Here is a 57,671-nt window from a genome sequence, read left to right on the forward strand (position 1 = left end):
TGAAGATGTGGCAGACAATCCTCAGGCTAAGCAGATTTTTGAAGAGCTAAGAGCAAAATATGAAGATGATTCCATCACGGTTGATGATTATATGAAAATAAAACCCTATGATCTTATCAATGTTCAGAGGCCTTCATTTGCTCAAAATATGAACTATTTCTTCTCCTTTCAGAACGGATATTATTTTGTAAGGTATCTGATGTGGAACTTTGTAGGGAGACAGAATGATTTTCAGGGACATCTTGAAAACACTCATGGGAACTGGATTTCCGGATTTTCTTTTATAGACAATGCTTTATTGGGGAATCAGGATAATATGCCGGCTAAATTTAAAAATGAAAGTACAGTGAAATTCTTTTTCCTGCCGCTAATATTGGGATTAATAGGTTTCTTTTTCCAGCTGAACAGAGATTTTGGAAGGTTTTATGCGATTCTTTCACTATTTATCCTAACCAGTATTGGGATTGTTTTCTATACAGGAGTAAAGCCTTTTGAGCCAAGAGAAAGAGATTATGCAATGGTAGGATCATTCTATGCTTTTGCTATTTGGATTGGGTTGGGAGCGGGAAGTATTCTATGGTTCATTCAATCCAGAATAAAATCTAATGTTGCCCATAGTATAACAGGGGTGATTTTATTGGGAATTCCTTTCATGATGGGTTTCCAGAACTATGTTCCGCACGACCGTAGCAGGAAATCTGCTGCTCATGACTCAGCGTATTCTTTCCTGGCATCTCTACCTAAAAATGGGATCGTTTTTACTTATGCCGATAATGATACGTATCCGGTTTGGGGATTGCAGGAAACAGAAAGATTCCGGGATGATGTAAAAACAGTAAACTTTACCATGCTGGCTACTCCGTGGAACATTGATCAGGTAAAAAGAAGAACTTACAATGCTATGGGAGTTCCGGGTGAATTAACCCATGAGGATTACAGGGATGGAGTAAATGATCAGGTGTATTTGATGAAAAAAGAAGATTGGGAAGGGCTGTTTGCTATGCTCAAGGATCAGGGCACTCCGGATACAGAGTTTCAGGAATTCAGAAAATTTCTGACTCAGGATTCAATGACGTTAAAAGAGGCAATTAAGTTTCTGAAATATAAATCTCTCGCAAAAGACGAGTTACTGAAGATGTATTTCGGGGAAAAAGAATATGAAAAATACAATATTATCCCGGTACACAAATTCATTCTTCCAGTGAATAAAGAAAATGCCTTAAAGTCGGGAATTATTAATCCGTCTGACTTTCCGGATGCGGTGGATCAAATTACCATTAATTATGAAGCCAATACTCTTTATAAAAGCCACCTTATAATGCTGGATATACTGGCCAATTTTGATTGGAAACGTTCAATTAGTTTCTCGTCCGGAGGAATGTATGAAAGTGAAAATATCTTTTACCTTGATGACTATCTTCAGTTTGACGGCTTCAGCTACAAACTGGTTCCTATCCATACCACTCAAAGTCCGGATGGGGATAAAGGCAGGGTAGATGCCCATTCACTTTATGATGTAGTGAAAAACTATAAGTGGGGCAATTTTAAAGATCTGAATATCCACTACGATGACACTGGTATATCTGATATTATGAATTACAGAATGTCAGTGAGTAGAGCGGTTTCTGCATTGGTGACGAATGGTGATAAAACAAAAGCTCTAGAATTGTTAAATCTTGCTGCGAAGGAAATTCCTGCAGAAAAATACAATGATCCACGTTCATTAAGTTCAATTGTTACAGCTTATGTTGTTGCCGGTGAGGAGCAGAAAGGCCTTCAGTTGGCTGAGAGTCTTAAAAAAGAAATTTTTTATGAATATGACTATTACCTGAGCCTTTCTCCTAAGTTCAGGGCAGCAGCCAGAAGGCAGATGAGGTCTAAACCTATGGAATATTCTCTTGTAGTGTCTGCGGTAACTGAAGCTTACAAAAGATTAGAACAGAATGATAAAGCTAAGAACTATCTGTTGAAATCTGTAGAACCGGTTGATAAGAAGTTTAATGCTTTTGTGAAAAACCTTCAACGCATGGATAAAGAAAAAGCGATGAAAGAATCTGAAAATGTGCAGAAAATAACTCCTTTTTATCAGTATTTATTCAATGTGATGGAACCTTTTGATTCTACTTATTCAAAAAAGAAAGAAGAACAGATTACTACAGCTATTATTAAAGCAACACAATAATAAAAATTTAGCCATTAAGATCAGACAAGGCTTTCAGAATAAAGGATTTTGTTTTTATAGTTTCGTTTTAAAATCTTAGATTTTACCTTGTACATTCAGAACCTTATCTGCTTAATGGTTTTTAATACAGCCTTTGAATTCAATATTTAAAGGCTTTTTTATTGAATAAAACTAAAGTTATTGGGATATTTTTAAATACAACTAAGTTTTCTAAGAATCTCTAATATTCCAATTGAAGGGCTGCAAATTCCCCTCCATCGGAGAGCCGGCGAAAATTCAAAGAATTTTTGACGGGGTGGTTTCAACAATACCTACTCAAAAATATCAAAAAGCTTTGCTGCTTTTCCTAAGATCTGAAGGTCTGGATTGCGTAAACTCATGAAAAGTATCACTAAAGGCACTAATTGAGCTGTAGCCAACATCATCAGCAATTTCGTTAATCGGTTTATCTGTATTGAGCAGCAGCTCAATAGCTTTGATGATTCTCAGTGTTTTTAGGTATTGGAGAAAAGAAATATCCATATCTGCTTTAAACAGGCGGGACATAGAGCGCTCACTCAATCCGAACCTGGCACTTACATTCGAAAGAGTCAGTTTTTCTCCCATATTCCATTCAAGATAAGAAGTTATTTTCATCATCTGTTTGTTGTGGGTAGCAGGAAGAATAATAGGTAAGGGTTGTTGATGAGTTTTAGGAAGAATTTTTTTTAAAGCAACCAGAAATTCAAAGTTTTCATCTTTATCCGTAACATGTTTTTCATCCCACATCTCCGAATATTTTATCATCTGAATTAACAGTTCCGATGCCGGATAAATTCCCAGTCTGCTGTAAAAAGGATCTGAAATATCATCATGTGCATAAAAATACAGTGAACGAAGAACAGTTGCGGTATGTCCTATTTCTAAAATATGTTCCATTCCTTGTGGGATCCAGAAGAAGTGTCGGGCTGGTACCACATAAGTCCGGTTATCAATGGTAATATAGGCAATGCCGCCTTCTACATAACTCAGCTGTCCCTTTGTATGTTTATGAAAAGGAATCAGTTTTTCTGATTTTTCATGCATAACAAATACACTTTTCTCGTGTTTATCGATGTCCGGAAGTGCTGCAATAAGTCCCATAGAAATGTTAAAATAAGAATGAAAATGCAAATATAATCATTTGGCCGAAATCATGTAAAACTTGACTATTTTAGGTAAATAAAATTTACGAATTGCCAATAAATTTGCAGTGCAATAATTCGAAAAATTCAAATGAAAATCTATGTCACCGGACTGTTGATGTTAGGAGCTTCCTACTTTATATCAGCTCAAACAGGCAGTCCACGAAATGATACCATCCGAATCTCCCTAAAAGACGCATGGCAAAGAGCTGAAGAAAACAGCCGTCATATTAAAATAAATACCATTAGTGTAGACATTGCGGAAGAAGAAGTAAAAGACACCAAGAGAGAACGTCTTCCGGAAATACAAGTGAAAGGATCAGTAGAAAAAGCATCCAATATTCCCATCTATGAAAACGGAATTTTTTCCAAACCTACCCAACATGAGGTTATCCATACCCTTTACAGAGTAGGAGCCGATTTTTACCTGAATATTTACAACGGAAATAAACTCAACCTTAAGATTAAAGAAAACCAGACTTTACAAAAAGTTAAAGAGATTAAGAAAGAACAGGCTGTTTCCGATATCCATTATAAAACAGCAACTCTTTATCTTGAACTTCAGAAAACATTCATCTTCAGGGATCTTATCAAACAGGACATTAAAGATCAGGAAGTACAGCTTAAAGAAATTAAGTCCTTGTATAAAAACGGAGTAGTTTTAAAAAGTGATGTTTTAAGAATAGAATTGGAACTTTCCAAACGTAAAATGACTTTGGTGACTATTGAAAATGATATTCTGATTGCCATGCAGAAGCTGAATATTATTTTAGGAGTTCCGGATGAGCAGACCGTTATTCCGGAAGCACCAGCCAATCAATGGGATGCCAATACCACCTATGCAGAATATCTGAAACTAGCATTAGAGCATTCATTTGATTATCATGTTTCCGAAGAGCAAACGGAATTAAGTAAGCTTAAACTTAAGCAGGTAAAAGCCAATGTAAGCCCTAAAATAGGGATGTACGGAGAGTTTTATTATGCCAATCCACAGATCTTCCTTTATCCTTATAACCCATATTGGTATTCATTGGGGATTGTTGGGTTGAAAGCTTCATTTTCAATCTCCTCTCTTTACCACAATACCCATAAAGTGAAGGCTGCTAAGCTTGAGTTTGAAAAAGAAGAGGAAGCTCACAAAGATACTGAAGATAAGATAAGACAACAGGTAAAAGAAGCGTATTTAAGATATCAGGAAGCTCTTGAACAGATTAAAGTAGCTGAAACCAATGTAGCCCAGGCCAAGGAGAATGCCCGTATTATTAAGAACACTTATTTCAATCAAACTTCCCTTATTACAGAGCTTTTGGATGCAGATATCCAGTTACTTCAGACAAAATTTGAATTAGAAGCAGCGAAAATCATGGCACAGAACAATTATTATTTATTACAGAATATCACAGGCGTTTTATAAATACAATGAAAAAAAAATATACCCCAACCGACAGAGTGATTACGAAAATCACAGGATGGATTTCAGTTTTAATCGTTGCCGCACTTGCTGTATGGGGCGGTTTTACCCTTAAAAGTTACTATAAATATGAGCAAACCAATGATGCTCAGGTTCAGGAATATGTAAACCCGGTGATTTCAAGAGCCGGAGGATTTATTGTCGCTGTAAAATTTGAGGAAAACCAGGAAGTAAAAAAAGGAGATACTTTATTGTTGATTGATAACCGTGAATATGTTCTTCAGCAAAAACAAACCCAGGCAGCCCTTCAGAAGGCCCGTGCTCAGCTGAAAGTTTTACAGAGTAATACAGGAACCACAGAGAAAGAAGCGGCGGCGGCACAGGCACAGGTAGATGCTAATAAAGCAAAAGTCTGGAAACAACAGCTTGATTACAACCGTTATAAGAAGCTTTATGATGAAGAATCTGCCACTAAACAGAGATTGGAAGACGTAAAAGCCACATTGGATGTTAATGAAAGTGATTATCAATCCTCTCAGGACAATTATGCAGCTTCAGTCTCTAAAATTAATGATATTCAGGCGGAAAAAACAGTAGTACAGGCAGAAATTGCAAGATTGGAAGCCCTATTAGACCGTCATAAATTAGATGTGAGCTATACAGCAGTAGTGGCTTCATACGATGGAAGAATGGGACGAAGAACCGTTGAAGTAGGGCAGATGATTGATGCCGGAGAAACGCTGGCCTTCATCGTTAATAATGAAACAGATAAATGGGTAGTAGCCAATTATAAGGAAACGCAAATCAAGGATATGAAAATTGGAGATCAGGTGAAAATTGTTGCAGATTCTTATCCTGACAGAGAGTTTCAGGGAAAGATTATTTCCCTATCACCGGCAACTGGTTCCAGCTTTTCATTATTACCACCCGATAACTCTACAGGAAACTATGTGAAAATTGTACAGCGTATTCCTGTAAGAATTAAAGTAGAAGGAAAAAGAAAAGATATCGATATTCTCAAAATGGGAATGAACGTCAACGTTTACGCCAATAAAAAACATTCCTAATGGCTAAAAGACAAATGCCCTTTTTTAAAAGATGGGTGCCGGAATGGTTGGTGAAAATTATTCTTTTCTCTATGACCTTACCGGGAATTATCATATTCTTCCTGCCGCTTACAAACATCAATGCGGCGGCAGGGTACTATGGAAGCGAGCCTGCTGATATTCAGTTTTCAGTAGCGTTATTTTATGCCGGATATGTAGGGTTTTATTGTCTGGAAAGAAGATTTTTTAGTTTTCTAGCTGCAAAGGAGTATTTTCTGATATTTACCACTTTGCAGATCCTGGCCTGCCTCATTTGTTACTTTACCCGTGATGTGTATGTTCTTTTTCCGGTGCGTTTTATCCAGGGAATGTTGTTTGCCGGGAATGTAAACCTTTCATTAACATTAATTTTTACACGATTAAGCAGTGAAAGAGGGCGAGAGATCAGTTTTTCGGTATTCTTTGGGATTCTGATTTGTGCGTTACCTTTTAATAACCTGATTACAGCAGATCTTATTGATTCTTATAATTTTAATATTGTTTACAAAACAGCTATATTCTCTTACCTGCCCGGACTTATTTTCCTGACATTGACCATGACGAATTACAGGCCCAATGTAAGGTTTCACCTGTATAAACTGGATTGGCAGAGTTTTGCTGTTTTCAGTACCATTTTGGTGCTGGTAGGATATGTTACCATCTTCGGCCAGGAATATTATTGGCTTGAAGATAAGAGGATTTTAGGAAGTATAATCACCATCATAGTATTGATAGGGTTATCAATCTTCCGTCAGAATTCGATTAAAAGACCTTATATAGACCTTAGGATTTTTAAATACAGAAATTTTAAAGTAGGATTGCTGATTCTATTCGTTATGTATATTTGCCGTTTCGCTTCGGGAATTACCAATAGCTATTTTGCGACAGAGCTGCATCTGGATCCGTTTTATATTTCCTATATCAATGTTTTTAATCTTTCGGGGTTAGTTATTGGGGTTATCATTGCCTGTTGTATGGTTTTACAGAAAAAGAAAATACAATATGTCTGGGGGCCGGGTTTTTTGATGCTGCTTTTGTTTCATGCTTTGATGTATTATTCCTTTGATGTACAGGCAAATGAATTCAATTATTATATTCCATTATTTCTGCAGGGGTTGGGAGTAGGATTAATAATGGTTCCGACTATTATATTTATCATATCATCTGTTCCTGCTTCTATTGGGCCATCTGCTGCGGCAACCGCTTTAGCAATCCGTTATTTTGGGTTTTGTGCAAGTATAGCACTGATTAATTTCTTTGAACTTTTCGAGAAAAGCCGTCACTATAATGCATTTCAGGACCATGTAACAGCAGTTGATCCCTTTGTAAAAGATTTTCTTCATAAACAGACGGCTAAACTTACAGCCAAAGGAATGCTTGAGGACCATGCGGTGAAGGCGTCCAATAAATTATTGGTAGGAAGACTTAATGTACAGGATCATGTACGTTTTGCGATGGATTATTACGAAATGATGGTATGGCTTTTGGCTGGGGCACTGTTATTGATAATTCTTTTTCCATACCTGAACCGTACAGCTCTTTATTTAAAGTCCCGCAGGTTATCTCCTGCATAAATAGTAATTTTAAAAGTATAGCTTATTAGCTAATTTTATAGTGAGAGTGCTGAGGCTGCCTTTTTTAAGGCAGTCTCTTTTGTTTAGTTGATGAAAAAATAATGGCCGAAACTGTTTGTTTTTTGTCATTGCAGCCAGATGACATTCTCTGTACATTTGCATCATAAAGACTGAGATATGGAAAATGTAGCACAACAGACACAGATAAAAAATATAGCACTTTTGGTTTTGCCGCAGGTTCAGTTGTTAGATGTTGCCGGACCCTGCGATGTATTTACTGCAGCCAATCTCTTTTCGCCGGATGATAAAACCGGTCTGAAATATCAGGTTCATCTGATATCCGGCACTTCAGACAAAATAATATATTCCAGTTCGGGAATTCCTTTACCATGTACCCACACTATTTATGATATAGATTTTCCGGTAGATACCTTGCTGGTTGCCGGTACAGATCTTAGAACATTAGATAATATTAATCCTGATCTTTATGCTTATCTGCAGAATGTTATAGGACGCATAAGACGCATAGGATCTGTTTGTGTAGGAGCTTTTGTTCTGGCTAAAGCAGGACTGTTAACAGGAAAGCAGGTAACTACTCATTGGAAATATGCTGATATGTTACAGCGAATGTATCCCGATCTGGAAGTAAATGTCAATCCGTTCTTTATTCAGGATCAGGGTATTTACACTTCAGGAGGTGTCTCTTCCGGAATAGATCTGGCATTAGCATTATTGGAAGAGGATTTTGGAAAACCAATTGCTTCGGAAGTAGCTAAACATCTCGTTTTACATTTGAAAAGACCCGGAGTGCAATCTCAGTTTGGAAATGCTGTTTCCGATTATGAAATGTTATCATCCTTCACAAAAGAAATCAGGGATTTGCTTAAAGATAAGCTCAGCCAAGCCATCAGTATAGAATTTATGGCTGAATCTGTACATATGAGTGTTCGTAATTTCTCAAGGGTATTTTTGAAAGAATCGGGAATGACTCCTGGGAAATTCCTTGAAAAAATGAGACTGGATCAGGCTAAAAACATGTTGGAATATACAGATATGAGCATCGATATGATTGCTGAAAAATGCGGCTTCGCTACGGTGGTCTCTCTTCGAAGGTTATTTTTGAAATACCTCTCCATTTCTCCGTCACAATACCGAAAAACCTGTAACGGAACAGAATAATTCTTTTCATTTTTTGAATAATGAAAGCTGATAATCAATGGTCAGCAGGGAAAACTATGTCTTTATTTAAATAAATAATTTTTAAAATATCATTATGAATCAACAACAAAAGAACAAGACAATGAATGTGGCATTTTTGATTTATGATCAGGTAGAAGCGCTTGATCTGAATGGTCCGCTGGATGTTTTTATTAAAGCAGATGTAATCTCTACAGGAAGTTATCATTGCTATACCGTTGGACAAACTAAAGAAGCGGTATTCATGGAAGCCAATACCATGTCTATTATTCCAACATATGATGTGAAAACAGCTCCTCAGCCGGATATGATCGTCATTCCGGGAGCGAATCCGGATCGTGTGATGGAATGCCTGGAGGATAATGATTTCCAAAATACAGTTATGCAATGGATAAAAGATCAGTATTATAATGGAGTTACTGTTTTCACAGTGTGTACAGGAAGTATGCACTTATCCAAAACAGGAATATTAGACCATCATGAAATTACAACCCACTCTATGTTGTTGGATACTTTGGAACAGTATAATCCAAAGAGTATCGTTAAAAGAGACGCTAGATTTGTAGATCAGGGACAATTGATTACCACAGCAGGAATAACCGCAGGAATAGATGCGGCTTTGTATCTGGTAGGAAAACACCATGGACAAGAATTGGTAGAGACCATTGTGACACTTTTTGAATACCAGCAGCAGGAATTTAAAAACTAATCACACCAATGTTTTCACAAATAACACAAATTACAGCTCTTTGATTATTGAAAATGACCTGCATATCAGAATAACACACCAAGAAAAATCTGCGTAATTGGTGAAATCTGCGGGAGATGTTAAAAGCAAAAGGTATCGGCGGGCCAAAGGCCCGCCGAAACCCATTTATAAAATCCTAAATTTTATAAAACTCCACTTTCCAATATAGAAAAAGTTTGATCTAAACAATTGATTTCAGCCAATCTACCATACGGAATGGTGAAAGTAGGGCAGGTATGACCAAAATCCATCTGTGTAATAACTGGTAAATCATATAAACCTTCTTCATCCAGTACCTTTAATAATTCATTTTCATATTCTTCAGCATACAGGTTATCATAAGGTCTCCCGAAAATAATTCCTTTGGCATTTTTCAGAATCCCCGTAGCAGCGTAATTCCGAAGCCAATATTTTACATAATTTGGGTGAGGTTTGTCTTCTGAGGTTTCAAAAAACAGAATACAGTCTTTCCACATCTCAGAATCCGGCCAGTAATCGGTTCCTTTAAGCATCTCTAAAACTTCTATACAACCACCAATTAATGGTCCCTGAACAATAGAATTCCCTCTGATAAAACGCCATCCTGTAGGTGGAGTTAGTTTTCTTTTTATATCCTGTAGGGAGGGATCAAACCAATCTAGGAATTCAGTGGTCCAGCCTTCTGGATTAGGATGAACTTGCCCAATAACAGAAGGAGAGAACAATGTTCGTTTAATATCATTGATCTGGTAATCATGCATAGCTCCGTTTTCAGCAAAACCAACCAATAGGGAAGTGCCATAGAATGAACTTAAACCTGCTTTGAGGCAGATAAAATGGGTAATGGTACTGTCAGAAAATCCCAGGAATATTTTAGGGTTATTTTTAATGATATCAAGATCAATATATTTCAGCATCCGGATGCTGTCATCACCACCAATATTCGAAATAATAGCTTTTATGGAAGGATCTGAAAACGCTTCCATAAGATCATTTGCTCTGGCTTCCGGATTATTGTAGATCCATTGGGCAGATTGCAACGCATGTTTGGTTTCTGTAACTTCCAGATTAAAGATCTGATTCAGTCGTTCTTTACCTTTTAAATATCTGTATGGCAGATCGCCGGCAGCACCCCAGGACATGGAAATGCTTGCCACTTTATCACCATCAACTAATCTTTGGGGAGTAATTAATTTCATAACTATTAGACTGTAATAAAACAGAAAATTTTGTTTGGAAATGATTTAAGTGTTTGGAAAATAAACCAATAATGACCTTTTATGGCCACTTTGTTCAAAAATAGGACATCTTTATAAGAAATCCAATGATAAACAGTAAAAAATGACCCCATTGAATTTTGAGCTGAGGATTTACAAATTTTGATTTATAAAGAGATTCTTTGGAAGGTTAATACCTGTTTACATTTTTTTTAGAAAAAAATAATTTTCATAATTAATTTATAAACAGATATTTGCTGATTTGTAGTAAAAAAATATGATAAAAAAGTCTAAAAAAGCTTGGCTTTAAAGGAGATTTTTCTATCTTTGCAGTCCCTTAAACAAAGGGATTTACTTAAAAAAGTAAGTGGCCGACTCGGTAGCTCAGCTGGTAGAGCAATACACTTTTAATGTATGGGTCCTGGGTTCGAATCCCAGCCGGGTCACAAACTAAAAAGAACTACAATTTTAGTAGTTTAAAAAAAATAATTTACTTGAAAAAGTAGGTGGCCGACTCGGTAGCTCAGCTGGTAGAGCAATACACTTTTAATGTATGGGTCCTGGGTTCGAATCCCAGCCGGGTCACAAACTAAAGAGAACTACAATCTTAGTAGTTCTCTGAAAAAATAATTTACTTGAGAAAGTAAGTGGCCGACTCGGTAGCTCAGCTGGTAGAGCAATACACTTTTAATGTATGGGTCCTGGGTTCGAATCCCAGCCGGGTCACAAACTAAAGAGAACTACTGTTTTCAGTGGTTCTTTTTGTTTTTTGTCAACGCTTCTTGTTGAATACATACCTTTACTTTTATCTTATTATTTCTTATTATCATTTTCAGAATAAATGTATCATCCAGGATACATCCTGAAAGTTTGCAAACGTATTTCAGAAGCGAAATAAAGAGCCTAAGGAATACATATTCATATCTACAATTAATACTAGTATATTTATATCCGAAAAACTATTAGAAGTCCATGAAAATAAGTTTATGCTTAATTGTCAAAAATGAAGAGAAATTTTTGAGCAGATGTTTAGAAAGTGCAGTAAAATTTGCAGATGAAATCATCGTAGTAGATACGGGATCTATGGATAAAACTAAGGAAATTGCTGAAAAGTTTACAGATAAAATTTTTGATTTCGAATGGATTAATGACTTTTCAGCGGCACGTAATTTTGCATTCTCTAAAGCGACTATGGACTATCAAATGTGGCTAGACGCAGATGATGTTATTCCGGAAAAATCAATTAATGAAATTAATGAACTGAAGAAGAAATTAAGTGATGATGTTGAGATTGTCACCATGAAATACGGTTTGTCATTTGATGAAAACAATAATCCAACTTTTCACTCAACCCGTGAAAGACTATTCAAAAAGAGCAAAAATTATCAATGGATTGAGCCGGTTCATGAATGCATCCCGCTGGTGGGCAATATATACTATACTGATATTGAAATTTGGCATAAAAAAGAAGTATCAGAAGTAGTTTCAACAAGAAATATTGAGATCTATAGAGCTTTAGAAGAAAGTGGAAAAGAATTTTCTGCGAGGCAGTTATATTACTATGCCAGAGAATTGAAAGACCATCATGAAACAGTTAAAGCCATCACTTTTTTCGAAAAATTTTTAGCATCAGGGTCAGGCTGGATAGAAGATGTAATAGCCTGCTGCCAGGAATTAGCCATTGAATATAAAAAGAATGGTACTGAAGAAAAAATTTTACCAACCTTACTAAAAAGCTTCGAATATGATATTCCCAGACCGGAAATCTGCTGTGAGTTAGGCTATTATTATAAAGATAAACAGGATTATAATCAGGCCTTGAAATGGTTTGATTTAGCAACCAGATTACCTCAATTCCACTCAGTAGGCTTTGTGTCTTCAGATTATACTGGATATATACCCAATATTGAGGCTTGTGTATGTTTATCTTTTTTAGGAGAGTATAAAAAAGCTAATGAATACAATGAGATTGCAGCTCTTTCAAGGCCAAACTGTCCTTCTGTAAGACAAAATAGAGATTATTTAAGAGAGCTTATCTAGTTGCTGAAAGAATTAAAAAAAATCTTATTGAGAGCTAAATAGTAAGGATTAGATTATCTCATCTCATTAATATAACATCAGCTAATACAATGGTGTATGTTTTTAATCATATATTAATATAGTTGTCATTATATAGTTATATATTTGAATAATAATTGAAAAACTAATAATATACATCAATATGATATGAAAACTACATTTTTTACACTTTCGTTATTTCTTGTTAGTTTCTCTATTCAGATTTCTGCACAGGAAACTTTAAATACCAGTGGTAATAATATGTCTGGTAGTACAGGTAGTGCAACGGCTTCTATTGGTCAAAGTTTTTATGAAACAATGTCCTCTTCTGCGGGAAGTGTTACAGCCGGCGTTCAACAGACTTATGAAATTATACCAACATTAGGAATTGATATTATCGACATCAATTTAAGTCTCAATATTTTCCCCAATCCCACAACAGATATTCTCAATTTGAAAGTAGGATTTAAAGATTATAATAAATATCGTTATGATCTTTTTGATAGTAGTGGTAAATTACTGACAAGCCAATCTATAACTCAGTCAACAACTCAAATTACAATGACGTCTTATCCTGCTTCAATTTATTTGCTGAAAATATCAAAAGGAGGAAAGGATATTAAAATTTTTAAGGTTCTAAAAAACAAATAAAATATAAAACTAATTACCTATGAAAAAGCTTTCCATTCTAGCAGCCTCTTTTGCTTCTGCTCTAATGTTTTCACAAGTACAGGATGCAATGAGCTATCAGGCTATTATTAGAAATTCAAGTAATCAATTGGTAAGTAACCAGACTGTAGGTATGAAATTTTCTATACTGAAAGGCTCAACAACAGGAACTGTAGTATACTCAGAAACTCAAACTCAATCTACCAATATTAATGGTTTAGTAACCGTAAAAATAGGTGCTGGTACTTTAGTAAGTGGTTCTTATTCTACAATTAATTGGGGTGCAGATATTTACTTTCTAAAAATAGAAACAGATCCTACCGGGTCAAATAATTATACCATAACAGGAATCTCACAGTTATTAAGTGTTCCGTACGCTTTGTATGCGAAAACTTCAGGAAGCTCTACTCCTGGTCCTCAAGGTGCTACAGGCGCTCAAGGTATTCAGGGGATTACCGGAGCAACAGGAGCCCAAGGTTTAGCGGGAGCTACTGGTGTCACGGGACCTCAGGGGATGCAAGGTATTCAGGGAGTTACCGGTGCTACAGGCGCTCAAGGTTTAGCAGGCGCTACTGGTGTTACAGGACCTCAAGGTTTACAAGGTATTCAAGGTATTACCGGAGCAATAGGAGCCCAAGGGTTAGCAGGAGCTACTGGCGTTACAGGAGCTCAGGGATTACAAGGTATTCAAGGAGTTACCGGTGCTACAGGAGCTGTAGGAGCCCAAGGATTAGCGGGTGCTACTGGTGTCACAGGAGCTCAGGGATTACAAGGTATTCAGGGGATTACGGGAGCCACGGGAGCTCAAGGAGTAGCGGGGGCGCAAGGTCCTCAAGGTAATGCGGGGAATGGTTTTTCTAATGGTACAGCTGGTGGACAAATAATTTTGACTAATTCAACGGCACCTTTTTCACCTGGAACTCCTGTTAGTATGACTGGTGACGCAACAATAAATGCCACAGGAGTAGTAACTGTTGGATCTAATAAAATAACTACATCTAAGATTGCTGATGCTTCCGTTACAATGGCAAAAATAGCTACAACTTCAGGTACTGCAGGTTCTTCTACTTATCTTAGAGGAGATGGAACTTGGTCTACTCCAAGCAGTGGTAGCAGCATACAATTATTAACAGGAACAAATACTATAACTCTGCCAGCTTCAGGTTCTCTGGCTTCACTTACAATTACTGTCGCTGGGGCAGCAGTAGGGGATGCGGTTATTGTAAATCCAATAAGTAATATTTCAATAGGAGATTATCCGCCAGTCTACACCTCTAAGGTAACATCAGCAAATACCGTAACTGTTTATATATATGATACCGGTTCTAATGGTGGTTCATCCTTTTCTTTCAAAGCTACAGTGATTAAGTAATATTAAATTTCTTATAAAAATATACAAGCTGCACCTCTGTGCGGTTATCAATACAAAGAACTACTATTTCAGTAGTTCTTTTTTTATCTCAATCCTTTAGTCTCGTATATTTGTATAGCATTATAAAATTGAGTGAGGAATATGAAGTTCATCCATCAGATTGATCCATTAAAGTTTATATTTTTCAAATTTCAAGACTGTCCGGATTATTATATGGAGAGTTCCCAGCGGGCCCATCTTTTGGAAATGATGTGGTTTAGGAATGAACCAAATAATGCAGATAAAAGTCATAGTATATATCTGATACCGTTATATCGATCTGAAAAAATAAATTTTGAAGGAAAAGAAGGATGTGTGATCGCTTTCAAAAGGGAATATCTTGAAGAGGATGATAAAGAGTTTGCACTTGATGTTTTTAATCTTTTCAATATTCACGGACAATATACCAACCTTCATTTGGATGATGACGTTGTAGAAACGCTTCAGTATCTCAGCCTATTGATTGAGAAAGAATATCAAAATCCGATGGGAAGCTATTTGGTTCTAAAGTCATTACTGAAAGTATTTCTTCTGAACTTAGTCCGTTCTAGCCAACATTATTTTTTACATCAGGATATCCACCAGAAAAGAGTCTATCAGTTCATTATGTTGATGGATGAGCATTATAAGACTGAGAGAAGGGCTGAGTTTTACGCTTCAAAGATGGGAATCAGTGAAAAAAGGATCAACCAGATTCTAAAGGAAAAAATGAATAAAACAATTACTCAGCTTTTACATGAAAGGGTTGTTGTAGAGGCGGAGAGAATGTTGATTTCCGGAGAATTAACGATAAAAGAGATCGCATTTGATCTTAATTTTGAAGATCCAGCTTATTTCTCCAGATTCTATAAAAAGCAAACAGGACGTACGCCTGAGGAATTCAAGAAGTTGACTGACTGTTTGTAAATACACTTCATTTTTTTCCTTTTTTAATTACATTTTTACGCTTTATATATGAGATTCCAGAAAGGGCAATCTCATGAATATATATTTCCAAATTGTACAGGTCGATTAGAAAATAATACAACGATCTGAGAGTTCAGCTGATTTAAATTTGTACAACAATCAACAGTTTAAAAAGTGAGTGGGGAAGGGGCCGGAATGAGTCTCAACCTGTTTCATGTATGTTCTGTTGAGAGATCAAATAATATCATTAAAATATCAAGTATGAAACCAACAAAGGAAACCGAAGAAGTAATGTTCAGAGATATTAATGCGCTGTTATCTCCAAAACCCATAGCTCTTGAAGCTGGAATCAGCAGATTGGAAAACGGGATGCTCCATATTGCGATGAGGAATGTTTTGCATCAGTGCAAAGGAAAAATGCTAGACTGGTGGTTTAAGTATTTTGAAACAACAGCAGATCTTAAACTCTGGCATCCTCATGACCATGTAGAACACGGTGGCTGGGACCATAAATGGGTTAAAAACGAGAATTATATAGGTGCAACCATCCATGCTAAAGAATCTTTGGGAGATATTCCGCCAGTTTCTGCTACTATAAAGTTCCATGATCCCCAAGAGATCTTTGATCCTCAGGTTTTGAAGCAGGCTTATTCAAATGGAGATGTGAGTGCCGTAATATATGCCAGGATAGGATTTGGCGAAAATACACCTGTAGATGAGAATGGTGATCCTGTTGACGGCTATATGTTCCATGTGGTTAGAGATACCCAACAAGGCTGCACATTGAGAAGCCATTTTTATCTTGGAGCATTAATGGCGGATAGTGAAAATCAATTGTCAGACGAAGTAGGATTCGGGTTGATGGAGCATTGCTACAGTGAATTTACCTATCTGGCACAGGTTCTTCCTTCTCTTTATTATATCGAAAATAAGAATGGCGATAAAGCTCCATTTCTTTGGTAACCTTTGCTAGGGTTTACATCTAATATGAAAAAAAAGATAGCATGATTATAATACGATGTGAAAGTTTTTCATGTCGTTTTGTAATTGCAAATAATTCCTTATCAGTATTTTGCGTAATAGGGCTTGTGTGAACCAGAAAATAATATCAATTCTTCTAAAGGGTAATGCTAAATTTTTAGATGAAAAAAGTAGAATAAATCTTGGATTTAAAAGATATTTTTCTATCTTTGCAGTCCCTTAAATAAAGGGATTTACTTGAAAAAGTAAGTGGCCGACTCGGTAGCTCAGCTGGTAGAGCAATACACTTTTAATGTATGGGTCCTGGGTTCGAATCCCAGCCGGGTCACTAATGAAAAAGAACTACAATTTTGTAGTTCTTTTTTTGTTTTATACAGTATATTTCATGATAGTAACCTTTGAGATTTCATTTCCGCTGTTTTGAGGCTCTATTTCATTAAACCCATTCTTTTTGTATAGATGATAAGCTGATTCATTGTTGTGAGCAACTTCTAAATATACTTCGGTTACATTGAGTTTTTCCTTGGCTTCATGAATAACCGCCTTTATTAATCCGGTACCTATATTTTTTCCCTGGAAGTTTTTATTGACATACATCTGATAAATACTCCCGGAATGGTCTACATTTTTAACAAAAACACAAAGACCAATCAGTTTTTGATTGATAAAAGCGCCCAATACAAACTTTTCAGGAGTTTGATTTTCAATATCAGTCTCCATTCTGAGTTTCTCAGTGTTCAGAGCTTCCTTATAAGTAGCCTCAAAGGATTCAGGGAATTCTTCAAGACTTTCCAGGCGGATCATTCGATATATTGAACTCTCGTGGGATAAGAGTTTCCGATATTCAATATTCATGATAGTTTCTATGATAATAATTTAAAGTTATTTTTTTAAATATACGAATATAGTTTAGTGCTTTGTTTTTAATGAGTTAATATTATACATGTTTTTTCAAATATGGTACAGAAAATGTAACACTTTAAATTTCAGGGAGTCTTATTATATAGATATTGATGATATAAATTATGTATATTTATGTCATGGATTAAAGAAAATGTCAAATTTTTGACGTGTTTTTTCAACTTATTCATAAAAAATGTATAGGTAGGTATATGAAAATATTGTTGGAAAGGAAAAAGTAAATTAAAACTAGCTATTATTAAAAATATTAAAACATATTCAATACACTTAAAAAGGATGATGATCTGTGCAATGAGCATAGGCATACTCTTGTGTATTGCCTCATGTAATAAGAATTCTCAGGACAAAGAAAAGGAAAAGTTTGATTCTATTTTGATAAAAAAGAGTACAGACCTACAGCTTGGAGGTGAGTACGAAGCCCTTATTGAACTTAATATTGAATATCTGAAAAAAGCAGCCAAAATGGGATATAAAGAAGGAATTGCCCTTTGTTATCTTAATATGGCAGAGGTAAATATTTCTGCAGGAAATTATGAGAAAGCTTTATTGTTTTTTAATAAGGCCGAAAGTGATCTGAAAAATTCAGAAAATGGTTTTCATAAAGCAGCTTTCTATGATGATTATAGTCAGTATTATTCTCATCTTAAGTTGCATGATAAAGCCATAGCATGTAATAGCAAAGCTTTTTTATATTTAAAAGAAGCAAAAGATTCAGATCTTAAAAGAAAACTTCTTCCAAGGCTTTATATCAATAAAGGGATTAATTACGTTTTTAGAGGATGGTACGGAACTTCTCTGAAATGTTTTCTAAAGGGAAATGCATTGGAAAACTCTGCATATAGTAATTGTATGGTTGCTCAATACTACTTATTCAGGCACCAACCGGATTCTGCAGAAGTATATATTAAACGGGCGGATGAAAAGATGCTCAGCCAAAAAACAAGTGATGCAGAATCTCTATGGGTGTATTATACCATGGGATATTACTATAATGAGGTGAATAATAATGAGCAGGCTGAAAAGGCCCTTAAAAAAGCTCTTGAAATTAATATTAAAACAAGGCGTACTTATTCTTCGCATATACAAAATGTTTACAAGTCTCTTGCAGAGCTTTACAAAAAAAAGAATGATGGAGGTAAGGCCTATTACTACTTGAGAAAATATATGGAAGAGGAAGGGCGTTTGGATGTAGCACGCCTCAACACAATGAATAAGGCAACTGAAAATTTTATTTCCGAGATAAAACCTGAGTCTGACTGGCATAGAAGTGATTTGCCTCTGGCTATTGCGTTATCCATTACTGCATTAACGATTTCCGGAATATACGTTCAGAAAACAATTAAAACGCAAAGGCTCAAAAAAAGAGTTTTGAAAGAAGAGACTGAAGAATTGAAAAGCCATGTAAGAGCAAAAATGCTGAAGGAAGTAACTGAACTTGCCCAAAAAAACGATTCCTCATTCCTGATGAAATTTAAAGAACTGTATCCGGATTTTATAAGTACTCTTTTAAAAATCAATCCAGATCTTGAAAACTCTGAGCTTACTTTTTGTGCAATGCTGAAACTTCATTTTTCATCCAAAGAAATTGCTGATTATACATTTGTACAACACAGATCTGTTCAACAAAAAAAATACAGAATAAGGAAAAGACTTAATATTTCGGGAGAAGAGGATATTTATGACTTTTTTGATAAAATCAGCAGTTAAAAGAATAATATACTCATGCTGTTAGCTACAATTTTAAAAAAAATGTAATATTACTTTGTTTAAAAAGTCATTTTTTAATCTTAATTTATACAAAAATTCAGTTAAAGGAAAAAGCATTATGATCCGCGTTTTACTTTCTATTGTACTCATTATTCTGATGTCTTGTAGCCCAAATTCCAGGGAATACGAAAAAAGTTTTGACATCCCTTTAATGAAGAAGAATGAAGAATTCAGATTAGCTGGGGAATATGATTCTTTGGTTATCCTTAATAAAAAGTATTACAGAATTGCTGAAGATAAAGGATATGAAGAAGGAAAGGCTCTTTGCTATATTAATTTGGCGGAACTCAATCTTTCATTAGAAAACTATCCAAAATCTCAGATTTTTCTAAATACCGCTGAAGAGACTTTAAAAGATTCGAAAAATAACCTTCACTTAGCCCGATTTTATAATATTTATAGCCGTTTAAGTAGCGAAATGAGACGGCGTGACAAAGCCATTGAATATAATAGGAAAGCATTAGATTTGATTCAGCCAGCCAGAGAATCTAAATTTAAGCAGAATATTCTTTTTAGTATTTACCTTAGACAAGCAACTTATTTAGTAGGTAAAAAACAACCCGATAAAGCTTTAGTTTTCTTTAAAAAAGCCGGAAAAGTAGATGATAGCGGGATGGCAGATTGTGCCATAGCTGATTATATATATATGAACAAAAATAAAGATTCTGCTTATAAATATGTAACACTTGCTTACAATAAAGCAATGAAGAGAAGAAAGGTAGATGGTGTAGTATTATATGCCAATACAATTATGGGAGAATACTATATGGCCAATAAACAATATGATAAAGCAGAAGAAGTATTAAAGGAGGCTCTTACAATAAACCTTAAAATTAAAGATATTTATGCTTATTACCTTAAGTTTATCTATAACGACCTAAGAGTCGTTTATGAAAATAAAGGGGAGAAAGAAAAAGCTTACCTTTATCTGAATGCTTATACTGAGGCTTATAATAAAACCAACAGCTCTTTATTATCTACCATTAACCAGGATATGGAATCCTTTATATCAGAAGCAAAAACAGGTACTGAAGAACATAAAAGTAAGGTTCAATGGGTTATTTTTCTGTCTTTTGCCGGACTTTCCCTGCTCGCTCTATATACCTGGAGAATCATCAATACCTTAAGAAAAAGGAAGGCAGATCTGAAATCAGAGGCTGAAAATCTGAAAAGCAGGATTAATGATAACAGACAGGAAGAAATTCTTGAAATGGCCAAAAGAAATGATCCTGAGTTTCTTGCTTATTTTAAAGAAGTGTACCCTGGATATATAGATAAACTTTTAGCCATCAATCCTGGCCTTGAAACCTCAGAACAGGTTTTTTGTGCCATGCTGAAGCTTCATTTTACTTCTAAGGAAATTGCTAATTATACGCTTGTTCAGCATAGAACGATTCAGCAGAAGAAATACAGAATCCGCAAAAAAATGAATATTCCTACAGAAACAGATATTTATGTTTTCTTTGATCGTATCAAATGATTAACAAACTTTGTCTTTAAGAAATTTCATCTATGCTGAAGCTTCATTTTACCTCTAAGTAAATTGCAAATTATATACTTATTCAACACCGGGCTGTTCAGCATAAAAAATATAGAATCCGGAAAAGGCTTCATATTCCAACAGAAGTTGATATTTACCCGTTTTTGATCACTTAAGTTAATGCAAAAAAAAACTGTCTGATTCATTACATCAGACAGTGTTTCGAAATGTTTTTTTTCGCCACCTGAATTTTCTTAGTGGTCTTGAGTCCAAATATGAAAATTTTTAATCAAATAATAAAAAATAGGTCTACTACACGAGTACTACAGGTAATTATTTTGTAATTAATGCTTTGGAAATCAGCTTATTGTTTATTTGTGTGTTTTTGCTGTTACTGTATATAAATTTTGGAATTTTTATGACATAAATCAATACATGAACCAAATCAAAAGAATTTTCTGCATTTTTTCTCTAAACATTTTCTAAATATTTTGTTTATAAAAATAGTATTTACCATTTTTGCTTTTTGATTTAATTTGTTGGCAATCAGTGTTTTGTTTTGATGCTGTACGAGTGTAGTAGGTCTTTTTTTTATTTTTTTCAATTTAAAATATAGATTTGTAAATGTGTTTGAAATATGATTTGTATAATGTATTTGTGTTTTTGATATTATATTTATTGAGTATTGGATTATTGATTATTAATTCGGTTTTTTAAGTGCAATTATATTCGGTTTTGTATAAAATACATCAAGACGAAATACACTAAAAAACATAAAGTAGAATCTATGAAGAGCAAAGTATTATTGATAGATGAAATAGACTTGGAATGGTAAGCGTTTATGGGCAGAGATGGGAACCTGCTTCGCAAAAAGCTATCAGATTGGAAGAAAATTTGAGGTACAGCATTCTTATACAATTGAAAAATTTGCTATAAACGACGAAGGTAATCAAGAAATAAAAATACGAATGGACTTTCGGTAAAGGAATCTGCCGGAGATAAAAAGTAGTATTTATTTTAGTTGGGAAACAGCTGTCTCAACATTTAAGGCAGCTGTTTAATGTCCAGATAATATTGAGTACATTTTTTAATCATATTTTTTTAACACAAATGATAAAAGAAGAAAGATACTATGACTCAGGATGGCCGTATATAGTACATTATATATATCCTGAAGAGTTGGTTGATAAAGCAATGTTTTGTACTGTTGAAGTATTTCGGTTTTCACTATGTTATGAGAAGAAAGCTTTTGTGCTGGCTGAAATCTCCTATAAAATGCTGAAATCACTGCTTTGTTTAGCCTTGTGCATGCTACAGTAAGTATAGAACCTTAAAAATATATGGTGATAAAAATAAAAAAGGAAACATAAAATAGACAAATCAAAAAACACACAAATGAATCTCCGAAATCAGGATCTTAAAAGGAGAGAAAAAATATTTATTTTTTAGAGGGAAAAATGGCTGTCTCGGGTGAGGCAGCCATTTTTATTATACAGTTAGGAAGATAGAGGTGGATGCAGTAAGTTATTGCACTCTATAAAATAATGATATTGTGATAATCTGATGATGCTCCAAGCCACACTTTTTTATATTACATGTCCTGTAAAAAACTCCAGCATGGTTGCTAAAGCTGTTGCAGAATGCATCCGTTCTCCGTTATCAAGAGATTCTTTGGTGGCAGCTGCAGCCCGTTTTCTCATATTGATTTCGTAATGGGAAAGCGCTTCCTGCAAGGTACTATAGCGATCATCTGTTAAATGTTCACTAAGTTCCAGAGCATCAAGCATTGCCATATTGGCTCCTTCTCCGGCAAATGGAGGCATAACATGAGCGGCATCACCCATTAAAGTTAAATTAGACTTGCTCTCCCAGTTTTGATCCAATGGCATAGCGTAGATAGGTCTGGGAATGAAAGGAGTTGTAGCATTTTCAAACAGTTCGTACCATACTTTATTCCATTCCGGATATTCTGTTTTAAACCATTGAAAAACAGCTGTATTATCAGAGAAATTAAGTCTGGAATTTGCTGCCCAGTTTTCATCAGCTTTAAAACTTGCATAGAAGCCAAGATCACCATTGCCCTTTTGGCCCATCAATATATTTTTGGAATTCCCAAAGGCCATTATTTTCCCACCGTTAATCAGAGCATTGATATTGGGGGCATGTTCCTTTGAAACCATTCCTTCCAGCATGATAACACCCGAATATATCGGTTTGCTATCTGTGAGATAAGGACGGATCTTGGAATGGGCTCCATCTGAAGCAATCACAAGGTCTGCATAAGCCGATGTTCCGTTTTTGAAATGAAGTATCCAGCCTTCATTTTGGGGTTCCATAGATATACAATGACTGTCCCATACAACGGTATCCGGTTGGAGAGATTCCAGCAGCATATTTCTCAAAGGTCCACGATCTATTTCAGGACGGAAATGCTCAGCTCCGAAATCCTCTTCTGGTTTGGTATCATGGTCACTGAACAGAATTTCAGCCTGTTCATTCATGATAAGTGTTTTATCTGCTCCCGGACGATAGGTCTTTTTAAATTCTTCCAACAAATCAGCTTTCCGTAGGGCTGCCAGCCCTGAATCTTCATGCATATCCAGAGGCGAGCCCTGCACGCGTGTTTCTTTATTGAAATCTCTTTCAAATACTTTTACGTTGGCATTTTTAAGCTGTAAAAGTCTGGCCAGTGTCAATCCGGCAGGGCCACCACCTACGATGGCTATTGATATATTGTCTATCAGCATTGTATTTAAATTTTACAGGACAAAATTACAGTCCCTTCATCACTGATAATAGTATAAATCGGTCATCTTTATTTTTGGATAATTCTTTGGGAGCAACACCAGAGAATTTTTTAACTTCCTTAATGAAATGATTCTGATCGGTATAATTAAGTTCCGGAAATAATCTGCCTTGGGCAATATGCTCTAAAGAAGCTCTGAAACGTAAAATAGTAGAGTAGGCCTTTAAAGATAGACCCAGTTGTTTTGTGAAATAACGGTTGATCTGTCTGCTGCTCCAACCTACTTTCTCAGAAAGCTCATTCACACTCATTTCCCCTTTCGATGTATAAATTAGCTCAAACAGTTTATGTTTTCTTTCATCTGTTTTCTGAGGGATAAGTTCCTTGATCTTTTGAGCGGCTTTGGTGCAGCAAAGTTCAAAATCCAGCAAATCATCGGCTTTAAATTCCCAAAAGTTATTAGGAAGTTCCTTTGCTTTATTTAAAACATCAGCAATGGTTGTATTTAAAATATATTCAACAGCAATAGGCTTGAAACTGACAACAAAAGCCTGAGTTTGTGGTGGAATCTGTCTTTGTTCAGGATAGGTTTCCAACCCAATAAGGGCAACATGAAAAGGTTCTGAAGGAGATTGCATAAAAAATAAATCAACCCTTCCATCCGGAATAATAACCACTTCTTTTGCTTCATCCGATTGGTTATGGAAAGTCCCCAGATTTTCTACAAAATCTGCAATACTTTGATCTGGTTCAATGAAATGAAACTGAAAGTCACGATCCATAATGAAAGGTAGTGATATGCTTTACTTTACAAGGTTAAAATACAAAAATAGATCTAATCCCTGATAAAATGTTCTATAAATTACATCAAACCAAAAACTTCATCCTGTGAACATCAATGAAGTGTATTCATTATTAGATTAAAAGTCTATGTGTCTATGTGGTTTAATTTTTTCCACCACATAGGCACATAGATTTATGCGTAAAAAAGTAATTCATGCATTTGTGGCGATTAAAAATCTTGATTTTGTATACCTCTATTATCATCTGCAAAATCAGCGAGAGATCTAATAGCATTCAATTTTATCTTCGATAAAATCCTTGCGCCTTACAATGGGAGTCATTAAAAAATTGCGTATTTGCGTTTTCCAACAAAACATTTTATGCAGAAAACAAAAGCCCGGATTGTAAAATACAACCCAGGCTCTATCAAGATTAAAAATAAGTTTAAAAAGAATATCCCAAAGAAACCGTTACATTTCTTGGAGCTCCCGGAAAGGCCCGCGTATAATCGAAGCCACCCAGAAAATAGTATTTGTCGAAAATATTGTTGACATTCACTGCCATTTTCATTTTTCCAATGTGATAATACACTGCCGCATTGACGGTGGTGTAAGAAGGCCATTCTCCCCAAAGGGCAGTTCCATTGTTGTCTTTTCCTATGCTATTATCCATACGTCTTGTATCCACATAATACATTCCCGCACCAAAGCCAAGTCCTTTCAAAGTTGAGGTTGAGAAGACGTATTTCATCCATAGGCTTGCCATGTTTTTTGGCGCTCCAGGTAAAGCTTGTCCCACTTCAGACGCAATGGAAGAAGATTTTACTTCAGTATGATTAAAGGTATAATTTCCCATAATCTGAAACTCTTTTGTTAATTGCCCGCGAATGTCCAATTCTACTCCTTTTGAGACTGCCTCTCCCGATTGTCTGTATACAGGAAAGCCTGTTGTACTGATTTCCCCTGTTGCAATCAGCATATTCTGACGTTCAATCTGGAAAAGAGAAAGATCCATTTGTAATTGATTCTTAAAAAATCCGGTTTTTAGCCCAGTTTCAACCTGAAAACTATGTTCTGCTGTGAAAGGCTTTTCAGCACCATAATCCTGGTAGTTCTGGATAAAATTGGCACCCACAGGAGCGAATCCTTGAGAATAACTTGCGAAATAATTGATCTGATCGTTAATCTGGTATGTCAGCCCAATACGGGGCAGCCATGCATTTTGAGTAGCATTAAAACGGTCTTTACCGCTTACGGTTTCAGAATAATAATGCTCATGACGTAATCCTACCATTAGCTTTAGTCTGTCTGCAAAAGAAATCTGATCCTGTACATAGATTCCGGTTGTTTTATAAGGACTTAAAAAAGGATAATTTCCTTGTGATAACCATACGTAATTACTCAGATCATGAGTGGTGTATGTTGGATTATTAAGGTCAAATGTCAAAGGAACAATTTTACCGTCTACTTTTTGTTGTCTGGCTTCCCGTTGTTGGTTGTTGCTGTCTCCTTCATATTGAGCATAATCTACACCGGCTACGATATGGTTTTCTATCTTGTGACCGGTAAGATCCCATTTCAGATAGACTACAGAATTATCAGTATAGTCTTTTCCATGGCGGTCAAAGAAACGCATGTTCATAATCGTATTTTTGGGTGCATCGGCATAGCTGTTCAGGGTACGGTGTTCGTTAACATCTTCCTGATAAATCGATTTCATATAGCTGGCATTCAATGAAAGGTTGTGCGTAAGACGCTGACTCAGCCTTGCACTGAATGACAATGTTTTGGTATTATAAAAATCTGATGGCTGACTTAAAGTAAAAGAACGGTCCAGAGCATAAAAGTCATTGTTCCTCAATCCCATTCCACGGTCAAGATATCCATGGAACTGATCGTAAACCAGATCAATATCCACTTGGGTTCCGTCCCATGGTTTGAAAGTAAAAGAAGGCGCAATCATGAAATTCTTCTGCTGATTGACATTTCTAAATGTTTTGCTGTCTTCATAGCCCGCATTCAGACGATACAGAATTTTCTTTTCTTTATCTAATGGTCCCGTAAGATCAATGCTGGTGCGAATGGTCTGAAAGCTGCCAACAGAGAAATTAACAGATCCTTTTTGTTTATCCAAAGGCTTTTTAGTCACCATATTAATTGTTCCACCGGGAGTCACATCTCCGAATAAAGAAGCACCGGGTCCTTTTAAAACAGAAACACTTTCCAGATTTATGGTTAATGGTGAACGGTAGTAGCTGTTTCCATAACTATAACCCGAACGTAATCCATTCACGAGGCGAATTCCGGTTTCATAGCCGCTTTTGAATCCACGGATGATCAGGTCATCGTAAGAAGAGGCTGTAGTTACTCCGGCAAGGTCCTGCACGACATCACGGGTGGTATATGCCTGTTTGTCTTCCATAAATTCGCTGCTGACAATAGAGACAGACTGTGGAAGATCTTTTAAATTCCCCGAAAATTTTCCACCCAATTCCAGATTATTGGTAAGGTAAGAGTTGTTTCTGCGGGCTGTAATCAAAACCTCCTGTAAATCCGTTTGATTTTCTGCCAAACGAATGGTAATTCCGTTTTTATCATCATAAGATAGAGAATCCAGTGTAACATTGGATCCGGAATAACCTTTAGCATCAATCATTAGCTGAGCAGGGTATTGAACCGGAGTTTCAAACTGAAATTTCCCGCTTTTACTTGTTGTGGTCATGCTTCCCTGATTGATGGAAACTGTGGCATTAGAAATTATTTTTCCTTCCTGATTCAGCACTTTTCCGAAAATAGGATGGGTTTCCTGTGCGGATAAGGCAAAAGGAAGTAAGAGCATTATACCATTAATGTACAATGCTTTTTTAGTTATTGGCTTCATTGTATCTTTCTAAGCTGTTGAATTATTTATTGTTCTGCGGGAATCATTAATTCCATGTGGAGGGTAGGATAGGTGCCTTCATAACAGGATTTCAGAAGTGTAAAATTCTGTTTTAGCCAATAATCATAGGCTCCCTGCAGAAAAGGATGAGTATGCAGATATAATCTTTTTATATTTTTTTGTTGAGCAGTTTTTATGAGCTCCTGAAACAGACGTGTGGCAATTCCAGCTCTCCGGTATTCTGGATTAACGAACAGCCTTGCAACTTCTACGGTTGTTTTTTCATCAATATCCAGATGAGGAAAACGATAATCAAAAGGCATCATTCCGATAACGCCAATTAGCTTTCCATCTGCGGTTCTGGCTTGTAAAAAAGCTCCGGTAGGGGATTGCAGGTAATTCTGTTCAAAATTAACAAGGTCTTTAGGAACGATGAGCGGATCCAATAAAGGATACAGCTGTCGTCTGAATTCCATCACATAAGGCAGTACTTCAAATACCTGATAATCCTGTACCAACGAAATGGTTATTTCTTCATGAGTCTTCATATATTTTATTTTAATTGTGGTGCAAACATTGGGGTTCCCTGATTGTCTAAGGCCAGCAAAGGAATCTCGTAGGTTTCTTCAAGAAGCTGTTTGAGTTCATCTTTTTCCAGTGACTGAACAGCTACCAGTTCATGATGGTGCATGACAAAGAATTCATCTCCAAACAGAAAGGCTAGATTGGGATCATGCATGACGCATAATACTGTAGTTCCTTCATTAACCAATTGACGAATGACTTCCAGTACAGCAACCTGATAATGCAGATCGAGATGATTAGTAGGTTCATCCAGCATCAGGATATCCGGTTTCTGAACCAATACCCGGCATAATAATACCAATTGACGTTCTCCACCGGAAAGGGAAGTGTAAGGCTTGTCTTTTAAATGAGTTAAATTGAACTTTTTCAGAATCGATTCTACTTCCTGATAATCTGATTGTTTAGGTGAAAATCTTGAAAAAGAGGCTCGCCCTGTTAATACCACATCAAACACTTTAAAGGGAAAAGTAGTCTGATGAAACTGGGTTAAAAATCCGAGACGAACAGGAGAACTCGTTCCTATTTTAATTTTCCGGCGTTCCTTATCGGCAATCCAGACGTTTCCTTTGTAATTCTTTTCCAGTCCAGCAATAATCTTGAATAAAGTAGATTTACCGCTTCCGTTTCTTCCCAGAATAACGGATAATTTTCCTTTGGAGAATTTAGCCTGTACATTTTTCAGTACCTGATCTTTTCCATACTCAAAAGAAAGTTGTTCTATACTAATCACACTGTTCATGAGTTCCAGTTTATAGCGTTTCGGCGCATGAGATAAATGAAAATAGGAGCTCCGATAATCATGGTAAATACTCCAATCGGAATTTCAAAAGGCATTACAGTACGCGAAAAATCATCAATCAATAATAAAAATGTTCCACCAATACTGATATTAGCCCAAACGGTAATGCTGTTATTCGGTCCAAAAATCATTCTGCTGAGATGAGGGACAATTAATCCAAACAGGCTGATAACTCCAACGGCGGCAACGGATGAAGCTGTAATCATGGTAGCTACTGCCATCAGGATCAGTTTCAAGACTGTAGGGTTTACGCCAACGGCCATGGCTTCGTGATCTCCCAAAGCCAAAAGATTCAGTTTCCACCGAAGAAGAACAATCACAGCTAAACCAATAAGGATCGGAAATATCGCTGTATGAACTTTCTGCCATGAAGCTGTATGTAAATTTCCCATTGTCCATTGCACAATAGCCTGTAATTTATACGGATCACTCAGATATTGTAAGACCGTAAGAAAAGCTGTAAATACGCCAGATACAATCATTCCGGCAAGAACCATGCTCACGATAGATGTCTTGGCTCCTGCATAAGAAACAAGATAAGTGATAGCCACGGCCAGAACCCCAAAAATGAAAGCCGAAATATTCACTGTCATTATGGGAAATAACATGGCCAGAGCTGCTCCAAATGCAGAACCTGAAGAAATTCCCAGGGTAAACGGATCCACAATCGGATTCCTGAAAACAGCCTGTAAAACTCCTCCGGCAGAGGCCAAAGAAGCACCTACCAGAAAAGTAAGGACAATTCGAGGTAAACGTACCTGCCATAAGATTGTATGCAGACTTCCTTGCAGAACGGCTTCATCTTTGGAAATTCCCAATTCCAAAGCAATATGATGAAACAGTTCTCCCATATTAATATTCTGGCTGGAACCTATCATCAGTGAAACAAACACTAAAAGAGCAGGAAGCAGGATTAATAAGGAGACTGTTTTGACGCTTTTCTTCATCAGATCAATCCTTTTTTGCCATAGATTACTTCAAAAGTTTTTTTAACATCCTGATCTAACTGTTCCTGAGTATATTCAGGCATACACCAGTGACGGAGCTGCTTAGCAAACAACATAAACTTCACGGTATGCGGATCATATGGAAATGATGGAGACATCACAAACACCTGCTTGTTTTTTACTGCAGGAAGAGCATCTAATTCTTTAAGGCTGTAAACATCCGATAGTTTTGAATTCCACAGAATGATAAGATCAGGATTCCATTTGTACATGGTTTCAGCACTGATATTGGGTGCTTCTACCGGAACAGGGCATGCATTCTGAGCTCCCGAAAGAGTAATAGCCATATCAATCAGACTTCCTTTTCCTGAAGTGGACATGATGCGTCCTTTCGACCATGCATAATAGATCTTTTTAGGAGAACTGGTTTGGGAAGCTCTCATTTTCTTAACTTCTTCGGCAACATACCCTGTAATTTCCTCAGCACGCTTTTGTTTTCCAAGTAATTTTCCGACATTCTTTAGTTCATCCAGAATCTTTTCATCATTTAAAGACGAAAAAGTAAAGACCGGAATACCAAGATTTTCAATTTGGTTAATATTATCCTCATCTGTATTGAACGTCAACACCAAATCAGGTTTTAATCCAACAATACTTTCAGCATTACTGGATTGTCCGCCAAAAGTAGGAGTAGCAATGCTTTTGTTTTTAATACGATCATCAAGCTTGGAAAGAAAACGGTAAGTATCTTCCATTTCATAGACCTGTTGCGGAATTCCTACAATTTTTTCACCAGCCTGAAGCATATAAACGTCATCAACCAATGCATTGTACAGAACCACCACTCGCATGGCTTCATGAGGAAGGATGATGTTTTTCCCTCTGCTGTCTGTTGCAGATACTTCTGCATGAACTGAGAGTTCTTTACCATCAGAATTTTTGGAATTATTACAGCTTTGTAATGCGAATACAGCCGCTGAAAATCCTATAATAAACAAGCTTTTACTATTCATGAGTTCTATTTTTTGCCAGATAACGTAATGATTTAGTAGATAGAAGTTGAGCATCATTGAGCTGAATACGTGTTCCATATCTGAAAGAGAGCTGTTCATACAAACGCCCATCATAAGGCACCGCAAACTGTTGGTGAGAAATCAGAAATACCGGCAGATGCTGATTCCCGATAAAATAACAGAAATCTGCTGCTTCAGAGTCATTTTCTGCAGGAAAGCATATCGTAAGGCAGGTTTTGATGACAATAGTAGCAACCAGTTGTCCATTGTTGTATAATCCATCTCCATGCTGCCATTCTTTTAAATTTCCTAATCTCAGCTCTAAAACCATCCCGGATCTGGTGGTCCGGGTTAGCTTTTGTTTTTTATTTTCAAACCATTCGAGTTCCAGAATGTCAGCATTTTCACTGTACAGATCAATCTCTGTTTTTACTTCATCAATTACGACTGGTTGTACTGTATTCATATTAAGCTTTTTGAGCAGCGCTTTCTTTTTTCAGTTTTACTTTTTCTTTCAGCCAGTTGCACCATTCGTTAATTCCATCGCCGTTTAATGTGCTAATGGTCATTACTTCAAGATTTGGGTTCACTTCATGGGCATCCTTTGTTACGGCTTCTACAGAAAAAGGAACGTAAGGAAGTAAATCGGCTTTAGAAACAAGCATCAGCTCGCTGGTTAAGAACATACGAGGGTATTTTTTAGGTTTATCATCTCCTTCAGTAGAAGCCAAAAGCGTAACACGATAGTCTTCCCCAAGGTCAAATGCTGATGGACAAAGAAGGTTTCCTACATTTTCGATGAATAATAGATCAACCCCTTCTAAATCAATGTGATCTAAAGCCTGTAGAATCATCTGAGCCTCAATATGACACATTCCACCTGTTACAATCTGTAAAGCATTGATTCCCACTTCACGCATTCTGATCGCATCACGTTCTGTTTCAGGATCACCTACAAGAATGGAAATGTTAAGATCCTGAGCCAGCCTTTTTCCGGTTTCCTGCATTAATGTTGTTTTTCCCGATCCCGGAGAGGAACATACATTGATTACACAGATATCTTTTAAACGGTCTCTGATGGCTTTGGCTACAAAATCATTAGCCTTTAGTAAATGAAGAGTGGTATTATCACATTGAACCGATCCTACGCGGTTTCCTAAACTTTTTGGATTAGCTGTTGACATATTAATGGTCTTTTTGTTTAAAAATTACTTTTGAAATAAAGAGTTCGTTTCCTTGAACAATATGAGCGGAAGGCGTTCCGCAGTCGTCGCAGACAAATTTGTGGTACCTGACCTGAAAGTCTTTGTTACAGCGGTCGCAATGAGCAATAATATCATTCACGAGCACCTCGAGTTCCATTTCCTGATAATAAGGATGGTCGGTTATAAATGCATCAAACGCATTCTGAATCAGGACAGGCTGAACATTGGATAGCAATCCTGCGGTTACCTGAACCTGCTGAATATCTTCTACTTTCGCATCATAATGCTCTTGCAAAGTGTCAAAGATATCCTTCACTATACTCAATTCATGCATAGCTTATATTTTTATAGGTGAAACTGATTATCTGAGTTTTTCGGATAACCTTAATGAGAAAAACAGATGTAAAACCCAATATGAGTGGGCGTTTACAAATGTGTAATTAGAGTAGTAAGCTTATATTCTTATCTTTAAATTATGAAATAAAAGATATTTGGGAAGGTGATAATGATGTACAGACTCTGTTTCAGAATTAGCAACAGCATTAGCATTTAATGTAGATCCCCATGAAAACATTTCTTTTTCAAAAAGGACAAATGGTAAATCAAGAAAAGTTTTATCGGCATCAAAATCATTTTCGGCAATAGATGCAATGAACAGAAGATCATGCTGCTGAACAGAATTGGAAACTTTAAAACTTATTTGATCTTGTGAAGAGCTCACTGAGATATTACTTTTTTGGTGACTCGCAAATCCCAGTAGTAATGTAAAAAACAGGATCAGCAGAAAAGTAATTGATATGTGCAGAGACTTCTTCATCAGTATTGCAAATTTACATCTTTTGCCAGTGCTCATCCTTACCAAAAACCTTTTAAAAATGTTCAAAATCGGGACGGAATACATTCTTTTAAAACCTGCTTATTTGATGACTTATTGATGTGTTTTAATGTTTATTTATCTGTAAATCAATGTGTTGTTTGTTGTGTAAGAAAGCGGGATTAAATTGTAATGCCTGATAAGAATGTTGAAAAAAATGACTTTTCACTTTCGAATATAAAAAAAGAGTAACTTTGAGAAGAGCACTTGTATAAGATGCTGATTTTAATGTAAGACAATCACAAAATGAATATATCCAAATATCAGTTTATCCTGCTTTGTATGTTGGCCTCTATGGCTGTACCTGCCCAAAAAAAGAAAAGTAGCGAAAAGCTTCCGCCACGTCCTGAAAAAGTAAAGTATGCACCACCACCTGTTGCCAAAACAATAGAAGAGCTTATGTCATCCGAATTAGATGGGAATCCTGCATTCGGATGGAAGAATGAGCCCGAAACACTCACTACCTTTACACCTGATGATCTTATGGAAAGGATATATCAGTTTAATGGTACTTACAGTGCAAGGATTACTTCTCTTTATCCTTTGGAAACCGTACAATATAAAAAACCGGATAAAGGCGATGATCATGTTGTACTCCTTGGTTATACGGCAAAATATGATGATTATGATACCGTTGAAATCAAAGGAAATAAAATTCTGATTTCTGATAAAAAAAATCCTAAGAAGGAAAAAATTACCTTAGAAATGACTAAAAAAGGGAAGAAAGTTATTAAAGTTAAAGAATTGAAGACAGGAAGAGTATTCACTGAATCAGATTATGCACCGCCACCATCAATATAAAGATTCTAACATATTATAGAAGGCCACGAATGCACGAATAAAAAAGGATTCGTGCATTCGTGGCCTAAAAATATATTCAATACTTACCTTAAAATATACCTTAATATCTGCGAAATATACCTGTTTTAATTCTTTAAATCAGTCTATTTTTGTGGATATAACGTAAAAGATTATGATAGCAATCGTATTGGAACAGTTTGGTGGAACAGAGTATCTTGTTGAAAAAGAAATTGAAAAACCGAGCATCAAAGATCATGAAGTTCTTGTTAAAGTAAAAGCCATCAGCATCAATCCTGTGGACGCCAAAGTACGCAGCCGAAAAGCGCCTCTGGCAGAAAGTTTAGCTCAATATAATCCATTGATTTTAGGTTGGGATATCTCAGGTGTGGTGGTTGAAGCTGGAAATGAAGTCACTTCATTGAAGCTAGGAGATGAGGTCTTTGGGATGGTTAATTTTGCAGGACATGGTAAAGCGTATGCTGAATATGTAGCCGCTCCGGCAGAACATTTAGCCGTTAAGCCTAAAAATATTACACATATTGAAGCGGCAGCCAGTACTTTGGCCGCATTAACTGCCTGGCAGGCTTTCAACAGTTATGGCAAGTTGAGATCAACAGATAAAGTACTTATTCATGCAGCCGCAGGAGGAGTAGGGCATTTTGCAGTACAAATGGCAAAACATATTGGAGCCTATGTTATTGCTACTTCCTCAGCAGTTAACCGGGATTTTGTAATGGAATTAGGGGCTGATGAACATATTGATTATAAAGCAAATCATTTTGAAGACCTTCTTCATGATATGGATTTTGTATTGGAAGCGATTGGTGGTGAAAATTTTCAGAAATCCGTTCAGGTTTTGAAACCTTTCGGGACAATTGTAGCATTGCCTTCAGGACATACTCAGGAGGATGAAAAGCAGGCTCGTGAAAAGAACCTGCATGCTTGTTATTTTATGTCTGTGTATTCCAGTGGCAGAGACATGCAGAACATTGCTGCTCTGTTGGAAAAAGGAATTATAAAACCTCATATTTCTCATGTATTTGCTTTCAATGAAATAGCAAAAGCCCATGAACAGATTGAAACAGGGCGTACCATAGGAAAAGTGGTGGTAGAGTTATCATAGTAAAGTCTTACTCAATAAAGGATGATCATTTCGAAAAATAGTCTTCTTCAAGAATGGCATATTCGTAGTTATCACTCCATCCGCTTTGTAAGGGAAGTAATTTTCTGCGGTGCGCTTCCCTTATCATTCCACATTTTTCCATAACCTTATAAGACGCAATATTATCAATGGCGCAGCCTGCTTCAATTCTATGGAGTTTTAAACCTTCAAACCCAAATTGGATGATTCTTTCAAGGGCTTCAGTGGCATAGCCTTTTCCCCATGTATCAGGGCTAAGTTTATACCATGTTTCAGCATTTTTATAATGAAGCTTAATAAGATCAATACCAATAATGCCTACAAATGTGCGGTTAATGGTTGTCTCTATTAAAAAAGTGAATTTTTTCTGGTTTTCCCCTAATTCTGTTTCTGATTTCCAGATATCGATTAATTTTTGAGTTTCTGCTATATCTTCAGAATAAGAACTAGGATTAAATAATGTACTTTCAGGTTTTAAAAGCATTTCATGTACATTGGAAGTATCGTTTTCGTTGAATGCTCGCAAGATTAATCGCTTAGATTCCAACATAAGGTGATTCATTTAATAGTCTTTATAAAATGCAAGATATAAAGAATAATTAGGATTCCTGATTAAAGGTCATTTTTATAACTTTCATTATTAAACTTCTTGGTAATTGGTGTGTCTGTTTTCTTTATAAGAGATCAATAAAGGACATATTCAGTCTTTTTTCACGAAAACAGACAGCCTTTTCCATATGGGTTAGTAGCAAAGTCTCTATATTTGAATGATGTAACGCATTATAAATGTTTTATGATGCCAATGAAAAAGAATCATACTATGCAAGAAGAGAAAATTGACTTTTTACACCATAATGAGTCAGCATGGAATAAACAAGCATTGGAACAGAACGAATGGTCTCAGGCTGTAAGTACAGAACTCATCAATGAGGTAAAAGAAGGAAAATGGGAAGTCCACCTAACGCCAAAGCCTTTAAATAAAGCATGGTTAGGAGAGGTTAAAGGAAAGAAAATTTTGTGTCTGGCATCGGCAGGAGGACAGCAGGCTCCGGTACTGGCCGCAGTGGGTGCCGAGGTTGTTGTTTTCGATATTTCGGAAGAACAGCTAAAGCAAGATGAAAGGGTAGCAAAGCGCGACGGATTATCTTTGAAAACCGTTCAGGGAGATATGAGAGATCTGAGTGCTTTTGAAAATGAGTCTTTTGATATCGTTTTTCATCCCATATCCAACCATTATGTAGAAGATGTAAATCCTGTATGGAGAGAGGCTTATAGAGTATTGAAAAAAGGCGGAAGTTTATTGGCCAGTTTTTTCAATCCGGTTGTTTTTGTGGCGGACCGCAATCCACAGGATATGATAGATGGAATTATCAGACCGCAATATACATTGCCTTATGCAGATATCAGAGATCTGAATCAGGAGCAGATAGCCCGGAAAATGGAGAATCAGGAAGCTTTGGTATTTGGACATACGCTTTCAGATCTGATTGGTGGACAAATGAAAGCCGGTTTTGTTATTGAAGACTTTACAGAAGAAATGCAGCCTCATCCAAGGTTTTTAATAGATAAATTCCTACCCACTTTTATGGCGACAAAGGCTGTTAAATTAGGCTAAAAGATGTCACTTTTTAAAACTTCTACTATTTGCTGAGACTACAATTGATGAGGTAATCATTCCCCTCCTCCTGAGGGGTGGCAAAAATTCGTAGAATTTTTGACGGGGTGGCTTCTCAATACGTCTTTGATTTCTATTTTCCTCAAAATTCACGGAATTATCCCTATTTTAGACGGCTAAAAATAGATAGCGTTGTAATTTCCAATGGATAAATCATCGATTAATAATTATTTCCATTCCCTGTTCAGTATCCAAGATGAAGTGGTGGAGAAAATCACGGAAACCTTCACATCTTTTGATGTAAAGGCTCACGCTGTTTTACTGGATCAAAATACCATCAGTACCAAGACCTATTTTCTGGAAAAAGGCTATGTTCGTTCCTATCTGCTGAATGAGGATAATGAGGAAATTACTACCAATATTTACGCAGCACCGTGTTTTGTGAACGATTTTTTATCCTTTTTCAGACAGCAGCCAACCAAAGAGATCTATCAGGCTGTTACAGACTGTATATTCTGGGAAACCGGATTGGAAAACGTGCAATATAACTTTCACAATATTCCCGAATTCCGGGAGTTTAGCCGTCTTCTTTTTGTTCTGAATTATCACAATATTCATGATAGACTAATCGAAATGGCCAGTCAAAAAGCTTCAACACGTTATGCTAATCTGATGAAGAAGGATCCGGATATTTTTCAACATGTTCCACTGAAGATTATTGCTTCTTACCTAGGAATTAAAGACAGCTCATTGAGCAGAATCCGAAGAGAGATTAATAAGTAAAAGGCTGGAAGTTACTGTCAGCCTGATGACTTCTGGAAGTTTTTTAACGCAGTGTTCGCAAGGCTTTTGAGTAAGATATCTTAGATTCGTTCGCAAGGGCGTTTCATTTAGCAATGTGGATGGTGTATTTATTTCTTAGCTGAACGAACTGCCTTTGCGAACGAATATAAAGCGTTACCAAAAAGCACCTTTGCGTTCTCTGCGTTTATAGAAAAATGGTAATCATTTTAAAAATTAATAAAGAGGACTGTCTGTTGTTTTATAACCTGCTAGAACTCCCAGCTTCCAGCCTCCCTCTTCCAATCTTAGTCTCAAACTATCATTTCTTTTCATTTGTCAAGTGATAGATTGAAATTTGTCATCCATCTTTGCTAAAAATAATTTCATGAACAAAAAACATATAGTAGTTGTCGGATTAGGAGGTGTAGGAGGATATTTCGGGTTTAAAATTAACCAGATAAATGAGACTTCCGGAAAATATACCGTTTCCTTTGTAGCAAGGGGCGAAACGTATGATAAAGTAAAAGAAAACGGATTGGTTTTACTTTCACCGGAACATCCCAACGATCGTACTCATCCGACTGCAATAGAACAGAATATTAGTGACCTTAAAAATCCTGATCTTGTATTAATTTGTGTTAAGGAATATGACCTGGAGAACGTTTGCAGACAACTGAAAGAAGTGATTACTAAAGATACGATATTACTTCCTATGATGAACGGAGCAGATATTTACGACAGAATCCGAAAAGTAATTCCGGACCATGTTATTCTGCCAACCTGTATTTATGTAGCTTCTCATATTAAAGAAAGAGGGACGGTAGAACATAAAGGAAAAGCAGGAAAGATGATTGTAGGAAGAGATCCCGAACATTTTTCAAGCGATATTGCATGGGTAACGGATCTTCTTCAGGAAAGCAAAATTGATTTTGATTTTAAAGACAATTCTTTAACAGAAATCTGGACTAAGTTTATCTTCATTGCAAGCTTTGGATTGGTAACAGCCAAGCATAATTCATCTATTGGAACTGTGTGTACTGATGAAGAACAAAAGCAGGAAGCAACGGAAATTATGAAGGAAATAAAGCAGATTGCAGATCAAAAAGAAATTCAGCTTGCGGAAGATATTATTGAAAAAACCTTTGAAAAAGCGTCTACATTTCCTTTTGAAACGCCTACATCTTTGCAGCTGGATATTCATTCCGGAAAGAAAGATAATGAACTGGAGTTGTTTGCCGGAGCGGTTTTGAAATATGGCAAAGAGGTGAATATTGAGACTCCCTATACTGAAAAGATTTATAATGAGATTAAAGAAAAATAAGTTTCGGCTAAAGCCGGTTGAATTGAAATATCATAAAAAGGCGGGTTAAAACCCGCCTCTATTGATTGAATAGAAATTTAGCAGCATTATTAAAAATGATGTGTTTATGTAGTTAATTTAGAATGGCAGAATACTTATAGGAATGTATAGTTTAGAATTAAGCTCCATGCATGAACTTCTGCCGGTCTAGCAAAACTTCCTCAGTTTCTCTATGATCCGGATCATCAACACAGCAGTCTACCGGGCATACGGCCTTACATTGAGGCTCTTCATGAAACCCCTTACATTCGGTACATTTTCCCGAAACAATATAGTAAACATCATCAGAAACCGCTTGATTGTAGGTGCCAGCGTCTGCTTCTGTCCCATCCGGGAAGGTGATGTGCCCCGAAAGTTTCGTTTTATCCTGCCAACGCCAGTCGATGGCTCCTTCGTAAATGGCTGAATTAGGGCATTCAGGTTCACAGGCACCACAGTTGATGCAGGCATCTGTTATTTTAATAGCCATATGCTTTGTTTTTTAAATGTTGTAAAAAAGGGATTCCTTCAACATGGTACTGTTTTAGAAATCCCTACTAAACTTAATTAAAACAGTTCCAACAATTTATTACATCATAAACTGTGCAAACTTGTATTTTGAATCTGTTAATTTGCCGCAATTTCTATGGCAAGGCCATCCATTTGGGCTGTCAGATAGATTTGACAGGCTAACCTGCTGGTTTCCTTGGAAGTAAAAAGTTCCGAAAGAAGAGCATCCTCCACATCACTCTTTTCAGACAATGATGCTGCATTGTTCAGAATAAAACAATGGCAGGTGGCACACATCGCCATTCCACCGCACATGGCTTCCATAGGAAGTTCATAGGCTTTACAGATATCTTTTAAAGTGAGTCCGATCTCCAGTGGGCAGATCAGGGTATGCTGAATACCAGTCTGATCTGTCACTGTGATTGTAATTTCATCTTTCATGGGTATTAGTCAATTGTTGCTACTACTTGCTTTTCTGCTTGTCTCTTTGTTCCGTCAAAACCTTCGATACCGCTTACCGTAGTATATTTCAGAACAAACTTTTTATTAGGATTCAGTCGCTGGTAAATGCTTTGACAGGCAATAGCCGCTTCATGAAACCCACATAAGATCAGCTTCATTTTAAAAGGATAGGTATTAATGTCTCCTACAGCATAAACCCCACCGATATTCGTCTGGAAATCTGTGCTGTTATCCACTTTAATGGCATTCTTTTCCAGTTCCAGTCCCCATTCTACTAGAGGGCCAAGTTTAGGAACCAATCCAAATAAAGGAATGAAATAATCGGTTTCAATCGTTTGAATAACACCTTCTTTTTCCACCATAATTTCCTGTAGCGAAGCTTCTCCTTTAATACCGATAACTTCTGCCGGAGTAATCAGATTGATTTTTCCTTCATGCTTTAATTTTTTCACTTTTTCTACAGAATCCAGAGCTCCTCTGAATTCATTTCGTCTGTGGATTAAAGTTAATGAGGAAGCTATTTCCGCTAAATGTATCGTCCAGTCCAGGGCAGAATCGCCACCACCGGCAATCACCACATGTTTTCCGGCATAATCCTCCGGACGTTTGATGAAGTAATTGACACCGCGGTCTTCATACAAAGAAATATTTTCAATAGGCGGTTTTTTAGGCTCGAAACTTCCGAGACCTCCGGCAATAACTACTGCCTTGGCTCTGTGTTTTGTTCCTTTATCTGTAATCACTTCAAATAGGTTTTCTTCCAGCTTCAGAAGATGTACAGCCGTTTCATTAAGGGTAAATCCGGGTTCAAACTGTTTGATCTGTTCATATAAATTATCAACCAGTTCACCAGCCAATACACTCGGGAATCCGGGAATATCAAATATGGGCTTCTTGGGATATAATTCTGATAACTGGCCTCCCATCTGCGGTAATGCATCAATAATATGGCAGCGCATTTTGAGAAGGCCGGCTTCAAAAACCGTAAATAACCCTGCAGGGCCGGCACCAATGATCAGTATATCTGTTTCTATCATGTTATGATTGATTTATTATCGTTTTTTCAATTTTCTTTGTGGTGGCTATGCTGATAAGCTTATCCAATTTACCGGTATAGAATGCCGAGATCTGTTTTGGATTCTCATTATCAAATAAGGAAGTTCTGAGAATCGGGACGCTGAAAGGAAGCGGCCATGCCCGTAATGATTTGGCAATAGCATCCATGGCATTAATTCCCTGCATGGCCTGTAGACCATCTGCCCAGCACACCAATCCTATGGTTTTGTCTGTAAGATAAGGCTCATCATAATTGGCGGTTACTTCCAGCCAATCCAGACAGTTTTTCATCACGCCCGGAATGCTTCCGTGATAGAGTGGAGCCAGCCAGAAGTGAAGATCTGCATCCTGAAATAGTTGAGTCATTCGTTCCACCGCCAAAGGGGTTTTGGTGAGTGTGACATCAAATAAAGGAATCCCGGAATCTGCGAGCGTAAAAATATCAGTGCGGATCCCGAGGGCTTCCAGCTGTTCTGATAGATAAGCAGAGATCAGTCCGGAAGTGGATTCTGTTCTTCTTTCCAGAGATCCATTGAATATGATTGCTTTCATTTTGTTTTATTTTTTGAAAATTACTTTAGGCAGCCCTATTTCACCATACATCAGGCTTTTGACCAAAGGCTGTAAAAGCTCTGTAGCTAATAAATAAAGTGCCGGATCATGAGAATTACTTGCTCTGACAACTACTTTATGATCTTTAAAATGTTTTAGATCTGCATAGATTAGCCGGCGTTTCCAAAGATCAAGCAACACTGTTTCAGCATTCTTTAAGTCTACATAAACAGCGTAAGGTGATAGCTTTTCCATGAGAAGCATATAAGCCCAGGGCGGAATAATGGCATCAGTAGAACAAATAATTCCGACAGCCTTGTTTTGATACACAGAATAATCTACTGCAGAAATAGACTCTTTAAATTCCTTTTCCTTGACAATCATTCCCATAAAAAGATGATCTTTAATATCTAATTCTACAATTTCTGTAGTGGGCTTATACTCTAAAAAGTCAAAAGCAATAATGCCTGAAGCAGCTGCTTTATTGACGAAAACCTGGGTATCCATTGCTTCTATTTTTTATCCTGAAATATTGGGTATTATCTTATTTTTGAAAGAACTTCTTCATATTTTTTCTCTACCGATGCCCAGTCTAATACAGACCAGAATGAGTCCAGATAATCTGCTCTTTTGTTCTGATAGGCCAGATAATAGGCATGTTCCCAAACATCAATTCCAAGAATTGGAAAGCCTCTGTTTACTGAAAGAATATCCATCATAGGATTGTCCTGATTGGGAGTAGAGCTTATTGCAAGGGAACCATTGAATTTTACATACAACCAAACCCATCCGGATCCGAATTGTCCCAGCCCAGCCTTCTTCATTTCGCCCTTAAGATCTTCAAGGCTTCCAAAAGTGGAGATGATAGCTTCATTCAGTTTTCCTTCGGGAGTTAATTTAGGTTGTGGAGAAAGGATTTCCCAAAATAAAGAATGATTGAAGTGTCCACCGCCATTATTTCTCACTGCCGGACTGTATTCGCTGATTCTCTGTAATAAAGAATCAAGATCCGGATTGGTTTCATTGGTTTGTTCCAGGGCTGCATTCAGGTTATCTACATAAGCCTGATGGTGGCGCTGGTGGTGAATAGTCATTGTATTTTTATCTATAAATGGTTCCAGCGCATCGTTCGCATAGGATAATTGAGGTAGTGTAAATGGTTTCATTGCATTTATTTTTAATTAATGTAGGACAAAGGTAGAAATTTATTTGAATAAAACAACTTATTGGTTGTTTTATTGATTGAAAGATTTTTATTTTCAATGTATTGTAAAACAGTGTTTTGATTTGTTTATTTGAAGATTATAGAAAATGACTATCTTTGTTGTTGAAAAATAAAACAACCTAAATATTGTCAAATGAAGAAGCCGGCAGCAGATCGCATTCTGATGTTTTTAAAGATGAGAGGGGAAGCCACTTCACTTCTGATTGCTAAAGAATTATCCATCACAAAAGAAGGAGCGAGAAAGCATTTGCTAAACCTTGCAGAGGCCGGATTAATTGAACCGACAATGAAAAGTGAAGGAGTAGGCCGCCCATCTACTTACTATACTCTCACAGATAAAGGCTTGGCGCAGTTTCCGGATACTCATGCGGAGGTAACGGTTCAGCTTTTACAATCTGTAAAAAATCTTTTGGGAGAAAATGCGCTGGATCTGTTGATTACCGATCGTGAGAAGAATACCTATGAACGTTATGAAAAGGCTATTTCTAAGACCAAAACTCTAGAGCAGCGTCTTGAAGTTCTTGCTGAAGCCAGAAGCAAAGAAGGGTATATGGCAGAATGGAAAAAAGAAGGGAAAGAATATTTTCTGATTGAAAACCATTGTCCTATTTGTGCTGCTGCTACGGAATGCCAGGGATTTTGCCGGGCGGAACTTTCAAATTTTCAATCACTGATTGGGAGTGAATATACAGTGGAAAGAGTAGACCATATTATTTCAGGAGGGCAGCGATGTGTCTATAAAATCAGTCAGTAGTAGATCTTTCGTATTAAACTTATTCTTATCTATGGCTTTAAAGGCAGTAATTTTTGATATGGACGGAGTTCTTGTAGACTCTGAAGGTTTCTGGGCAAAGGCGGAGCTGGAAGTATTTTCATCATATGGAGTTCAGATTACAGATGATTTGGCTGCACAAACGAAATACATGACCACGAAAGAGGTTACAGAGTTCTGGTATGGACGATTTCCCTGGGAAAACCTTGATGTACCTACTTTAGAACAGGAAGTGGTCTCCAGAGTTATTGAACTCATCCAATCTGAAGACTGTACCATGTCTGGGATTCAGGAATTTATTAAGGACCTAAAAAGTAAAGAGTATAAGATAGGGCTGGCTACCAACGCGCCTTTACGTGTTGCTGATGCTGTTCTTGAAAAGCTTCAGGTTCGGGATTATTTTGATACTGTTCACTCGTCTGAATTTGAAGAACAGGGAAAACCTCATCCTGCTGTATATCTTAGTTCTGCCCAACAGTTGGGAATATCACCAGAATACTGTATTGCCATTGAAGACAGCCATTCCGGATTGAAAGCGGCTAAAGCTGCCGGGATGAAAACCATTGTTTTTACCAATAATGATGAAAGTATTGACTTTGAGCATGCTGATTATAAAATCCTGAATTTTGAATCAGCTCAGCTGCCTGTCTTCTAAACATACAGTATTTACTTCCATCCTCCATCTTTTGGCTTCCCTCTTTACAATCAATATTTTGTAAGGATTTCCATCAACATCAGAATGGAAATTAATTTTTTGGAAGACTGATAATCCGGATTGAGCTGTTCACGGATTTCCCCCAGCGCTTTACTCAGTTTATTGCTTACTGTTTTGTTGCTTATCCCCAGCTCTTCTGCCGTTTCCTGAACAGACATATTTCTTCGGATTCTCATTTCATACACCTGTTGTTCAGTAGTAGGAAGCTGGGAAACCACTTCATCAATCATAGATAATAAAGCACTGATTTCATTTTCTTCCAGAATTTCAAAATACTCTGTGTCTGATGCGTCTATTTCTGCAGGAATATCAAATTCATCAATACTCAATGTTGGAGGTGCCTTTTTGAAGCTGTTGTAGTAATCCAAAATACGGTAATGCAGATGGCGCAGCAGGTAACCTTTTGCATTTCCTGACTCATCCGTTTGTATCATTTCTGTATTTTCGAGGATCTTTATCCATAAATTCTGAAGTAGTTCTTCCGAAACTTCCTTATCCTTTGTCCGCACAAAAACGAAACGGTACAAACTATCCCAGTACCGGTCATACATCAGCATAAATGCAGGTCTGTCACCTGATTTTATTTTCTTTAATAAAGTAGAATCTGTTAGGCTCATATTGCTGCAACAAAATTACCTAAAGGAAAATTAACTTTTTGTGAACTTTAATTATGGTAAGGTTAAATATTTCTGATGAATATCCCTTAATTGTGAATTTAATGTTTAATAAATGTAAAATTGATTGAAAAATCTCAAGATGGTGATATGAATATGAACTGAATGTTAAAAATGAGCTGGGGAAGTTTCTCATTTTCATAGTCTTATTGATAGAAGTATCTGTGAATACTATGAAATATTTTATGAAACGTTTTAATTATAAAAATATCGAGGCCTTTGTTTTCAGACTCTGGACACGAGAAGTTTCAGAGGAAAAAATCTCTGAAAAGGAAAAGGAAATTTTAAAGAAATGGCAGGCTCATGCAGAAAAAGATCTGGATGAAGTTCATCTTCAGGAATCTAAAGAAAAAGTACTGGCCGGGCTGGAACATTATTTTGTTCCTTATGAAAAGATAGGGTACAGAAATAGCCTTCAGAAGAATGTATATAAAATGGCTGCGGTTATTCTTCTGCTTTTAACATTAGGGGGAATCTTCACGTATCATACATTCATTAAGCCGGATACTTATCTTGCTGTATCGGAAAACAGGACTGTTCATCTTAAGGACGGATCTGTGGTGACTTTATTACCCGGGGCAGAACTTACGGTAGCAAAATCATTTCCTGCCTCTACAAGAGTGGTAGATTTAAAGGGAGATGCTATTTTCTCTGTAGCAAAATCTAAAATTCATCCTTTCATTGTTCATGCGGAGGGTTTCAGTACGAAAGTATTGGGAACCGTATTCAAAGTTTCCCAATCCGGGAAGAAAAAAGCGGTTGATCTTTATGAAGGAAAAGTGGCCGTATCTTCAGCGGGAGTACCTGTTTCTTATCTGAAACCCAATCAGAAATGGACCAATCTTGGGGTTGCCCGTACAACGGCTATTATTTCATTCGCTCCTGATGGAGTTTCAGGAAAGCCACACCCTAAATTATTGTCTTTAAGTTTTAACGATGTTTCTCTAAAAGAAGTGATTGCAGTACTGGAAGGTAATTATGGTACAAAGATTCATTATCCTAAAGAAGCCGAAGATAAAAAGATTACAGCAGATTTTACAGGAGGAACTGTGAGCGAAAATATAGAAGCACTGGCTTTTATTCTGGGGTTTGAAGTTCAGAAAAAAGATAATGGCTACATCCTGAAATAATAATTATTAAAAAACAAATAATCAGATAATCTTAATTAAAAGAGAACACTTACGTATGAAAAGTTTGAAATGTGGTTTTACCATAGCAGCCTTATTTTTTACTGTGGCAGCAGAAGCACAGGAATTGGTTCAGAAAGTGTCATTTTCTGTTCCAGCAAGCAGACCATTAATTGAAGTTTTGGAAGAGTTTGCCGGAAAAACAGGAATGAGACTGGCTTATTCAAAATTTGATATCAAAGAGCTGAAGGTAAAAGGAGTAAAATGTGAAAATTCTACGATCAATAGTTGCCTGAAAGATATTACCAATGGGCTTCCTGTAGTGTACCGGTTACATGGAGATCTTATTTCAATAAAATATGAAGGCTCTACGACTTCTATACCGGGAAACGGGCGTATATCAGGGAAAATAGTAGATGAAGTGGGAAATCCTGTTGCGGGAGCAGAAGTGAATATTGCAGGGAAAACAACGGTAACGGATAATAATGGAGATTTCTCTATGGATCTTCCTTCGGGGCTTTATAATATGATGGTAAAAGCACCTAAATACAATACGCTTCGGGTGGAGAAATTATCTGTCATCAATAAAGAGACCAATACGGTTTCATTTGCGTTGAACAGAGCTTCTGATAAAATTACTGATATCAAAGAAGTAGTGGTTACAGCAACCCGTAAAGCAGATACTCAGGCAGGATTATTAGCTCAGCAGAAAAAAGCAGCCCAGATGAGTGACGGAATTTCTGCCGAACAAATTTCTAAAACCCCTGATAATGATGTGGGTGGAACTCTGAAAAGAGTAACCGGAATTACCACTATAGATAATAAATATGTAGTCGTAAGATCTATGGGGGAAAGATGGAATACTGCAGCAATGGATGGGATCAACCTGCCAAGTACGGAAGCCTACAATCAGAATTTCTCTTTCGATATTATTCCTACATCAATGGTGGAAAGTGTTGTTGTAAGTAAAACGGCAACACCAGATATGAATGCCAGTTTTGCAGGAGGTTTTGTGGAGGTTAGAACCAAAGATATTCCCAACGAAAACTTTACTACTGTAAGCATGGGAACTTCTTATAACGATCAGTCGGCTTTTAAAGAATTCCTGACCCGTAAGCGTGGAAAATATGATTATTTCGGGTACGATGACGGAACAAGAGATTTTCCACAGGGTCTTCAGGCTATGAACTGGACCAATCCGATGTTTTTTGAACAATCCAGCCAGTTTAAAAATGACAACTTCACAAATTACAAGACAAGAGGAGATATGGGCTCCAATTTGCAGCTTGCTTTAGGAAGAACTTACGCTCTTAAAAATAATAACAAATGGGGCTTTGCCGGAGCATTTATTATTAGAAACGAACAGAATAAACTTGATATAGACCATACGGGAAGGGGTAACTGGCAGGATACAACAGGTACGGCTTTTGATGCCAATGGAAAAATGCCTTTTTATAATTTTAAAAATTCAGGAGCTTCCTATAATTATAATTCTACGGTGGCTGGAATGCTGAATTTTGGGTTGCAGTTAGGCCGGAACAGATTTTCATTCCGTAATTCGTATACCCATATCTATGATAATACCCTGACAAGAATTACAGGATGGGATGAGTATACCAGTGGAAGTGGTTCAGCCGAAGCAGCCGAAGCTTCATACAATTATTTCTATCATGGAATCGTTCCCAATAATGATCCTTCAAAAATTGCGTCTTTAGACAAACCTTTTACAAATAATACAGTGTATCCTGTTTATCAGATGTTTTTACAGAATAAGCTGGAAGGTAATCATAAGTTCGGAAATATGGAAGTTAACTGGTTTGCTGCCAGAACGGGAGTTTCATCAGACACTAAGGATTATACCCAATACAATACATTATATAAATTTATAGGACGTGAGATCCTGAATTATCACGTAGCCAACAATTCTGCAAGTGATTTTGCAAGAGGATTCATTGCTAGCAAGGAAACAGATTATAATTATGGAGCTTCTTTTAAATGGAATTTCGACAAAGAAAATTTTAAAAATGATATTAAAATAGGATATGCCGGAGCTTCAAAATCGAATACCAATCAACAGCAGAAATTTTTATTGAGAGTAGATGGAAAAAGGAAAGTTCCGAACCCAGACTTTTTGGAAATGTACGGATCTCTTGCCAGCTGGTTTGATGGCTCTCATTATGCACCCGGAGGAATAGGATGGGAGACCAGGCCATTGTATGTTGATGGTAAATACGAAGGTGAAGTTGAGCAGCATGCTATGTATGTGATGTTTGACAACCGCTGGAAAAATAAATTCAGGTTAGTCTGGGGATTACGTGCAGAATATTTTCAATATGACCTTGTTTCTCAGCAAATGGAATCCAGAGACTCTAATAATTTCCCCAAAACAGGCATAGATGATAAGCCATGGCAATGGATGCCTTCTGCCAATTTTACCTATAGTCCCACCAATAAAATAAACCTCAGATTAGCGTACAGTAAGACTGTAATTCGTCCCCAGTTTAATGAACGAACCGGATTACCTTATTTTGATCCGATTGCTAATGGGCAGATATTCAATACCCATATGGTATCATCTACCGTTAATAATTACGATTTTAAATTTGAGTGGTTTCCGGGATTAGGGGAAATATTTTCAGCAGGGCTGTATTACAAAGATATTGATAGACCTATTGAAAGAGAAGGATACATTACCGGCGAAGGAAATTTACAGCTCTACAACGGAAATTCTAAAAATGCAAAATTGAAAGGATTTGAAGCAGAAGTTAGGAAAAATCTGGGCTTCATTGCAGCCAATCCTTTCCTGGAAAAGCTCTTCATCAATGGAAATTTCACCTATAATATTACAAAAGTGACTGCCTTTAAAGATAAGGCAAAAACAACAGATCAAGATGCTACCTATGAAGTAGACAGACCTCTTTACGGGCAAACTCCTTACGCTTATAATGTAGGATTAATATATGATGGAGAAAGATTAGGATTCAGCTTTTTATATAATGCTAAAGGGGATCAGTATATTACTGTGGGATATGCTTATAACGGAGAAGAAATCCAACGTCCTTATGCTGTAGCAGATGCACAGATCTCATATAAATTCTTAAAAAACAGGAACCTGGAACTGAAACTGAATGTAAGGAATATGTTCAACAGGGTAAAGGAATACTATAACAACTTCAACTCTTATCTAGGATATACCGACAATACAGGAAATAAGACTGCCAGAGAATTACAGGAACTTGTACCTGGTGCTACTACTAAATATGATAAAGATATTGATAAGATTGTTTTTCGTGCTTACAGTGGAAGAATATTCGGGTTAAGTGTCAACTATACATTTTAATTACATATTGAGCTTATAAAAAACTAATAAAACTAAAAAAATGAAAAAAATACTATCGATAGGGATAACATTATTCTGCCTTACTGCGTGTCAAAAAGATGATGTAGCTGATTCTTCTGCTCCTTTTGAAATGAGGGCTGCTTCCGCGGAATATATTACAGCTTCTGCACTTCCTGTGACTAAAGTAAACAATCATATCATTTCTAATACAACATGGAGTGGGGTTATAGAAATTGATGGTACAATAGCAGTTAAAAACGGGGCAACACTTACTATTTTGCCGGGAACCTTTATCAAGGCAAAACCTAATGCAATACAAGAAGGGCCGGGACTTCTTGTGATTACTAAAACAGGGAAAATCAATGCTGTAGGAACTGAAAACCAACCTATTGTTTTTACCAGTTACAGGCTTTTAGATGGAGATGAGAATACAATACCCAGAGGTGGAGATTTTGCCGGGGTTATGATCCTAGGAGATGCAAAGACCAATGTTCCCTCCACCACAACAATTGATGGGTTGTTTGGTCCTGATTACTATTATGGAGGAACCAACAACAATCATAATGGAGGAATTATGAAATATGTGCGTATCGAATTTGGGGGAGCAGATATACTGCCCAGCATTCTGTATGAAATTTCTTCCTTAGTACTGGCAGGAGTGGGAGAAGGAACTACGTTAGACCATATCCAGGTATCTCATGCACAGGATGATTCATTTGAATTCTATGGAGGGAATGTTAATGCTTCCAATCTGGTTTCTTTTGCTCCTGAAGATGATCATTTCGATTGCATTCTCGGATATACGGGGACAATTACCTGTGCACTTGGTTTGGCAGATTATAATTCACCGCACAGATTGAGTGGAAGTGTTTATGATTCTCAGGGAATAGAGGTGGAAAATAACATTCATGGTACAGCCACTGTTTTGATGACTCATCCTACCTTCAATAATCTTAGCATAATAGGAGTATGGATGGAACCCTTTAGCAGGATGTATGGCAATGGAATCTATATCAGAAGAAATGGAAAATTAACGCTGAATAATGCATTGATTACAGGTTATCCTACAGGAATTAAAGTAGAGGGAACAGGTTCTGAACTTTCTAATAACTCTGATTATAACAGTATCCGGACGCATGCATTTAAACTTGCAGCTATAGGAGCTGGAACCGCTGGAATTCCTGCTTCAAATCTACTTGTTGCAGACACTTCCCCTACCTGGGGAATGGCTCAGCCTTTTTTTAATGAAGGATCCTGGAATATTGCCCCTAGAGATTGCGGAAACTTTCGAGGAAACTGGACAAAATATAATTTCTCCATTTTGGAATAATGGGTAGAAACAAGGCTTTAGATATGATAAATCTCCGGCTTTTGTAAAGATAAAAGAGCTCTCTATATAGAAGTGTACAGGTTTCGGAAACCTGGAAAAAGCTTCGGAATAATACTGATGATGCGCACAGCAGTACCGGATCAATCAAAAACCGAACGCTATGGCCTTTTCCCGGAAAATAGCGGCTCAATAGGGAACTCATACAGCTTAGCTCCTCATGGTCTGTAGGATGTAAACAATAACCAAATCGCAGAAATATAGAGGCGGATATTTCTGAATATTAAAAACTTCCGGTCATCAAAATAAATAACCGGATCTATCAAAAATTATAACAATGAAAAGATTAACTCTAATTGCAGCTGCTGCATTATCTCTTACAGCTTGTCAGAACGATCATTTAGCAGATTCTTCTACTCCTTTTGAAATGAAATCTACTTCAGCTGAATATCTTACAGCTTCTGCACTTCCTGTTACTAAAGTGAGTGGACCTATTACTTCCAATACAACATGGAGTGGAGTCATTGAAATTGATGGTACGGTAGCCGTTAAAGACGGAGCAACCCTTACGATCCAGCCTGGAACATTCATCAAAGCAAAACCTAATGCAATAGGAGAAGGTTCAGGGATTCTTGTTATTACGAAAACAGGAAAAATTAATGCTACAGGAACTGAATCTCAGCCTATCGTTTTTACAAGTTACAGACTTTTAGATGGAGATGAAGATACTACTGCTACTCCGGGAGATTTCGGAGGGGTGATTCTTTTGGGAGATGCTCCTACCAACGTACCTTTTACAACAACTGTAGAAGGCCTTCCTACTAATAATCCTGAATTTTATTTTGGTGGAACAACTTCTGGACATAATGCAGGGATCATGAAATATGTTCGTATCGAATTTGCAGGGTATGATTTCGTAGGAGCTAATTCCGGAAACGAAGTTAATGCTTTGACTTTAGCTGGTGTAGGAAATGGAACTACTTTAGATCATATCCAGGTATCTTACGGACAGGATGATTCTTTTGAATTTTTCGGAGGAACAGTAAATGCTTCCAACCTTATTTCTTTTGCTGCAGAAGATGATAATTTCGACTTTGACAACGGATATACAGGAACTATTACATGTGCTCTTTCTTTAGCTGATTACAATTCATCGCACACAGTAAGCGGAGGAAGCCCTGACTCTAACGGTATTGAGCTTGATAACAATGCTACAGGTACATCTACTGCATTAATCACAAACCCTGTTATCAATAACCTTACTATTATTGGAGCTAAATTCGGAGCTGCAGGACAAGGTGCTGCTTACGAAAACGGTATCCATATCAGAAGACATGGTAAATTAACTTTAAACAATGCTGTAGTAACAGGATATCCTGTAGGAATAAAAGTAGAAAATACTGGATCTGAGCTTTCTTCACTTTCAAACTTAGCTTCAATTCAGGTACACGGATTTACAACTTCTGTTACAGGAACTGGTACGGCAGGAATCCCAACGGCTAACCTTCTTACAGGAAGTACAGCTGCATTATGGGGAATGAACCAGCCATTCTTTAACGAAGGAAGCTGGAATGTATCTCCAAGAAACTGTGGTGGATTCCAGGGAGCTTGGACAAAATACAATTTTGCCATTGTAAACTAAAAAACTATAAAAGCAGGGAACGGCTTATACCCATTCCTTGCTTTTTTTCTTAAAAATCTTAATAATCAGTATCATGAAAAAAATAATTTTATCATCTGTTTTGTTTTTATCTCAGCTGGCTGCAGCACAAACTCTGGTATGGGGAAATACTTTTGACACTCCTGCCGATCTTCAGGGATGGACATTCCATGATCTGAATGGCAATAATAATGGGTGGCTTCAAGGAGCCAATATTTATCACAATGGTACCTCTTTAACCTATGGAAGTGCCGGTGTTCTTAGACATTCTACAAACCTGGTTCCCACTGGAAGCGCAGCAGGGTTCGGGACTGAAGATGACTGGATTATTTCTCCACAAATTGACCTTACAAGCGCATCTGGAACAATCACTCTTACTTCTTCTATTGGAAGACAGAGAGCTTCCCATCTTATTGTGGGTAGGGATCTTTATATCTATGTAAGTACACCTCAAAAAGAAGTTCCTGTTTTAGCAGATTTTAAGGCCCTGGCAGTAGATGGAGCAGGAAATTATCTGCAAAGTCCATATAAAATACAGGTGGGTTCATCAACTAATCCTTTTCCGGCAGACCTTACTCAGTTTGTAGAAAATCTTGTAGATCTTTCAGCTTTTGCAGGAAAGAAAATTTATATAGGAATGTGGGCCAACAGAAATGCTAGCGGGAATAATATCATGAATATCAATATTGATGAAATGGCTATTTATGCCGCATCAAATACCTTGAGCACAAAGGATGTAAAAAAGAAAGAAAATCTGACAAAAATCGCAGAAAATCCTGTTAAAGAATACTTACAGTTACAACTTAATCCCGCATTCAAAGAAAATAAAACAACCGTTCACCTTTATAATGCAGCAGGGCAGAAAGTTCTTACCACTCAGTATTCAAAATTAATCAATACAGCAGGTTTATCAGAAGGAGTATATATCGCAGAAATAACTGATGGAAAAATCACGGAACGTTTGAATTTTATTAAAAAATAAACATTCTGCTTTTATAAACTAACCATGAAACAAAACATGAAATTTTAATATACAATAATGGATAGCTGTTTTAAGAAAAGAGGCTATCCAGAACATATCCAACTAGTTTTTTTATAATTGTGTATTGCCCTGCACAATAAGCAGGGCAATATTTTTAAGCTCAAAATAATATAAAAGATGAATAAGATCTTTGCACTACTATTATGTATCCTATTGTTTTCCTGTACAGACAATACTGTAATGGAGAGATATGATGTAGCACAAAAACCAGGAGAAGTAACTGTAAAAGGATTCTCTAAACCTGATGTACTTCAGATGAGGTTTAACGGAGAACCTGTATCTATTGACGGTGAAACCTCCTATACCAATAAAATAGAAACCACGCTTCAGTTTGTACTGGATCAGGGAGAAACCAACAAACTGGCAATATATAATAATGAGACAGGGAAGGAAGTTGTACAATATAATATTACTTATGATAATATAGAGGAATATAAAAAATTATACTTCTTCAATCTTCCGGGAATCTTCCTGCAGGCTGAGGTGATAAAACCACAGGTTAATTTTGGGAAAGTAGGGTTTGAGTTTATTTTCCCGAATCTGGGTGAATTTTCAGGATCATCCCTTAAAAATGTAAAAGGCGTTTTAAAAAGAGAAAACGGAGCTATACTGGCAGAATTTGATAATATCGGAAAAGATAGTTTCACCCCAGTAAAAATCTATAGTTCTTTCAGTTCAACGGCTCCCGTGTACCTTGAATTGTACAAACCGGGAACTACAGACCCTTATGCAGGATCTGCGATGATTAAAGTGAAAATAAAACAGGATATGGGAGCTAATATGATCATACTCCAGGAAAAATTAGAAAATGGAGTATGGGTAGTAAAAGGAGATGTAGATGTGGCAGAATATTTATAATCAGGGATGAGAAAATTTTTAAAACTTCAGTTCATAGCGATTATAATCATCCTTATTTCCTGCACGGAAAATGATGACAATGCACCTGTCTTTCCTGAAGGAAGTACGGAATCCGTTAATCTTTGGGTACAGGACAGCCTCAAACGGTATTATTACTGGGCAGATCAGATGCCTGCCAAACCGGATTATCACCTTCCCGTAAAAGATTTCTTTAAAAGTCTGCTGGCACCTCAGGACCGCTTCTCTTTTATTGTAAATACTGAGGATTCTTCCAGCTATCCGCGTTCGATCCGAAATATGTATGGCTTCGATTATACCGTTATTCAACAGGCAAATGGAGAAGTGGTAACAGTAATTAAACTAGTTCTTAATAACTCTCCGGCATCTAATGCAGGCCTTGAACGCGGAATGATCATTACCAGAATTAACGGAAAAACAGTGACTGCCGGGAATGCAGAGGCTATAACTTCAACGATGAAAGATCTTACTGTACTGGATCTTACTGTAGGAAATTGGAATAATGGAACTGTTACTGATGAAAAGAATATCAAAGTATACTATGGATTATCTTTTGAACAATCACTATTGTCTAAAATATTTGAAAAAAACGGCAAAAAGGCAGGATACCTGTATATCTATGATTTCCCGGATGGAATGACACAGAAACTCAGCCAGAAATTTGCAGAATTTAAAGCTGCAGGAGTAAAGGAGTTGATTCTTGATCTTCGGTACAATTATGGCGGATCAGTATCTGCCGCAGCGGCTCTTTGTTCTCTGATTCCTTCGGGAATAACATCTGCTTCTCCATTCATTACTTTTAAAGGGAATAAAAACGGTGGTGAAGTAAAAAGAACATTTTCTCAACAGATTGCCTATGATCCGAAAGCTCTTGATTTTAATACTTTACGTACAAATGCATTAGGCTTGAATAAAGTTTATATTCTGACTTCAAACAGTACGGCTTCTGCTGCTGAAATAGTCATCAATAATCTGAAACCTTATATGCAGGTAATTCAGGTAGGAGCTGTAACATTAGGAAAAGATATGGCAGGATTTACGGTAGAAGACAAACGTAAACCCCAAAAAATACGCTGGCAGATGCATCCTGTAATTTATAAAGTATTCAATGCCAATGGAATGGGTGAGTACAGCAATGGGATTTCTCCACAGGTTTCTGTGAATGAGTATGCTGTACTGCCTTTATTACCTTTAGGTCATCCTGATGAAACGTTGATTTCTTCTGTTTTAAATGGAACTTATTTTAAATCTGTAAATCAAAAAATGTCTGCCGAAGGAGTGAAGATTTTATATCAGAGTGATGTTCCTCCAATAGCTGCTGGTAAGGATTTATAGCCTATACACTGATATCAATAATAACCATTAAAGAAAAAAACATGCAGGGAATAGAGCCAAAACTTCATACCAGCCTTACCAGTCGTATAGAATATTATCGCCTGCTGATAGAAGCAGCAGATGATTCTGAAACCCGTCCGTCAGATGTTACTACACAGATTGCTGAGTTGGGTAATTTGTATGAAGAATACCTTACTAATAAAAAGAACCTTGAAGAGAGCATCAAAAAATATAGAGCCTATCATAACGATCTGAGAAAAAAACTGACCATGAGGCTCCGTGAAATTAAGAGAAAAACAAGACAGAAATAATGTGTTTTTAAAACCTAATCATGGTTATTGGATAACAGTTTTGAACCAGAGAGGGTTCAGTAACCTTCCATCTTATGTTTACAATGGCTTTCTTACCTTATTTTATTCCAAAATTCATACATTTATAACATCAAGTTGAAAAGATGACGAGTTTATGAATGGCAATGAGGCAATGCTTTCCGGGTATATCAATATGTTTTGGCAATTTTCCTGGCCACAATGGATTGTGTTGAGTCTGATTAGCAATATTTTTCTGTATTTATTTTCAATCGGACTGTATCTTTTTATTGATAAAACATGTCGTAAAAGTCCATTACAGGAGAAGGATCATCCTGTTTCAGCATCAGATTTTTATCTTAGCCTTTTTACCATTATCTGTAACAGCCTTGTGATGCTGATAGGTGTTTTTTTATGGAAGAATAACTGGATTGAGCTGGGCACTGCCCAATCGGGAATCAGGATTGGCCTGGAGGTGATTGCATTACTTCTTTTCATGGATATTTTCATGTACTTCTTTCACTATGCGGCTCATTTACCTTTTGTCTATAAAATGATCCACGGAAAGCATCATGAGCATGTGAGTACCAATTTTCTGAGCCTTTTTGTTCTTCATCCTTTTGAAACCATAGGTTTTGGACTCATGATGCTGGTCTTGCTGATATGTTATGATTTTTCTGTAATTTCCATTTCTATTTACCTGTTTATTAACCTTATTTGGGGAACCATTGGGCATCTGAACCGGGAATTTTTTCCTGCTAGCTTTGATAGATTTTTTGTAGGAACTACCAGGTTCCATAACCAGCATCATTTGGATGAAACTAAAAACTTTGGATTTTATACCTCTATCTGGGACAGACTGTTTAGAACTTATAAATAGGAGAGTAGGCTATTTTAGTTGATACATTGGAAGTGATAAATTTTCTCGCAGATTTTGCTGATTACGCAGATTCTCCCAAAGGCTTTTTAATCGCCACAAATACATACATGAGTGATTTTTGCTGAGAATCTTTGATTCTCTTGCGCCTTAAAAATATACATAATTATGATAATCTCTTGCGCCTTTGCGTTTTCTAACCAAAAAAAAACTCGCAGATTTTGCTGATTAAGCAAGATTCCTCAAAGTTTTTTTTATCACCACAAATACATACATGAGTAATTTTTGCTGAGAATCTTTGATTCTCTTGCGCCTTAAAAATATGCATAATTATGATAATCTCTTGCGCCTTTGCGTTTTCCGGCCAAAAAAAAATCTCGCAGATTTTGCTGATTATGCAGATTCTCCCAAAGGCTTTTTAATCGCCACAAATACATACATGAGTGATTTTTGCTGAGAATCTTTGATTCTCTTGCGCCTTAAAAATATACATAATTATGATAATCTCTTGCGCCTTTGCGTTTTCCAACCTAAAAAATCTTGCAGATTTTGCTGATTACGCAGATTCCTCAAAGGCTTTTTAATCGCCACAAATACATACATGAGTGATTTTTGCTGAGAATCTTTGATTCTCTTGCGCCTTAAAAATATGCATAATTATGATAATCTCTTGCACCTTTGCGATTCCCAACCTAAAAAATCTTGCAGATTTTGCAGATGTCTGATAGCGCTTTTAATCGCCACGAATGCACGAATAAAATAATGCATCATTCTAAAAAGCTATGTTCTTATGTGGTAAAAATTATTTTTTTTAAACCACATAGAGACATAGGATATTGAAAAGGAAGATATGCGGGTGTATTTAATTATTATTTTGAAGCCTCTTTGCGTCTTTTGCGTTGAGAATAACAACTTTTAGCCTCAAACACTAATTTTCATTCAGCTCTTTGGCCTCATCCCAGCAGGCTGCACAAAGGATTTTATAATCACAATGGGTGAACCAGTCTTCCTGATCCTGATCTGTTTCAATCTGTTTCTGAGATTCTTCACACTTATCACACCAGGCATCGGGGCGGCCAAGGTCAGCATCATCAAATTCATGAAAACCTACAGGAATTCTATCCAGAAGGCTATGGGCAAGATGGGTACACAGCAAACCAATTTCCTGCTTCCCATGCAGAGAACATTCAGTATATTTTTTTGACATTTTTAAATAAAGATTGTAGAATAAATTTTAAGTGTATTCGAAACAGATCACTGCTTTTTTAATGGAATCATCATGAAATAAAAAGATCTGATCTGCTGCATTTTGTTGGAAATCATAGCCTTCAATACAGGCGATGTAGTCTAATAGCTCTTCATTCAGAGTTGGTTTGTTCATGAGGTTTTCGCCTCCAAAATTACTGTCTTCAAGGCTCTTTTTCTCAATATTAAGCTCTTCAAAGATGCCATATAACTTTTTCTCTGCTCTTTCCACCATGTAATCTGAATCTTCATCTTTTTCAAGATCTTCAACGGTTAATTGACGAAGTCTTTCCAGTCTGCGGATATCA

At 36.8% G+C, this 57,671-nt stretch carries 53 protein-coding genes and 4 tRNA genes (2 of these 57 cut by a window edge); 33 read left to right on the forward strand and 24 right to left on the reverse strand.

Annotation, left to right across the window (positions count from 1 at the left end):
- Positions 1-2,182 carry the 3' portion of a glycosyltransferase family 117 protein gene (locus BLS98_RS03350; RefSeq protein ID WP_089733579.1) on the forward strand. The gene continues 1,304 nt to the left of window position 1, outside the view, so 2,182 of the gene's 3,486 nt are visible here — the last part of the coding sequence; its start codon lies off the left edge, out of view; the stop codon is at positions 2,180-2,182.
- Between the two features lie 324 nt (positions 2,183-2,506).
- On the opposite strand, the gene BLS98_RS03355 is transcribed toward BLS98_RS03350, so the two are convergent.
- Positions 2,507-3,304, reverse strand: coding sequence for an AraC family transcriptional regulator (locus BLS98_RS03355; RefSeq protein WP_089733582.1), 798 nt, complete (start codon positions 3,302-3,304; stop codon positions 2,507-2,509).
- Between the two features lie 132 nt (positions 3,305-3,436).
- On the opposite strand from BLS98_RS03355, the gene BLS98_RS03360 reads away from it, so the two are divergent.
- From BLS98_RS03360 to BLS98_RS03380, 5 genes are all read left to right on the forward strand, one after another.
- Positions 3,437-4,759, forward strand: a complete 1,323-nt coding sequence (locus BLS98_RS03360) for a TolC family protein (protein WP_089733583.1) — start codon at positions 3,437-3,439, stop codon at positions 4,757-4,759.
- 5 nt (positions 4,760-4,764) lie between these two features.
- Entirely contained in the window at positions 4,765-5,823 is a 1,059-nt protein-coding gene (locus BLS98_RS03365) for an HlyD family secretion protein (protein ID WP_089733585.1), read from the forward strand.
- Positions 5,823-7,415, forward strand: coding sequence for an efflux MFS transporter permease (locus BLS98_RS03370; RefSeq protein WP_089733586.1), 1,593 nt, complete (start codon positions 5,823-5,825; stop codon positions 7,413-7,415). The genes BLS98_RS03365 and BLS98_RS03370 overlap by 1 nt, the downstream gene beginning before the upstream one ends.
- A 177-nt stretch (positions 7,416-7,592) precedes the next feature.
- Positions 7,593-8,594, forward strand: a complete 1,002-nt coding sequence (locus tag BLS98_RS03375) for a GlxA family transcriptional regulator (RefSeq protein WP_089733589.1) — start codon at positions 7,593-7,595, stop codon at positions 8,592-8,594.
- A 94-nt stretch (positions 8,595-8,688) separates the two neighbouring features.
- Positions 8,689-9,321 (forward strand): DJ-1/PfpI family protein, encoded by a 633-nt coding sequence (locus tag BLS98_RS03380; protein ID WP_089733591.1) that lies wholly within the window; start codon positions 8,689-8,691, stop codon positions 9,319-9,321.
- A 182-nt stretch (positions 9,322-9,503) separates the two neighbouring features.
- Here the strand turns inward: BLS98_RS03380 and BLS98_RS03385 are convergent, their stop codons facing one another.
- On the reverse strand, positions 9,504-10,538 hold the full coding sequence (locus BLS98_RS03385) for a S66 family peptidase (protein ID WP_089733592.1): 1,035 nt from the start codon (positions 10,536-10,538) through the stop codon (positions 9,504-9,506).
- Positions 10,539-10,929: 391 nt separating this feature from the next.
- Between BLS98_RS03385 and BLS98_RS03390 the strand changes: the two genes are divergently transcribed.
- From BLS98_RS03390 to BLS98_RS03430, 9 genes are all read left to right on the forward strand, one after another.
- Positions 10,930-11,002 (forward strand) — tRNA-Lys (locus BLS98_RS03390).
- Positions 11,003-11,068: 66 nt separating this feature from the next.
- A tRNA-Lys gene (locus tag BLS98_RS03395) sits at positions 11,069-11,141 on the forward strand.
- A gap of 68 nt (positions 11,142-11,209) precedes the next feature.
- Positions 11,210-11,282: transfer RNA gene (locus tag BLS98_RS03400), tRNA-Lys, on the forward strand.
- Between the two features lie 246 nt (positions 11,283-11,528).
- Positions 11,529-12,596 (forward strand): glycosyltransferase family 2 protein, encoded by a 1,068-nt coding sequence (locus BLS98_RS03405; RefSeq protein WP_089733594.1) that lies wholly within the window; start codon positions 11,529-11,531, stop codon positions 12,594-12,596.
- A 186-nt stretch (positions 12,597-12,782) separates the two neighbouring features.
- The gene (locus BLS98_RS03410) at positions 12,783-13,265 is read left to right on the forward strand and encodes a T9SS type A sorting domain-containing protein (protein WP_089733596.1); all 483 of its coding nucleotides are present in this window, start codon (positions 12,783-12,785) and stop codon (positions 13,263-13,265) included.
- A 19-nt stretch (positions 13,266-13,284) separates the two neighbouring features.
- Entirely contained in the window at positions 13,285-14,655 is a 1,371-nt protein-coding gene (locus BLS98_RS03415; protein ID WP_089733598.1) for a collagen-like domain-containing protein, read from the forward strand.
- 141 nt (positions 14,656-14,796) lie between these two features.
- Entirely contained in the window at positions 14,797-15,600 is an 804-nt protein-coding gene (locus BLS98_RS03420; RefSeq protein ID WP_089733601.1) for a helix-turn-helix domain-containing protein, read from the forward strand.
- A gap of 261 nt (positions 15,601-15,861) precedes the next feature.
- Positions 15,862-16,563, forward strand: a complete 702-nt coding sequence (locus BLS98_RS03425; RefSeq protein WP_181575105.1) for a DAPG hydrolase family protein — start codon at positions 15,862-15,864, stop codon at positions 16,561-16,563.
- 273 nt (positions 16,564-16,836) lie between these two features.
- Positions 16,837-16,909: transfer RNA gene (locus BLS98_RS03430), tRNA-Lys, on the forward strand.
- 41 nt (positions 16,910-16,950) lie between these two features.
- Here BLS98_RS03430 and BLS98_RS03435 read toward each other — a convergent pair.
- Positions 16,951-17,385: a GNAT family N-acetyltransferase gene (locus BLS98_RS03435; RefSeq protein WP_228425303.1), complete on the reverse strand. Its 435-nt coding sequence runs from the start codon at positions 17,383-17,385 to the stop codon at positions 16,951-16,953.
- 393 nt (positions 17,386-17,778) lie between these two features.
- Here BLS98_RS03435 and BLS98_RS03440 point away from each other — a divergent pair, with 393 nt between their 5' ends.
- Together BLS98_RS03440 and BLS98_RS03445 are read left to right on the forward strand one after the other, a co-directional pair.
- Complete coding sequence (locus BLS98_RS03440; RefSeq protein ID WP_146752531.1) at positions 17,779-19,209, forward strand: tetratricopeptide repeat protein; 1,431 nt, start codon at positions 17,779-17,781, stop codon at positions 19,207-19,209.
- A gap of 118 nt (positions 19,210-19,327) precedes the next feature.
- Complete coding sequence (locus tag BLS98_RS03445) at positions 19,328-20,749, forward strand: tetratricopeptide repeat protein (RefSeq protein WP_139166069.1); 1,422 nt, start codon at positions 19,328-19,330, stop codon at positions 20,747-20,749.
- Positions 20,750-22,335: 1,586 nt separating this feature from the next.
- On the opposite strand, the gene BLS98_RS03455 is transcribed toward BLS98_RS03445, so the two are convergent.
- The 11 genes from BLS98_RS03455 to BLS98_RS03505 form a co-directional block, all read right to left on the reverse strand.
- Positions 22,336-23,496 carry an FAD-dependent oxidoreductase gene (locus tag BLS98_RS03455; protein WP_089733611.1) on the reverse strand — a complete coding sequence of 387 codons (1,161 nt, stop codon included), beginning with the start codon at positions 23,494-23,496 and terminating at the stop codon, positions 22,336-22,338.
- A 25-nt stretch (positions 23,497-23,521) separates the two neighbouring features.
- On the reverse strand, positions 23,522-24,277 hold the full coding sequence (locus tag BLS98_RS03460; protein WP_089733613.1) for a helix-turn-helix domain-containing protein: 756 nt from the start codon (positions 24,275-24,277) through the stop codon (positions 23,522-23,524).
- Between the two features lie 445 nt (positions 24,278-24,722).
- The gene (locus tag BLS98_RS03465; protein WP_089733615.1) at positions 24,723-27,158 is read right to left on the reverse strand and encodes a TonB-dependent receptor; all 2,436 of its coding nucleotides are present in this window, start codon (positions 27,156-27,158) and stop codon (positions 24,723-24,725) included.
- 26 nt (positions 27,159-27,184) lie between these two features.
- Positions 27,185-27,706 carry a GNAT family N-acetyltransferase gene (locus BLS98_RS03470; protein WP_089733616.1) on the reverse strand — a complete coding sequence of 174 codons (522 nt, stop codon included), beginning with the start codon at positions 27,704-27,706 and terminating at the stop codon, positions 27,185-27,187.
- A gap of 5 nt (positions 27,707-27,711) precedes the next feature.
- Positions 27,712-28,482 carry an ABC transporter ATP-binding protein gene (locus BLS98_RS03475; RefSeq protein ID WP_089733618.1) on the reverse strand — a complete coding sequence of 257 codons (771 nt, stop codon included), beginning with the start codon at positions 28,480-28,482 and terminating at the stop codon, positions 27,712-27,714.
- Complete coding sequence (locus tag BLS98_RS03480; protein WP_089733620.1) at positions 28,479-29,489, reverse strand: FecCD family ABC transporter permease; 1,011 nt, start codon at positions 29,487-29,489, stop codon at positions 28,479-28,481. The genes BLS98_RS03475 and BLS98_RS03480 overlap by 4 nt, the downstream gene beginning before the upstream one ends.
- Positions 29,489-30,502 (reverse strand): ABC transporter substrate-binding protein, encoded by a 1,014-nt coding sequence (locus tag BLS98_RS03485; RefSeq protein WP_089733622.1) that lies wholly within the window; start codon positions 30,500-30,502, stop codon positions 29,489-29,491. The genes BLS98_RS03480 and BLS98_RS03485 overlap by 1 nt, the downstream gene beginning before the upstream one ends.
- On the reverse strand, positions 30,495-30,968 hold the full coding sequence (locus BLS98_RS03490; protein ID WP_089733624.1) for an urease accessory protein UreE: 474 nt from the start codon (positions 30,966-30,968) through the stop codon (positions 30,495-30,497). The genes BLS98_RS03485 and BLS98_RS03490 overlap by 8 nt, the downstream gene beginning before the upstream one ends.
- Before the next feature lies 1 nt (position 30,969).
- Positions 30,970-31,686, reverse strand: a complete 717-nt coding sequence (gene hypB, locus BLS98_RS03495; protein ID WP_089733625.1) for a hydrogenase nickel incorporation protein HypB — start codon at positions 31,684-31,686, stop codon at positions 30,970-30,972.
- A 1-nt stretch (position 31,687) separates the two neighbouring features.
- Entirely contained in the window at positions 31,688-32,041 is a 354-nt protein-coding gene (locus BLS98_RS03500) for a hydrogenase maturation nickel metallochaperone HypA/HybF (RefSeq protein ID WP_089733627.1), read from the reverse strand.
- 120 nt (positions 32,042-32,161) lie between these two features.
- Positions 32,162-32,428, reverse strand: coding sequence for a hypothetical protein (locus BLS98_RS03505; protein ID WP_139166070.1), 267 nt, complete (start codon positions 32,426-32,428; stop codon positions 32,162-32,164).
- A 399-nt stretch (positions 32,429-32,827) separates the two neighbouring features.
- Here BLS98_RS03505 and BLS98_RS03510 point away from each other — a divergent pair, with 399 nt between their 5' ends.
- Positions 32,828-33,382, forward strand: a complete 555-nt coding sequence (locus BLS98_RS03510; protein ID WP_139166071.1) for a hypothetical protein — start codon at positions 32,828-32,830, stop codon at positions 33,380-33,382.
- A 172-nt stretch (positions 33,383-33,554) separates the two neighbouring features.
- Positions 33,555-34,505, forward strand: a complete 951-nt coding sequence (locus tag BLS98_RS03515) for an NADP-dependent oxidoreductase (RefSeq protein ID WP_089733633.1) — start codon at positions 33,555-33,557, stop codon at positions 34,503-34,505.
- A 25-nt stretch (positions 34,506-34,530) separates the two neighbouring features.
- Here the strand turns inward: BLS98_RS03515 and BLS98_RS03520 are convergent, their stop codons facing one another.
- Positions 34,531-35,073 (reverse strand): GNAT family N-acetyltransferase, encoded by a 543-nt coding sequence (locus tag BLS98_RS03520; protein ID WP_228425305.1) that lies wholly within the window; start codon positions 35,071-35,073, stop codon positions 34,531-34,533.
- Positions 35,074-35,325: 252 nt separating this feature from the next.
- Here BLS98_RS03520 and BLS98_RS03525 point away from each other — a divergent pair, with 252 nt between their 5' ends.
- The 3 genes from BLS98_RS03525 (at position 35,326) to BLS98_RS03535 (ending at position 38,242) form a co-directional block, all read left to right on the forward strand.
- Positions 35,326-36,138: a class I SAM-dependent methyltransferase gene (locus BLS98_RS03525; RefSeq protein ID WP_228425307.1), complete on the forward strand. Its 813-nt coding sequence runs from the start codon at positions 35,326-35,328 to the stop codon at positions 36,136-36,138.
- A 204-nt stretch (positions 36,139-36,342) separates the two neighbouring features.
- Positions 36,343-36,921, forward strand: coding sequence for a Crp/Fnr family transcriptional regulator (locus BLS98_RS03530; protein ID WP_089733637.1), 579 nt, complete (start codon positions 36,343-36,345; stop codon positions 36,919-36,921).
- A 385-nt stretch (positions 36,922-37,306) separates the two neighbouring features.
- Positions 37,307-38,242 carry a ketopantoate reductase family protein gene (locus tag BLS98_RS03535; RefSeq protein WP_089733639.1) on the forward strand — a complete coding sequence of 312 codons (936 nt, stop codon included), beginning with the start codon at positions 37,307-37,309 and terminating at the stop codon, positions 38,240-38,242.
- A 157-nt stretch (positions 38,243-38,399) separates the two neighbouring features.
- Here BLS98_RS03535 and BLS98_RS03540 read toward each other — a convergent pair whose 3' ends face one another.
- From BLS98_RS03540 to BLS98_RS03565, 6 genes are all read right to left on the reverse strand, one after another.
- On the reverse strand, positions 38,400-38,750 hold the full coding sequence (locus tag BLS98_RS03540) for a 4Fe-4S dicluster domain-containing protein (RefSeq protein ID WP_089733640.1): 351 nt from the start codon (positions 38,748-38,750) through the stop codon (positions 38,400-38,402).
- Between the two features lie 137 nt (positions 38,751-38,887).
- Positions 38,888-39,211 carry a 2Fe-2S iron-sulfur cluster-binding protein gene (locus BLS98_RS03545; protein ID WP_089733642.1) on the reverse strand — a complete coding sequence of 108 codons (324 nt, stop codon included), beginning with the start codon at positions 39,209-39,211 and terminating at the stop codon, positions 38,888-38,890.
- 5 nt (positions 39,212-39,216) lie between these two features.
- Positions 39,217-40,269: an NAD(P)/FAD-dependent oxidoreductase gene (locus BLS98_RS03550; protein ID WP_089733644.1), complete on the reverse strand. Its 1,053-nt coding sequence runs from the start codon at positions 40,267-40,269 to the stop codon at positions 39,217-39,219.
- A 1-nt stretch (position 40,270) separates the two neighbouring features.
- Positions 40,271-40,840 carry an NADPH-dependent FMN reductase gene (locus BLS98_RS03555; RefSeq protein ID WP_089733646.1) on the reverse strand — a complete coding sequence of 190 codons (570 nt, stop codon included), beginning with the start codon at positions 40,838-40,840 and terminating at the stop codon, positions 40,271-40,273.
- 6 nt (positions 40,841-40,846) lie between these two features.
- Positions 40,847-41,347 (reverse strand): DUF2480 family protein, encoded by a 501-nt coding sequence (locus BLS98_RS03560; RefSeq protein ID WP_089733649.1) that lies wholly within the window; start codon positions 41,345-41,347, stop codon positions 40,847-40,849.
- A 32-nt stretch (positions 41,348-41,379) separates the two neighbouring features.
- The gene (locus tag BLS98_RS03565) at positions 41,380-42,006 is read right to left on the reverse strand and encodes a superoxide dismutase (protein ID WP_089733651.1); all 627 of its coding nucleotides are present in this window, start codon (positions 42,004-42,006) and stop codon (positions 41,380-41,382) included.
- Positions 42,007-42,198: 192 nt separating this feature from the next.
- Here BLS98_RS03565 and BLS98_RS03570 point away from each other — a divergent pair, with 192 nt between their 5' ends.
- On the forward strand, positions 42,199-42,819 hold the full coding sequence (locus tag BLS98_RS03570; RefSeq protein WP_089733653.1) for a helix-turn-helix transcriptional regulator: 621 nt from the start codon (positions 42,199-42,201) through the stop codon (positions 42,817-42,819).
- A gap of 31 nt (positions 42,820-42,850) precedes the next feature.
- On the forward strand, positions 42,851-43,492 hold the full coding sequence (hxpB, locus tag BLS98_RS03575) for a hexitol phosphatase HxpB (RefSeq protein ID WP_089733655.1): 642 nt from the start codon (positions 42,851-42,853) through the stop codon (positions 43,490-43,492).
- Positions 43,493-43,542: 50 nt separating this feature from the next.
- On the opposite strand, the gene BLS98_RS03580 is transcribed toward hxpB, so the two are convergent.
- Positions 43,543-44,169 (reverse strand): RNA polymerase sigma factor, encoded by a 627-nt coding sequence (locus BLS98_RS03580; protein WP_089733657.1) that lies wholly within the window; start codon positions 44,167-44,169, stop codon positions 43,543-43,545.
- Between the two features lie 242 nt (positions 44,170-44,411).
- Here BLS98_RS03580 and BLS98_RS03585 point away from each other — a divergent pair, with 242 nt between their 5' ends.
- The 9 genes from BLS98_RS03585 to BLS98_RS03625 all read left to right on the forward strand — a co-directional run bounded on the left by BLS98_RS03585 (position 44,412) and on the right by BLS98_RS03625 (position 56,121).
- Positions 44,412-45,356 carry a FecR family protein gene (locus BLS98_RS03585; protein WP_228425308.1) on the forward strand — a complete coding sequence of 315 codons (945 nt, stop codon included), beginning with the start codon at positions 44,412-44,414 and terminating at the stop codon, positions 45,354-45,356.
- Between the two features lie 55 nt (positions 45,357-45,411).
- The gene (locus BLS98_RS03590; protein WP_089733661.1) at positions 45,412-48,693 is read left to right on the forward strand and encodes a TonB-dependent receptor; all 3,282 of its coding nucleotides are present in this window, start codon (positions 45,412-45,414) and stop codon (positions 48,691-48,693) included.
- Between the two features lie 40 nt (positions 48,694-48,733).
- Entirely contained in the window at positions 48,734-50,023 is a 1,290-nt protein-coding gene (locus tag BLS98_RS03595; RefSeq protein ID WP_089733663.1) for a hypothetical protein, read from the forward strand.
- 334 nt (positions 50,024-50,357) lie between these two features.
- Complete coding sequence (locus BLS98_RS03600) at positions 50,358-51,662, forward strand: hypothetical protein (RefSeq protein WP_089733664.1); 1,305 nt, start codon at positions 50,358-50,360, stop codon at positions 51,660-51,662.
- Between the two features lie 73 nt (positions 51,663-51,735).
- Entirely contained in the window at positions 51,736-52,662 is a 927-nt protein-coding gene (locus tag BLS98_RS03605; protein WP_089733666.1) for a T9SS-dependent choice-of-anchor J family protein, read from the forward strand.
- Between the two features lie 177 nt (positions 52,663-52,839).
- The gene (locus tag BLS98_RS03610) at positions 52,840-53,580 is read left to right on the forward strand and encodes a hypothetical protein (RefSeq protein WP_228425310.1); all 741 of its coding nucleotides are present in this window, start codon (positions 52,840-52,842) and stop codon (positions 53,578-53,580) included.
- A 6-nt stretch (positions 53,581-53,586) separates the two neighbouring features.
- Complete coding sequence (locus BLS98_RS03615) at positions 53,587-54,933, forward strand: S41 family peptidase (protein ID WP_089733668.1); 1,347 nt, start codon at positions 53,587-53,589, stop codon at positions 54,931-54,933.
- A 41-nt stretch (positions 54,934-54,974) separates the two neighbouring features.
- A complete protein-coding gene (locus tag BLS98_RS03620; RefSeq protein ID WP_089733670.1) occupies positions 54,975-55,244 on the forward strand; it encodes a hypothetical protein in 270 nt (89 codons plus the stop codon).
- Between the two features lie 154 nt (positions 55,245-55,398).
- Positions 55,399-56,121, forward strand: coding sequence for a sterol desaturase family protein (locus BLS98_RS03625; protein ID WP_089733672.1), 723 nt, complete (start codon positions 55,399-55,401; stop codon positions 56,119-56,121).
- A gap of 925 nt (positions 56,122-57,046) precedes the next feature.
- On the opposite strand, the gene BLS98_RS03630 is transcribed toward BLS98_RS03625, so the two are convergent.
- Both BLS98_RS03630 and BLS98_RS03635 read right to left on the reverse strand, forming a co-directional pair.
- Positions 57,047-57,325 carry a hypothetical protein gene (locus tag BLS98_RS03630; protein WP_089733674.1) on the reverse strand — a complete coding sequence of 93 codons (279 nt, stop codon included), beginning with the start codon at positions 57,323-57,325 and terminating at the stop codon, positions 57,047-57,049.
- A 27-nt stretch (positions 57,326-57,352) separates the two neighbouring features.
- On the reverse strand, positions 57,353-57,671 hold the 3' portion of the coding sequence (locus tag BLS98_RS03635; protein WP_089733676.1) for a hypothetical protein. Its footprint extends 443 nt past the window's final position; only the last 319 of its 762 coding nucleotides appear in the window; the start codon falls outside the window, past its right edge; the stop codon is at positions 57,353-57,355.

Source organism: Chryseobacterium jejuense (genome assembly GCF_900100075.1).
Lineage (GTDB): Bacteria > Bacteroidota > Bacteroidia > Flavobacteriales > Weeksellaceae > Chryseobacterium > Chryseobacterium jejuense.

Bases quoted from the DNA above. Each gene is read 5' to 3' on its own strand.
- BLS98_RS03490 (WP_089733624.1), bottom strand. From the start codon at position 30,968: ATGAATACAGTACAACCAGTCGTAATTGATGAAGTAAAAACAGAGATT.
- BLS98_RS03515 (WP_089733633.1), top strand. From the start codon at position 33,555: ATGATAGCAATCGTATTGGAACAGTTTGGTGGAACAGAGTATCTTGTT.
- BLS98_RS03600 (WP_089733664.1), top strand. From the start codon at position 50,358: ATGAAAAGATTAACTCTAATTGCAGCTGCTGCATTATCTCTTACAGCT.
- BLS98_RS03520 (WP_228425305.1), bottom strand. From the start codon at position 35,073: ATGTTGGAATCTAAGCGATTAATCTTGCGAGCATTCAACGAAAACGAT.
- BLS98_RS03370 (WP_089733586.1), top strand. From the start codon at position 5,823: ATGGCTAAAAGACAAATGCCCTTTTTTAAAAGATGGGTGCCGGAATGG.
- BLS98_RS03545 (WP_089733642.1), bottom strand. From the start codon at position 39,211: ATGAAAGATGAAATTACAATCACAGTGACAGATCAGACTGGTATTCAG.
- BLS98_RS03475 (WP_089733618.1), bottom strand. From the start codon at position 28,482: ATGAACAGTGTGATTAGTATAGAACAACTTTCTTTTGAGTATGGAAAA.
- BLS98_RS03630 (WP_089733674.1), bottom strand. From the start codon at position 57,325: ATGTCAAAAAAATATACTGAATGTTCTCTGCATGGGAAGCAGGAAATT.
- BLS98_RS03445 (WP_139166069.1), top strand. From the start codon at position 19,328: ATGATCCGCGTTTTACTTTCTATTGTACTCATTATTCTGATGTCTTGT.
- BLS98_RS03365 (WP_089733585.1), top strand. From the start codon at position 4,765: ATGAAAAAAAAATATACCCCAACCGACAGAGTGATTACGAAAATCACA.
- BLS98_RS03435 (WP_228425303.1), bottom strand. From the start codon at position 17,385: ATGATCCGCCTGGAAAGTCTTGAAGAATTCCCTGAATCCTTTGAGGCT.
- BLS98_RS03385 (WP_089733592.1), bottom strand. From the start codon at position 10,538: ATGAAATTAATTACTCCCCAAAGATTAGTTGATGGTGATAAAGTGGCA.
- BLS98_RS03540 (WP_089733640.1), bottom strand. From the start codon at position 38,750: ATGGCTATTAAAATAACAGATGCCTGCATCAACTGTGGTGCCTGTGAA.
- BLS98_RS03440 (WP_146752531.1), top strand. From the start codon at position 17,779: ATGATGATCTGTGCAATGAGCATAGGCATACTCTTGTGTATTGCCTCA.
- BLS98_RS03605 (WP_089733666.1), top strand. From the start codon at position 51,736: ATGAAAAAAATAATTTTATCATCTGTTTTGTTTTTATCTCAGCTGGCT.
- BLS98_RS03415 (WP_089733598.1), top strand. From the start codon at position 13,285: ATGAAAAAGCTTTCCATTCTAGCAGCCTCTTTTGCTTCTGCTCTAATG.
- BLS98_RS03595 (WP_089733663.1), top strand. From the start codon at position 48,734: ATGAAAAAAATACTATCGATAGGGATAACATTATTCTGCCTTACTGCG.
- BLS98_RS03550 (WP_089733644.1), bottom strand. From the start codon at position 40,269: ATGATAGAAACAGATATACTGATCATTGGTGCCGGCCCTGCAGGGTTA.
- BLS98_RS03465 (WP_089733615.1), bottom strand. From the start codon at position 27,158: ATGAAGCCAATAACTAAAAAAGCATTGTACATTAATGGTATAATGCTC.
- BLS98_RS03585 (WP_228425308.1), top strand. From the start codon at position 44,412: ATGAAACGTTTTAATTATAAAAATATCGAGGCCTTTGTTTTCAGACTC.
- BLS98_RS03460 (WP_089733613.1), bottom strand. From the start codon at position 24,277: ATGGATCGTGACTTTCAGTTTCATTTCATTGAACCAGATCAAAGTATT.
- BLS98_RS03455 (WP_089733611.1), bottom strand. From the start codon at position 23,496: ATGCTGATAGACAATATATCAATAGCCATCGTAGGTGGTGGCCCTGCC.
- BLS98_RS03510 (WP_139166071.1), top strand. From the start codon at position 32,828: ATGAATATATCCAAATATCAGTTTATCCTGCTTTGTATGTTGGCCTCT.
- BLS98_RS03360 (WP_089733583.1), top strand. From the start codon at position 3,437: ATGAAAATCTATGTCACCGGACTGTTGATGTTAGGAGCTTCCTACTTT.
- BLS98_RS03555 (WP_089733646.1), bottom strand. From the start codon at position 40,840: ATGAAAGCAATCATATTCAATGGATCTCTGGAAAGAAGAACAGAATCC.
- BLS98_RS03410 (WP_089733596.1), top strand. From the start codon at position 12,783: ATGAAAACTACATTTTTTACACTTTCGTTATTTCTTGTTAGTTTCTCT.
- BLS98_RS03610 (WP_228425310.1), top strand. From the start codon at position 52,840: ATGAATAAGATCTTTGCACTACTATTATGTATCCTATTGTTTTCCTGT.
- BLS98_RS03405 (WP_089733594.1), top strand. From the start codon at position 11,529: ATGAAAATAAGTTTATGCTTAATTGTCAAAAATGAAGAGAAATTTTTG.
- BLS98_RS03535 (WP_089733639.1), top strand. From the start codon at position 37,307: ATGAACAAAAAACATATAGTAGTTGTCGGATTAGGAGGTGTAGGAGGA.
- BLS98_RS03570 (WP_089733653.1), top strand. From the start codon at position 42,199: ATGAAGAAGCCGGCAGCAGATCGCATTCTGATGTTTTTAAAGATGAGA.
- BLS98_RS03560 (WP_089733649.1), bottom strand. From the start codon at position 41,347: ATGGATACCCAGGTTTTCGTCAATAAAGCAGCTGCTTCAGGCATTATT.
- BLS98_RS03580 (WP_089733657.1), bottom strand. From the start codon at position 44,169: ATGAGCCTAACAGATTCTACTTTATTAAAGAAAATAAAATCAGGTGAC.
- BLS98_RS03620 (WP_089733670.1), top strand. From the start codon at position 54,975: ATGCAGGGAATAGAGCCAAAACTTCATACCAGCCTTACCAGTCGTATA.
- hxpB (WP_089733655.1), top strand. From the start codon at position 42,851: ATGGCTTTAAAGGCAGTAATTTTTGATATGGACGGAGTTCTTGTAGAC.
- BLS98_RS03590 (WP_089733661.1), top strand. From the start codon at position 45,412: ATGAAAAGTTTGAAATGTGGTTTTACCATAGCAGCCTTATTTTTTACT.
- BLS98_RS03485 (WP_089733622.1), bottom strand. From the start codon at position 30,502: ATGAATAGTAAAAGCTTGTTTATTATAGGATTTTCAGCGGCTGTATTC.
- BLS98_RS03565 (WP_089733651.1), bottom strand. From the start codon at position 42,006: ATGAAACCATTTACACTACCTCAATTATCCTATGCGAACGATGCGCTG.
- BLS98_RS03530 (WP_089733637.1), top strand. From the start codon at position 36,343: ATGGATAAATCATCGATTAATAATTATTTCCATTCCCTGTTCAGTATC.
- BLS98_RS03615 (WP_089733668.1), top strand. From the start codon at position 53,587: ATGAGAAAATTTTTAAAACTTCAGTTCATAGCGATTATAATCATCCTT.
- BLS98_RS03500 (WP_089733627.1), bottom strand. From the start codon at position 32,041: ATGCATGAATTGAGTATAGTGAAGGATATCTTTGACACTTTGCAAGAG.
- BLS98_RS03355 (WP_089733582.1), bottom strand. From the start codon at position 3,304: ATGGGACTTATTGCAGCACTTCCGGACATCGATAAACACGAGAAAAGT.
- BLS98_RS03470 (WP_089733616.1), bottom strand. From the start codon at position 27,706: ATGAAGACTCATGAAGAAATAACCATTTCGTTGGTACAGGATTATCAG.
- BLS98_RS03420 (WP_089733601.1), top strand. From the start codon at position 14,797: ATGAAGTTCATCCATCAGATTGATCCATTAAAGTTTATATTTTTCAAA.
- hypB (WP_089733625.1), bottom strand. From the start codon at position 31,686: ATGTCAACAGCTAATCCAAAAAGTTTAGGAAACCGCGTAGGATCGGTT.
- BLS98_RS03625 (WP_089733672.1), top strand. From the start codon at position 55,399: ATGAATGGCAATGAGGCAATGCTTTCCGGGTATATCAATATGTTTTGG.
- BLS98_RS03380 (WP_089733591.1), top strand. From the start codon at position 8,689: ATGAATCAACAACAAAAGAACAAGACAATGAATGTGGCATTTTTGATT.
- BLS98_RS03425 (WP_181575105.1), top strand. From the start codon at position 15,862: ATGAAACCAACAAAGGAAACCGAAGAAGTAATGTTCAGAGATATTAAT.
- BLS98_RS03375 (WP_089733589.1), top strand. From the start codon at position 7,593: ATGGAAAATGTAGCACAACAGACACAGATAAAAAATATAGCACTTTTG.
- BLS98_RS03525 (WP_228425307.1), top strand. From the start codon at position 35,326: ATGAAAAAGAATCATACTATGCAAGAAGAGAAAATTGACTTTTTACAC.
- BLS98_RS03480 (WP_089733620.1), bottom strand. From the start codon at position 29,489: ATGAAGAAAAGCGTCAAAACAGTCTCCTTATTAATCCTGCTTCCTGCT.